This is a genomic window from Terriglobales bacterium, assembly GCA_035567895.1.
GTDB lineage: Bacteria > Acidobacteriota > Terriglobia > Terriglobales > Acidobacteriaceae > Gp1-AA112.
The window spans coordinates 57,672-115,342 of the sequence record DATMPC010000022.1; the positions used below are offsets into that span (position 1 = coordinate 57,672).

At 55.6% G+C, this 57,671-nt stretch carries 51 protein-coding genes (2 of these 51 cut by a window edge); 25 read left to right on the forward strand and 26 right to left on the reverse strand.

Features of this window, described 5'->3' with window-relative positions:
- Together lon and yihA are read left to right on the forward strand one after the other, a co-directional pair.
- A protein-coding gene (lon, locus tag VNX88_06130; protein ID HWY68223.1) for an endopeptidase La crosses the window boundary here: on the forward strand, positions 1-889 show its 3' end. Its footprint begins 1,529 nt before the window's first position; only the last 889 of its 2,418 coding nucleotides appear in the window; its start codon lies beyond the left edge, outside the window; it ends in the stop codon at positions 887-889.
- A gap of 112 nt (positions 890-1,001) precedes the next feature.
- Complete coding sequence (gene yihA, locus VNX88_06135) at positions 1,002-1,586, forward strand: ribosome biogenesis GTP-binding protein YihA/YsxC (GenBank protein HWY68224.1); 585 nt, start codon at positions 1,002-1,004, stop codon at positions 1,584-1,586.
- A gap of 39 nt (positions 1,587-1,625) precedes the next feature.
- On the opposite strand, the gene VNX88_06140 is transcribed toward yihA, so the two are convergent.
- From VNX88_06140 to hutU, 3 genes are read right to left on the reverse strand one after another with little or no spacing between them, the layout of a single operon-like run.
- Positions 1,626-4,220: a M1 family aminopeptidase gene (locus tag VNX88_06140; protein HWY68225.1), complete on the reverse strand. Its 2,595-nt coding sequence runs from the start codon at positions 4,218-4,220 to the stop codon at positions 1,626-1,628.
- A 10-nt stretch (positions 4,221-4,230) separates the two neighbouring features.
- Positions 4,231-5,520 carry an imidazolonepropionase gene (gene hutI / locus VNX88_06145; GenBank protein HWY68226.1) on the reverse strand — a complete coding sequence of 430 codons (1,290 nt, stop codon included), beginning with the start codon at positions 5,518-5,520 and terminating at the stop codon, positions 4,231-4,233.
- Positions 5,517-7,268, reverse strand: coding sequence for a urocanate hydratase (hutU, locus tag VNX88_06150; protein HWY68227.1), 1,752 nt, complete (start codon positions 7,266-7,268; stop codon positions 5,517-5,519). Before hutU ends, hutI begins: the two co-directional genes overlap by 4 nt.
- A 227-nt stretch (positions 7,269-7,495) precedes the next feature.
- On the opposite strand from hutU, the gene VNX88_06155 reads away from it, so the two are divergent.
- Together VNX88_06155 and VNX88_06160 are read left to right on the forward strand one after the other, a co-directional pair.
- A complete protein-coding gene (locus tag VNX88_06155) occupies positions 7,496-8,692 on the forward strand; it encodes a PQQ-dependent sugar dehydrogenase (GenBank protein HWY68228.1) in 1,197 nt (398 codons plus the stop codon).
- 224 nt (positions 8,693-8,916) lie between these two features.
- The gene (locus tag VNX88_06160; protein HWY68229.1) at positions 8,917-11,445 is read left to right on the forward strand and encodes an ABC transporter permease; all 2,529 of its coding nucleotides are present in this window, start codon (positions 8,917-8,919) and stop codon (positions 11,443-11,445) included.
- 25 nt (positions 11,446-11,470) lie between these two features.
- Here the strand turns inward: VNX88_06160 and VNX88_06165 are convergent, their stop codons facing one another.
- The 4 genes from VNX88_06165 to VNX88_06180 all read right to left on the reverse strand — a co-directional run bounded on the left by VNX88_06165 (position 11,471) and on the right by VNX88_06180 (position 15,144).
- Positions 11,471-11,716 (reverse strand): hypothetical protein, encoded by a 246-nt coding sequence (locus tag VNX88_06165; GenBank protein HWY68230.1) that lies wholly within the window; start codon positions 11,714-11,716, stop codon positions 11,471-11,473.
- Between the two features lie 119 nt (positions 11,717-11,835).
- Positions 11,836-12,258 (reverse strand): prepilin-type N-terminal cleavage/methylation domain-containing protein, encoded by a 423-nt coding sequence (locus VNX88_06170; GenBank protein HWY68231.1) that lies wholly within the window; start codon positions 12,256-12,258, stop codon positions 11,836-11,838.
- Entirely contained in the window at positions 12,252-12,725 is a 474-nt protein-coding gene (locus VNX88_06175; protein ID HWY68232.1) for a prepilin-type N-terminal cleavage/methylation domain-containing protein, read from the reverse strand. Before VNX88_06175 ends, VNX88_06170 begins: the two co-directional genes overlap by 7 nt.
- 13 nt (positions 12,726-12,738) lie before the next feature.
- Positions 12,739-15,144, reverse strand: coding sequence for a cohesin domain-containing protein (locus VNX88_06180; protein ID HWY68233.1), 2,406 nt, complete (start codon positions 15,142-15,144; stop codon positions 12,739-12,741).
- Between the two features lie 260 nt (positions 15,145-15,404).
- Between VNX88_06180 and smpB the strand changes: the two genes are divergently transcribed.
- Positions 15,405-15,929 (forward strand): SsrA-binding protein SmpB, encoded by a 525-nt coding sequence (smpB, locus tag VNX88_06185; GenBank protein ID HWY68234.1) that lies wholly within the window; start codon positions 15,405-15,407, stop codon positions 15,927-15,929.
- A 95-nt stretch (positions 15,930-16,024) separates the two neighbouring features.
- Positions 16,025-17,527 carry a leucyl aminopeptidase gene (locus VNX88_06190; GenBank protein HWY68235.1) on the forward strand — a complete coding sequence of 501 codons (1,503 nt, stop codon included), beginning with the start codon at positions 16,025-16,027 and terminating at the stop codon, positions 17,525-17,527.
- Positions 17,528-17,588: 61 nt separating this feature from the next.
- Here the strand turns inward: VNX88_06190 and VNX88_06195 are convergent, their stop codons facing one another.
- Both VNX88_06195 and VNX88_06200 read right to left on the reverse strand, forming a co-directional pair.
- A complete protein-coding gene (locus VNX88_06195; GenBank protein ID HWY68236.1) occupies positions 17,589-18,167 on the reverse strand; it encodes a hypothetical protein in 579 nt (192 codons plus the stop codon).
- A 143-nt stretch (positions 18,168-18,310) separates the two neighbouring features.
- On the reverse strand, positions 18,311-20,245 hold the full coding sequence (locus VNX88_06200) for an arginine--tRNA ligase (protein HWY68237.1): 1,935 nt from the start codon (positions 20,243-20,245) through the stop codon (positions 18,311-18,313).
- A gap of 299 nt (positions 20,246-20,544) precedes the next feature.
- Between VNX88_06200 and metG the strand changes: the two genes are divergently transcribed.
- From metG to VNX88_06220, 4 genes are all read left to right on the forward strand, one after another.
- The gene (gene metG / locus VNX88_06205; GenBank protein HWY68238.1) at positions 20,545-22,641 is read left to right on the forward strand and encodes a methionine--tRNA ligase; all 2,097 of its coding nucleotides are present in this window, start codon (positions 20,545-20,547) and stop codon (positions 22,639-22,641) included.
- Entirely contained in the window at positions 22,642-23,442 is an 801-nt protein-coding gene (locus VNX88_06210) for a TatD family hydrolase (GenBank protein ID HWY68239.1), read from the forward strand.
- Positions 23,443-23,624: 182 nt separating this feature from the next.
- Positions 23,625-24,125 carry a YajQ family cyclic di-GMP-binding protein gene (locus tag VNX88_06215; protein ID HWY68240.1) on the forward strand — a complete coding sequence of 167 codons (501 nt, stop codon included), beginning with the start codon at positions 23,625-23,627 and terminating at the stop codon, positions 24,123-24,125.
- 1 nt (position 24,126) lies between these two features.
- Entirely contained in the window at positions 24,127-25,122 is a 996-nt protein-coding gene (locus tag VNX88_06220; protein ID HWY68241.1) for a polyprenyl synthetase family protein, read from the forward strand.
- A gap of 99 nt (positions 25,123-25,221) precedes the next feature.
- On the opposite strand, the gene VNX88_06225 is transcribed toward VNX88_06220, so the two are convergent.
- The 6 genes from VNX88_06225 to VNX88_06250 all read right to left on the reverse strand — a co-directional run bounded on the left by VNX88_06225 (position 25,222) and on the right by VNX88_06250 (position 29,648).
- On the reverse strand, positions 25,222-25,782 hold the full coding sequence (locus VNX88_06225; protein ID HWY68242.1) for an NADH-quinone oxidoreductase subunit B family protein: 561 nt from the start codon (positions 25,780-25,782) through the stop codon (positions 25,222-25,224).
- Between the two features lie 191 nt (positions 25,783-25,973).
- On the reverse strand, positions 25,974-26,633 hold the full coding sequence (locus VNX88_06230) for a MarC family protein (protein HWY68243.1): 660 nt from the start codon (positions 26,631-26,633) through the stop codon (positions 25,974-25,976).
- Positions 26,634-26,900: 267 nt separating this feature from the next.
- Positions 26,901-27,131 (reverse strand): hypothetical protein, encoded by a 231-nt coding sequence (locus VNX88_06235; GenBank protein HWY68244.1) that lies wholly within the window; start codon positions 27,129-27,131, stop codon positions 26,901-26,903.
- Positions 27,128-28,150 carry a zinc-binding dehydrogenase gene (locus VNX88_06240; GenBank protein HWY68245.1) on the reverse strand — a complete coding sequence of 341 codons (1,023 nt, stop codon included), beginning with the start codon at positions 28,148-28,150 and terminating at the stop codon, positions 27,128-27,130. Before VNX88_06240 ends, VNX88_06235 begins: the two co-directional genes overlap by 4 nt.
- A gap of 50 nt (positions 28,151-28,200) precedes the next feature.
- Positions 28,201-28,614 (reverse strand): GxxExxY protein, encoded by a 414-nt coding sequence (locus VNX88_06245; GenBank protein ID HWY68246.1) that lies wholly within the window; start codon positions 28,612-28,614, stop codon positions 28,201-28,203.
- A gap of 56 nt (positions 28,615-28,670) precedes the next feature.
- Positions 28,671-29,648 (reverse strand): deoxyhypusine synthase family protein, encoded by a 978-nt coding sequence (locus VNX88_06250; GenBank protein HWY68247.1) that lies wholly within the window; start codon positions 29,646-29,648, stop codon positions 28,671-28,673.
- 268 nt (positions 29,649-29,916) lie between these two features.
- Between VNX88_06250 and VNX88_06255 the strand changes: the two genes are divergently transcribed.
- Positions 29,917-30,762: an XdhC/CoxI family protein gene (locus tag VNX88_06255; GenBank protein HWY68248.1), complete on the forward strand. Its 846-nt coding sequence runs from the start codon at positions 29,917-29,919 to the stop codon at positions 30,760-30,762.
- A gap of 174 nt (positions 30,763-30,936) precedes the next feature.
- Here VNX88_06255 and VNX88_06260 read toward each other — a convergent pair whose 3' ends face one another.
- Complete coding sequence (locus tag VNX88_06260; protein ID HWY68249.1) at positions 30,937-31,101, reverse strand: hypothetical protein; 165 nt, start codon at positions 31,099-31,101, stop codon at positions 30,937-30,939.
- Positions 31,102-31,332: 231 nt separating this feature from the next.
- Between VNX88_06260 and VNX88_06265 the strand changes: the two genes are divergently transcribed.
- Complete coding sequence (locus VNX88_06265; protein ID HWY68250.1) at positions 31,333-31,941, forward strand: nucleotidyltransferase family protein; 609 nt, start codon at positions 31,333-31,335, stop codon at positions 31,939-31,941.
- Between the two features lie 41 nt (positions 31,942-31,982).
- On the forward strand, positions 31,983-32,672 hold the full coding sequence (locus VNX88_06270) for an HAD-IB family phosphatase (protein ID HWY68251.1): 690 nt from the start codon (positions 31,983-31,985) through the stop codon (positions 32,670-32,672).
- Here VNX88_06270 and VNX88_06275 read toward each other — a convergent pair.
- Positions 32,653-33,012: an iron-sulfur cluster assembly scaffold protein gene (locus tag VNX88_06275; protein ID HWY68252.1), complete on the reverse strand. Its 360-nt coding sequence runs from the start codon at positions 33,010-33,012 to the stop codon at positions 32,653-32,655. The genes VNX88_06270 and VNX88_06275 overlap by 20 nt on opposite strands.
- On the opposite strand from VNX88_06275, the gene VNX88_06280 reads away from it, so the two are divergent.
- The 3 genes from VNX88_06280 (at position 33,011) to VNX88_06290 (ending at position 35,927) form a co-directional block, all read left to right on the forward strand.
- Positions 33,011-33,916, forward strand: a complete 906-nt coding sequence (locus VNX88_06280) for an ABC transporter substrate-binding protein (GenBank protein ID HWY68253.1) — start codon at positions 33,011-33,013, stop codon at positions 33,914-33,916. The two genes, VNX88_06275 and VNX88_06280, sit on opposite strands and share 2 nt — an antisense overlap.
- 162 nt (positions 33,917-34,078) lie before the next feature.
- Complete coding sequence (locus VNX88_06285) at positions 34,079-34,486, forward strand: (deoxy)nucleoside triphosphate pyrophosphohydrolase (protein ID HWY68254.1); 408 nt, start codon at positions 34,079-34,081, stop codon at positions 34,484-34,486.
- Between the two features lie 226 nt (positions 34,487-34,712).
- A complete protein-coding gene (locus VNX88_06290) occupies positions 34,713-35,927 on the forward strand; it encodes a carbohydrate porin (protein ID HWY68255.1) in 1,215 nt (404 codons plus the stop codon).
- Positions 35,928-35,942: 15 nt separating this feature from the next.
- Here VNX88_06290 and VNX88_06295 read toward each other — a convergent pair whose 3' ends face one another.
- Entirely contained in the window at positions 35,943-37,196 is a 1,254-nt protein-coding gene (locus VNX88_06295; GenBank protein HWY68256.1) for an Nramp family divalent metal transporter, read from the reverse strand.
- Between the two features lie 262 nt (positions 37,197-37,458).
- Entirely contained in the window at positions 37,459-38,631 is a 1,173-nt protein-coding gene (locus tag VNX88_06300) for a CBS domain-containing protein (GenBank protein ID HWY68257.1), read from the reverse strand.
- A 300-nt stretch (positions 38,632-38,931) separates the two neighbouring features.
- Between VNX88_06300 and VNX88_06305 the strand changes: the two genes are divergently transcribed.
- On the forward strand, positions 38,932-39,375 hold the full coding sequence (locus tag VNX88_06305; protein HWY68258.1) for an ATP-binding protein: 444 nt from the start codon (positions 38,932-38,934) through the stop codon (positions 39,373-39,375).
- Between the two features lie 2 nt (positions 39,376-39,377).
- Complete coding sequence (locus VNX88_06310) at positions 39,378-39,719, forward strand: STAS domain-containing protein (GenBank protein HWY68259.1); 342 nt, start codon at positions 39,378-39,380, stop codon at positions 39,717-39,719.
- 344 nt (positions 39,720-40,063) lie between these two features.
- Here VNX88_06310 and VNX88_06315 read toward each other — a convergent pair whose 3' ends face one another.
- The 4 genes from VNX88_06315 to nth form a co-directional block, all read right to left on the reverse strand.
- Positions 40,064-40,444, reverse strand: coding sequence for an AhpC/TSA family protein (locus VNX88_06315; protein ID HWY68260.1), 381 nt, complete (start codon positions 40,442-40,444; stop codon positions 40,064-40,066).
- 18 nt (positions 40,445-40,462) lie between these two features.
- Entirely contained in the window at positions 40,463-40,609 is a 147-nt protein-coding gene (locus VNX88_06320; GenBank protein ID HWY68261.1) for a hypothetical protein, read from the reverse strand.
- Positions 40,610-40,878: 269 nt separating this feature from the next.
- Positions 40,879-42,846, reverse strand: coding sequence for a S9 family peptidase (locus tag VNX88_06325; protein HWY68262.1), 1,968 nt, complete (start codon positions 42,844-42,846; stop codon positions 40,879-40,881).
- Positions 42,847-43,021: 175 nt separating this feature from the next.
- Positions 43,022-43,747: an endonuclease III gene (gene nth, locus VNX88_06330; protein ID HWY68263.1), complete on the reverse strand. Its 726-nt coding sequence runs from the start codon at positions 43,745-43,747 to the stop codon at positions 43,022-43,024.
- Positions 43,748-43,896: 149 nt separating this feature from the next.
- On the opposite strand from nth, the gene VNX88_06335 reads away from it, so the two are divergent.
- Complete coding sequence (locus tag VNX88_06335) at positions 43,897-45,342, forward strand: fibronectin type III domain-containing protein (GenBank protein ID HWY68264.1); 1,446 nt, start codon at positions 43,897-43,899, stop codon at positions 45,340-45,342.
- Between the two features lie 322 nt (positions 45,343-45,664).
- Here the strand turns inward: VNX88_06335 and fdhD are convergent, their stop codons facing one another.
- On the reverse strand, positions 45,665-46,495 hold the full coding sequence (gene fdhD / locus VNX88_06340; protein ID HWY68265.1) for a formate dehydrogenase accessory sulfurtransferase FdhD: 831 nt from the start codon (positions 46,493-46,495) through the stop codon (positions 45,665-45,667).
- Positions 46,496-46,719: 224 nt separating this feature from the next.
- Here fdhD and VNX88_06345 point away from each other — a divergent pair, with 224 nt between their 5' ends.
- Entirely contained in the window at positions 46,720-48,525 is a 1,806-nt protein-coding gene (locus VNX88_06345; GenBank protein ID HWY68266.1) for a hypothetical protein, read from the forward strand.
- 288 nt (positions 48,526-48,813) lie between these two features.
- On the opposite strand, the gene VNX88_06350 is transcribed toward VNX88_06345, so the two are convergent.
- Positions 48,814-49,803 (reverse strand): DHH family phosphoesterase, encoded by a 990-nt coding sequence (locus tag VNX88_06350; protein HWY68267.1) that lies wholly within the window; start codon positions 49,801-49,803, stop codon positions 48,814-48,816.
- 134 nt (positions 49,804-49,937) lie between these two features.
- On the reverse strand, positions 49,938-50,435 hold the full coding sequence (locus tag VNX88_06355; protein ID HWY68268.1) for a Fur family transcriptional regulator: 498 nt from the start codon (positions 50,433-50,435) through the stop codon (positions 49,938-49,940).
- A gap of 174 nt (positions 50,436-50,609) precedes the next feature.
- Here VNX88_06355 and VNX88_06360 point away from each other — a divergent pair, with 174 nt between their 5' ends.
- From VNX88_06360 to VNX88_06380, 5 genes are all read left to right on the forward strand, one after another.
- Positions 50,610-53,063, forward strand: a complete 2,454-nt coding sequence (locus VNX88_06360) for a penicillin acylase family protein (protein ID HWY68269.1) — start codon at positions 50,610-50,612, stop codon at positions 53,061-53,063.
- 51 nt (positions 53,064-53,114) lie between these two features.
- Entirely contained in the window at positions 53,115-53,522 is a 408-nt protein-coding gene (locus VNX88_06365) for a hypothetical protein (GenBank protein HWY68270.1), read from the forward strand.
- A gap of 56 nt (positions 53,523-53,578) precedes the next feature.
- Positions 53,579-54,955 carry a TolC family protein gene (locus tag VNX88_06370; protein ID HWY68271.1) on the forward strand — a complete coding sequence of 459 codons (1,377 nt, stop codon included), beginning with the start codon at positions 53,579-53,581 and terminating at the stop codon, positions 54,953-54,955.
- Positions 54,956-55,053: 98 nt separating this feature from the next.
- Positions 55,054-56,112: an efflux RND transporter periplasmic adaptor subunit gene (locus VNX88_06375; GenBank protein HWY68272.1), complete on the forward strand. Its 1,059-nt coding sequence runs from the start codon at positions 55,054-55,056 to the stop codon at positions 56,110-56,112.
- A protein-coding gene (locus VNX88_06380) for a CusA/CzcA family heavy metal efflux RND transporter (protein HWY68273.1) crosses the window boundary here: on the forward strand, positions 56,112-57,671 show its 5' portion. Its footprint extends 1,536 nt past the window's final position; 1,560 of the gene's 3,096 nt are visible here — the first part of the coding sequence; it begins with the start codon at positions 56,112-56,114; its stop codon lies beyond the right edge, outside the window. The genes VNX88_06375 and VNX88_06380 overlap by 1 nt, the downstream gene beginning before the upstream one ends.

Consider the following 57,671-nt stretch of genomic DNA (forward strand, 5'->3'; position numbering starts at 1 on the left):
ACAGCGAACCGCTACCGGTTTGACGGAATCGAACCTGGTCTTCACCGATGACGCGATCACGGAAATCATTCGCTCCTACACACGCGAGGCCGGCGTTCGCAATCTGGAGCGCGAGATCGGCAATATCTGCCGCAAGGTAGCGCGGAAGGTCGTGAAGGAAGGTCTGGAATACGCGGTAAGCGTGAACGCTGAGACGGTGTCCGAGTTCCTCGGGGTCGCGAAATTCCGCGACACGCTGGCGCACGAAAAGAGCGAAGTCGGACTCGTAACTGGCCTTGCCTGGACAGAAGTTGGTGGATCAATCCTCTCGACCGAAGTCACGATCGTCGACGGCAAGGGCAAGACGACACTGACCGGCAAGCTCGGTGACGTAATGCAGGAATCAGCGCAAGCGGCGATAACGTACATCCGCTCTCGCGCACACAGGCTTGGCGTGCCCCGCGACTTCTATCGCAATATCGACATTCACATCCACGTGCCCGAAGGCGCCATTCCCAAGGATGGCCCCTCCGCTGGCATCACGATGGCCACAGCCATCGCCAGCGCCCTCAGCAAGATCCCAGTGCGGCGCGACATCGCGATGACTGGCGAAATCACCTTACGCGGCAAGGTCCTTCCGATCGGCGGACTCAAAGAGAAGCTGCTGGCCGCTCATCGCGCCGGCATCTTCGAAGCGATTCTGCCGAAGGACAATGAGAAGGACCTCTCCGAAGTACCTGAGAACCTTCGCAATGCCATGAAGCTCCACTTTGCGGACAACATGGACGAAGTGTTGGCAATCGCCCTGGAAGGCCCGCTGCCGCAATATAGCGGGGAGGCGGAAGGGCAAGGCCTGCCGACCGTCACGCCAACGCCGACTTCGCAGCAGCTGCCGGTACAGCATCAGTAGGGCAGTTTTCTCAGCAGTTAGTTTCAGTGAGGCCCGCGTAAGCGGGCCTTTACTTTTCAATTGGTGCTGTGGCACAGCCGCCTCGGCTCCAACCAGAAGTCAGATCATCACCATGAAAGTCCACGCCCGCTTTCTGAAATCTGCTGCTGCTCCCGAGCACTTCCCTGCTCCAGACGTACCTGAAGTAGCGTTTCTAGGACGTTCGAATGTCGGCAAATCAAGTCTGATTAACGCACTGCTCGGAGTCAAGATCGCGCACGTGAGTTCCACTCCGGGAAGAACACGGACCATCAACTTCATCGAGCTGCGGCAAAAAACCGACACATTGGAGCCGGACCTGATGCTTGCCGATCTGCCGGGTTATGGCTACGCAAAGATCTCGAAAGAAATTAGCGCCGAGTGGCCAAAGTTCATTGAGCCTTACTTGTCTGAACGCGAATCTCTGCGCTTGTGCGTATGTTTGATTGATGCAAACGTGGCTGCGCAAAAGAGTGACCGCCAACTAATTGATTGGCTGCAGCACAACGATAAGGAGTTGCTGGTTGTAGCGACAAAGGCGGATCGGCTCTCGTCGAATCAGCTCAGTAAAGCGCTTGCGCAACTCAGGCGCGAGCACCAGGTAGAACAGATTCTTCCGGTGTCAGCGAAGACTGGAGCGGGAATTAGTGAGCTATGGCGGCACCTGAAGCTAACGTAGAGACGCAGCATGCTGCGTCTCTACCATTAAAAGTTGGGGCTAGTTGCCGGCTCCCGTTCCGGTACTGCGCGCTACCAACCACCCTTGCAGGTTCGATCCTTGCATCTTCTTCAAATCTGCACAGGCGTTAATGCGTTCCACTGACTGCCGCAGCGTCCGCTCTGTTGCGGGCACGGTGTGAACCTTGAAGAAGGCGCTCACGGTGGAAGCTGCATCGGTATCACAAAAGTTTCCTGCCCCTGCGACGAGTGAGGAGCCGCTCGAGGTCGTAAACGTTTTTTCGACATCCCCCCAGTGGCCCTGAATGAATTTCCAGGCTTCCGTTCGCGTATACGGGTTCCGCAGGAAATCGCTTATGTATCCCGTAGAGTCCTGATTGCGTATCGCTCCCGACACACCCAATGCTAGCGCCTGACGTGTAAGCTCTGGCTTCTCGAAATGCGCGAGCGCATACATGAATCGGCCCCGCATCACCTGGTCAGTACTTCCTTTCAGCCGCTGCACGATCTGGTCATAAAGAGCCTGATCACCCTGAGCCGCGGCGATCTCGAGTGCGGGACGGATCAGCAACGGGTCTACCGAGCCTGGATCCTCCAGAACCTTCTGTGCCAGCTGACGAGCCTCCGCGATCACCGCAGGATCGCGCCCGACGATCCCGAGCACATCAAACAGATCCGCACGCAACGCTTTTTCCTGCGGGTCCCGAGTGTCTGCCAGCAAGTCATATGTCGGATGCAGGATGCTGCGAACCAATTGACGGAATGAGTCGCGATCACCTGGGCTGACGAGCTTGTCGTCGATATATGCGAGATTTTCCAGGACATCCTTCCAAACCTGTCGCAGGCGCTCGCCCTTGAGTTGCGAAACCAAGTCGAGATAATTGCTGATCGAGATTCGCCCAACGCGCATCAGGGCCCATTCATCACTGACCATCGAAATGCGATCAGCCGGAGTGAGTTTCGTCTGGAGACCCTTGGTCAGCTCATCGCGAAGCTTCTGTTCGTACTCCGTGCGGTAGTAACCGTGTCCATCCAGATTCGCGAATGCCGGTCCACTAGCGGAAGACTTGGCCTGCTGACCTCGCTCCGCAAGGACAAAACATGAGCTGACGCTTTCAGGAGAAAGATTCTTGTGACATACCGGCACGGTCCATACCTGCGGGCTTGTCCCTAATAGCTGACGATCATTGAAGAAGCGCTCCTGTGACACCGAGAGTTGACCGTCCGACTCCTGTGAAACATGCAGCAAAGGCGCACCGGGCTGTACGATGAAGCTCGACATGATCTTGTCTGCCGGCTTGCCTGACGCCTGAGTAATCGCGCTCCAGAAATCTTCCGCAGTCGCATTTCCGTACGAATGCGCCAGCAAATAATTGTGCACGCCCTTGCGGAAGAGCTCAGGATCGACGTAATGCTCCACCATCCGCAGCACGGCGGCGGCTTTACCATAGGCGATACCGTCAAAGAGCTCGTTGATCTCGGCGGGAGTCTCAGCCTTCTGCCGGATTGGACGCGTATTCTTCAGCGCGTCCAGACTGAGCGAGCGAGTGGTTTCTGCAAGCTCGCTCAAAGCTTCGTTCCACTCCGGCTTCCACTTCGCCACTGGCTTCGATTCGAGCCAGGTGGCAAATCCCTCGTTGAGCCAGAGGTTATCCCACCACTTCATCGTCACCAGATCGCCAAACCATTGGTGTGCCATTTCATGGGCGGCAACAGCAGCAACTAGCTCGTAGTTGTCGACATTCGCGACCTTCGGATCCAGCAGGATGAAACTCTCGCGGTAGGTGATCGCGCCTGCGTTCTCCATCGCGCCAGCTTCAAAATCGGGAATGGCTATCAAATCCAGTTTTCCGAACGGATACTTGATGCCGAAGTAATCGTTGTAGTAATGCATGATGTATTCGGCGGCTTCGAGTGCGAACTTTCCTTGATCTGTCTTGTCGGGAGTAGCACAGACGCGAATAGGAATGCCGTCGGAAGATCCGCTTACGCATTGAAAATCGCCTACGAGCAGCGCAACCAGATAGGTAGAGAGCTTCTTCGTCGTTGCAAACTTGAGAGTATGTTTGTCTTCGGAAGGACCTGGCGTATCAGCAACGAGTCTCTCGTTCGAAATGGCTGTATCGCCCTTGTCTACAACCAGAGTGATGTCAAATGTCGCCTTCCTATCGGGCTCATCGAAACAAGGAAAAGCGCGACGGGCATCCGTGGACTCAAACTGTGTGACAGCATATCGGCGCTTTGGCGTTTCACTCAAGTAGAAGCCACGCAATTTGTCGTTCAGGATTCCCGTAAAGACGATGTGCAGACGAGCTGGGCCTGCCGGGATCGTTCGCGGAGCGATGATGTTGGCCTGTTCGCGGTCGTCATCGATTGTGACTTTGGCATTCAGCGTTGCGCCATGCGTCTCAACGGTTGCTGAGGCGAACTTGATCTCTAGGGAATTAATCGTGATCATCGTCGTCGGCTTCAGCACGCGAACATCGATGATCTCGTCACCGGAAAAAGTCGCATCTTTCAGGTTAGGTGTGAAGCTGAGCTGATAGTGCTCTGGTACGACCCCTTGTGGAAGCCGCTGCGCCTGCAGATTTTTAACCGCGATGAGGCTTAGGAAAAACAATAAGAACTTCTTCATGCGATATTCCTTAATGAATTGCGAGCTGGCCGTTCAGCACGGTTGCACGACAAGTTTCTCTTCCGAACCAGTAACAGATCTCGCGATAGTCTCTTGCGTCGAAAACGGCTAGATCCGCATCTTTCCCCACTTCGATACTTCCCTTTTTGCTTCCAAGGCGCAGCGAGTGCGCAGCATTGATGGTTGCGGCACAGATCGCTTCTGCCGGACTCACACGCATTTGCGTGCACGCGAGTGAGAGCACCAACGGCATGCTGGTTGTTGGCGACGTTCCCGGATTGAAATCCGTAGCCAGGGCGATTGCCGCGCCCGCGTCGATCAACCGCCGCGCTTTAGGGTACGAATGAGCCAAGAAGTATGAGGCTCCGGGCAGCAGTGTGCAAATTGTGCTCTGCTGCGCCATGGACTGCAAATCTTTGTCGGTCAAACAATCCAGATGGTCATAAGAAGCCGGTTCGAATCTGGATAGCCTGGATAGATCCTGCGGAGTGAATTGGCAAACATGCGCTCGTGTTCCTAGGCCGACTTTTTGTGCAGCGTCGAAGACTCGTTCCGTTTGCGCGATCGTAAACGCTCCACGTTCGCAGAAGACATCGACGAACTCGGCGAGCTTTTCCCGAGCCACTTTGGGAATCATTTCGTTGCATACAAGATCCACATAGGCATCGGGTCGTTGCTGAAACTCGGCAGGCACAACATGGGCGCCCAAAAGGGTGGAGCTCACAGTCCCGGACCATTGCTGCGCCGCTCGGCGGATCGCGCGCAGCGACTTTAGCTCTGAGTCCGTCGAGAGCCCATAGCCGGATTTCGCCTCGACGGTTGTGGTTCCCGAGCGTTCCATATCCTCGAAGGCGCGCAACACGGTGCTCGACAACTCTTCCTCGCTCGCCTTACGCACACCTTCCATGCTGGAACGAATACCGCCTCCGGCCTTGGCAATCTCCTCGTACGTGCTTCCATGAATCCGCTGCTCAAAATCGATCAGGCGAGGCAAGACAAATACAGGATGTGTGTGGGAATCCACAAATCCCGGCAGGACCGTACCTCGCCTGCAATCGAAGACTCGAAGATCCGCTCCAATCTCCTGCGTCGCCCGCGCTCCAACTTCGACCTCGGAGCCAACAGCAACAATTTTTCCATCACGACAGAAGACGGCGGTGTTCTGAAGAATTCCCAGCTCCAGCAGCTCTCGACCGCGAAGCGGTTGGTTTCGACCAGCGACGTCCTTCAACGTAAGCAACTGGCCAATATTGGTTAGCAGGAGAGGTTTGGCTACGCCCTGCGCAGGAATGGCGCTCACTCGTGTCGGCCACCCGTGACTGAAGAATTCGGAATCGAAGATCCAGTCGTATCTTTCCGCGGCCCTGAACCCCGCTGCATGGGGATGTGAACACCCGTGCGATCGGCGAAAGACTGCGCCTCTTGATAGCCAGCATCAGCGTGCCTGGCAACTCCGATGCCCGGATCGTTGGTGAGGACCCGCTCGATGCGCTTTGCCATTATGTCCGTGCCATCGGCAACCGTCACCTGGCCGGCGTGCTGCGAATACCCAATGCCCACTCCGCCGCCGTTGTGGATAGAGACCCAGCTTGCGCCGCTGGCAGTATTCAGCAAGGCATTAAGAAAGGCCCAGTCTGCGATGGCATCGCTGCCATCCTTCATGGACTCGGTTTCCCGAAATGGAGACGCGACAGAACCACAATCAAGATGGTCGCGACCGATAACGATTGGAGCTTTAAGTTTGCCGCGCTTCACAAGATCGTTCATCGCCAGTCCGAACTGGGCACGTTCTCCGTAACCTAGCCAGCAGATACGCGCAGGCAATCCCTGGAATCGAATCCGTTTGCGTGCCAAATTGATCCAGCGACTGAGAATCTGGTTTTCAGGAAACATCTCCAGGATTAGGTCGTCGGTTACAGCAATGTCTGACGGCTCTCCTGAAAGGGCAACCCAGCGAAATGGCCCGCGTCCTTCGCAGAAGAGCGGACGAATGTATGCTGGAACAAATCCGGGAAAATCGTAGGCATTCTTGACGCCACGCTCGAACGCGAATGTGCGAATGTTGTTGCCGTAGTCAAAGGTCACCGATCCCGACTTCTGCAGTTCCAGCATGCCTTCTACGTGGCGAGCAATGGAATCCAGCGAGCGCTCCAGATAGCCTTTAGGATCATTACGTCGCAGCTCGTCGGCAGCATCGATCGTTAAACCGGCGGGAATGTAACCGTTCAGTGGATCGTGCGCGGAAGTTTGATCTGTGAGCAGATCGGGCTTAACGCCGCGAGCGGCCAGCTCCGGAATTACCTCCGCACAGTTCCCGACCAGGCCAACCGAGACTGCTTCCCTCTTGCGAATCGAATTCTTCAGAATGCGCAGAGCCTCATCGAGGCTGTTCACCATGAAATCGCAATAGCCGGTCTTCAAGCGCTTCTTGATGCGCTCGGGATTGACGTCAATACCGAGGAAACAGGCACCAGCCATCGTGGCGGCCAGCGGCTGCGCGCCGCCCATGCCCCCCATGCCGCCGCTTACGACTAACTTGCCTGCCAGGTCACCACTGAAATGCTTCTCACCCGCTGCTGAGAACGTCTCGAACGTCCCTTGAACGATTCCCTGCGAGCCGATGTAAATCCAGGATCCGGCAGTCATCTGGCCATACATCGTCAGTCCAGCGCGTTCGAGTTCGTTGAACTTCTCCCAATTTGACCAGTGCCCGACGAGGTTCGAATTCGCAATGAGCACGCGCGGCGCGTAGTCGTGAGTCTTGAAGACGCCCACTGGCTTACCCGATTGCACGATCAGCGTCTCGTCACCTTCAAGATTCCGAAGAGAGCTAACAATCGCGTGATAACAATCCCAGTTGCGCGCAGCCCGGCCAGTCCCACCATAGACGACTAGATCCTGCGGACGCTCTGCCACCTCGGCATCGAGGTTATTCATGAGCATCCGCATAGCGGCTTCCTGTTGCCAGCCCTTGCAGGAAATCTGCGTGCCGCGGGGAGCTTTGATTCCCGTTTCCGTGGTTGGAGGCGCTTCTGTTTCAACCGGCATAAGGCGGTTTCCTCAGGCAGAACAAAACTCTTTAGCCTACGGCTTGAGACTGGCTGAAGCAAGTGCGGCAGCAGCGTGTCCGCTTCGGTTGAGAGCGCCGGTTCGCCCCAACCTAATCACGAAAGTGCTCCTCCTCCGGAGTGATTAGTTGTCTTCGAGTCCTTTACAACGACTGAACAGTTGGCGTATCCATGAACTAAGCAAAGCGCGCTCCATCGTCCGAAGCCATGATTCAACGAACTTCTCACGCAACGCGCATTGCGGCAGTTATTCTTGCCGCTCTCATTCTCGGAAGCTGCGGGGGCGGCTCTTCATCGCCCTCTCCGAATCCTACGCCCACTCCGTCCGGGCCTCCTCCGATGCTTGCGCTGAGTCTTGTGGTAACGGGACTTACGTCGCCCCTCGATCTTGAATCGCCTGATGACGGAAGCGGGAGGCTCTTTGCGGTGGAGCAGGGTGGCCGCATCAAGATCATTCAAAACGGCTCCGTCTTGTCTCCGCCTTTTCTTGACATAAGTTCGAAGATTGCGACTGGTGGTGAGATGGGGCTTCTGGGCGTCACCTTCCATCCCAACTTTTCGGTGAGCCGCAAGTTCTACGTCAATTATGTACGCACGCAAGCAGGGCAGATTCAGTCGGTGATCGCCGAGTACTTGCTTGCGAGCGCAACCTCGAATCAGGTTGACGCGACCACCGAGCGCATTCTGCTCACCGTGGACCAGGTTGGGAACTTCACCAATCACAAAGCCGGCGAGTTGGCCTTCGGTGCCGATGGGTTTCTGTACTTCGGACTCGGTGACGGCGGAAGCGGAGGAGACCCAAACGGGAATGGCCAGAACAAGCAGACTCTGCTCGGCAAGCTAATGCGCATCGATGTCGATGGCACGAGCGGGGGACTACAGTACCGAATTCCATCCGACAATCCGTTTGCGAGCGGCGGTGGCCTGCCAGAAATTTACGCTTACGGCTTCCGCAATCCCTGGCGCTTCTCCTTCGACAGACCATCGAACCGCTTTTTCGTTGCCGACGTTGGCCAGGGTTCTTTCGAGGAAGTTGATGTCGTGCAGAAGAGTGGTAATTACGGCTGGAACACGATGGAAGGCAATCACTGCTTCAATCCCGCAACGGGATGTAACATGACAGGACTCGCTCTACCGATTGCTGAATACGATCATTCGGTGGGCATCGCAGTCATCGGCGGATATGTCTACCATGGTGCCTCAATCGCCGCCTTACAGGGCACGTACGTATTCGGGGACTTAAACGGAAAAGTCTTTGGCTTACAAGAGACCAGCCCCAATAACTGGACGCGCACTCTATTGGCCACGACAAGCACCCAGCTTAGCTCCTTCGGCCAGGATCAATCTGGAGAGCTGTACGTGGTGGACCTCTCAGGAAGCGTCTTCAAGATTCGAGCTCAGTAGACAAGCGGAGAAATAAATGCGCGGCGTGGGCTGGCCGTAGGTCCCGACGCCCGCCCTCTTGCGGGTTTTTTGCGGTTACCCCAAGCAGCGCTGTTCGCCCACGTACGCTAAGTCCAGAATCGAACACTTCAGTTCCGCTAAATTCATCCTAAGCGCCTCAAATTGAAGCTGTTACTCCTAGCCTCGTTGGCAGCGCAATTGCCCATCACTGAAATGGAGGCAAGATGCAGACTTTGGCGCAGGACATTCGTTACGCGCTGCGGCAGTTGCGCAACTCGCCGGGATTCACTATTACAGCTTTGCTGACGCTGGCGATCGGCATCGGCGCAAACACGGCGATTTTCACCCTCGTGCATGGTGTTCTGATGAAGTCGCTGCCTGTAGCCAATCCAGCGCAGCTGTACAAGCTGGGCAATGAATACAACTGCTGCGTCGAGGGCGATCTACAAGACAACTGGTCAATGTTCGCCTACAACTTCTACGAGTACGCGCGAGATCACACGCCCGCCTTCGAGGAACTTGCTGCTGCGCAAACCAACCGTCCCGACCTCACTGTCCGGCGTGCAGATTCAAATGCCGCTGCTGAGGCGCTTTCAGGTGAGTTTGTCTCTGGAAATTACTTTTCAACTCTCGGCGTCCGTGCGTATGCGGGCCGGACAATTGCTCCCAACGATGACAAGATTGGCGCGCCTGCAGTTGCAGTGATCAGCTATCGCACTTGGCAGCTGAAGTATGGCTCCGACCCATCACTTGTCGGAGCGAACGTTATGCTCAACGGCATCCCAGCCAACGTTATTGGAGTGTCTGCTCCGGGTTTTTTCGGCGATCGCCTGGAGAGCGATCCGCCTGATTTTTGGATTCCGATTTCGCAGGAACCCGTCTTTCGTCGGGAAAACTCGCTGCTGCGTCTGCCGGCGACCGCGTGGCTCTACATGATCGGCCGACTTCGTCCCGACGCTAATCCCACACAGGTATCTGCTCAGCTAACAACTGAACTGCGGCAGTACTTGATGACCCCGGGCAATTCCAACCAACACATGGATCTCAAGAAACTCGACAAACAGATGATCCATCTGGCTCCGGGTGGCGGCGGCATTAACTCCATGAAGGACGACTACGAGCAGGGCCTGCTCCTGTTGATGTCTGCCTCGGGTGCAGTCCTCATCATCGCCTGTGCCAACTTGGCGAACTTACTCTTGGCGCGTGGAGCTGCAACTCGGCTGCGAACTTCTCTTCAATTGGCCATTGGCGCAACTCGCGGACGCATCATTCGCGCACAGGTGACCGAGAGCCTGGTTTTGTCGATCGCCGGAGGTGCTCTCGGATTGTTGATTGCGATGTACGCAAGCAAGGCAATGCTGCTGATCGCTTTTCGTGGATCGACGAACGTACCGATCTCGACTGCCCCATCCCTGCCCGTGCTCGGGTTTACGACTCTCGTCGCGATTCTCACCGGAATCATCTTCGGCGTTGGGCCGGCATGGATGGCCTCTCACACCGATCCCGCGGAAGCACTTCGCGGCGCTACTCGCGTAACGGGAGACGCCTCCGCTCTGCCGCAACGCTCACTCATTGTCCTGCAGGCGGCGGTATCGCTCGTGCTCCTCACCGTGGCGGCGTTGCTCACGCAGACACTGCGCAATCTCGACAATCAGGATTATGGAATCCAGCGCGAAGGCAGGCTCCTGGTTCAGTTCAATCCGCAGAGCGCGGGTTACACGCAAGAGCGATTGGTGGGGCTGTACCAGCAAATGGACAATCGATTTTCCCACTTGCCGGGAGTAATCACGGCAAGCATGTCGCTTTACACGGCGCAACAAGGGAATAACTGGGGAGAGAGTATTCACTTTGCCGGCAAGACCGGGGAATTCGGTTCATCGTGGGACCGCGTGAGCGCACATTACTTCGAGACAATTGGCACTCCGATCGTTCGCGGCCGTGGCTTTAGTGACCAGGACACAGCTACTTCACAGAAGGTGGCAGTGATCAATGAAGCATTTGCTCGCAAATACTTCCCGAATGAGGATCCAATCGGCAAGCACTTCGGCAAGGATGAGCAGAGCCACGCCGGCGACTACGAGATCGTGGGAGTAGCAAAGGACGCAAAGTACCAGGATGCATCCCGGCCTGCACGTTCCATGTTCTTCGTGCCGCTTCCACAAAAGATCAAATATGACGTGCCGGTGGACAACATGGTCGAGGACTCCTCTATGTACATGGGCACCATCGAGCTACATTTGCAAGGTGATCCTGATAGCTTCGCTCCATATGTCCGTCGAACCCTCGGAGAAATTGACCCGAATCTCACGCCCACGTCCATACGCAGCTTCGACGAGCAGGTGAAGATTCAAGCCAGCGCTCACACGCTGATAGGCCGCCTGAGTAGCGCATTCGGCTTTATCGCACTCCTCCTGGCTTCGGTGGGACTCTATGGAGTTACGGCATATCGCGTGGCGCGTCGCACCAGCGAAGTTGGTCTACGGATGGCACTTGGGGCAAACCGAACTGACATAGTCTCGTTGATCCTGCGCGGAGCGTTTTCCCAAGTCGGAATCGGATTGCTGATCGGAGTCCCGTTCTGCTTTCTTGCCAAGCGCTGGCTGCAGCATCAGCTCTACGGGATCGGCAAGTTCGATCCGACGAGCCTGATTATTGCGATTGCAGTGCTTGGGATCTGCGCATTCGTCGCAAGCTTACTTCCCGCCGGCCGTGCGGCGGCGATTGAGCCAATGAAAGCATTGAGGACTGAATAATCTTACAGGGCGCGGCCATCCCGATTCACCAAGTGCTATATCTAGTACCGTCGGAGCCGACGAGGTTGGAGCCGCTGTGGACGTTCGAAATACCAGGCTCAGTCTGGTCGAGGCTGATCAGCGTGTCCGAATTCTCAACCTGCCATGTCTCGGCCGAATCCGTAAATGGGTCCTTAGGAATCTTTCGCAGATATCCGGCGTCGACAAGGTCCTGCAGCGACTGGGGAGCCTTTTCTTTGTCCATTGCGTAGTTGTTGATCTGATCACGCAAAATCTTAAGATCCTGTCGCAGCCTGGCCTCTTTGCATTTCGTAGGTGACAACCAGCAGCAGCCAGTCAAAGTGATCGATATCAGGATGATTACAGTCGAGCTTAGAGAAGAGCGAAGCATCACCAACTGCTATAAGCTGTGCCGTCGCTGCCGATCTGATTTGAGCCGCTGTGCACATCGGAAATGCCGGGTTCGGTTTGATCGAGGCTGATCAGCGTGTCTGAGTTTTCCACTTGCCAGGTTTCCTCCGAACCGGTAAACGGGTCTTTCGGAATTTTTCGTAGATATCCCGCATCAATCAGGTCTTGCAGCGATTGCGGCGCCTTCTCTTTGTCCATGGTGAAGTTATCGATCTGATCACGCATGGTTTTGAGATCTTGCCGGAGTATAGCCTCTTTGGCGCGGAGCAATGATTGCTGGTACGCAGGCACAGCGATTGCCACGAGAATCAGGATGATCGAGATAACAATCATTAACTCGATCAGCGTAAAGCCGCACAGGCCCGCAGTGCTGCTGACCCTCGTTTTTGTACGATTCACCATGTGTTGTACTTCGTTCCATCCAGCGCTGTGCCTTCGCTTTTGGTAAACACGTCGAAGACATTTTGCCCACCCCAGGAGGTGGAATCTGGATCATCCTGGTTGGAGCGCATTCCCCATTCGGTACTTCCGGTCATCGGATCAACTGGAATCCGCCGCAAAAAACGCAGTTTTTTGCCTTGCACGTCTACACCATCCACGAGCGTCTGCATGTCCGGCGGATATCCCAGGCTATCGACCTTGGTTTGGAAGGCACCGCGATCCGCGGCATCTTTGTAGCGATCAATCGCGTCTCGCATCTCCCACAGATCGCGTTTCAATTCGATTTCCCTATCACGCTTCACGCGAACCCGAACGATGGGCACCGCCGCCCCCGCGAGCAAACCAATGATGGCAATCGCGATGATCAATTCGATCAGCGTTATACCGCGATTGCCTGCAAGGACGTGACGCCGCAAAGCTCGATGCATAAATCCGAAAACCCTACTGAACCTTCACTGTCATCTGCGAACCCAGCACTTGAATGGGTTGCTGCTGGCTGTTTCGCGCCCCCGGACGAGTGATGCTGATCACGGTATCGCCCGGTTGTTTCGCTTGAAGCGTGACAGTGAATACAGTGCCCTGCCCGCTTACTCCTCCCGAACCTGGTGGTCGCGAGGCTGAAGCAACGAGGACGCCCGTGTTTACGTCGTCACGATTCACCAACGCTACAGGCTGCCCATCTTTGGTCAGGAAGTCGCCATTGTCGATCTTCACAACTGAGAGATGTTTCGGATCATAAGTGATCTGAAGGGGCACCGAGGCCACGTCAGCACCGCCGTTCATCGTTACTCCTACCGTGAAGGTGCCGCCATTGGTCGTAGTAATCGATGCAGGATCGAAGCGCAAAACAGCCTGCCCGGAGGGCGTGGCGGATTGTTGCCCAGAGGACGTTGTCGCCGGGCTCACGGACTGCGGGGGAGGCACCTGGACTCCCCCAACTGTCGGAGCGGGAGCCGCAGCAGGGTTCGACAGAGCCGCGGTGCTCGACGGCGCCGCAGTCCTTGGCTGTTGCTGTTGAAGCTGACCTTGCGGCGACGGCGCCTCGCCTTGCCCACCACGGCCCGGACGATTCGGTGTGACTCTCAGTTCAATGCCCGTACCTGTCCCCACGTCGATCGGTCGCAGGTTCAAATCGGTAACGTCCTGATCGCGTACCAAATGGGGAATCAGGACAAACACTACTTCATTCTGCAAGTGATCGATTTTCTGACTGCCGAAGATGTACTTCAATATGGGAACTTGACCCAAGCCGGGAATGCCGGTGTAGTTCTTTTGGTCTTGATCCTCGAAAATTCCCCCCATCAGATTCACTTCGCCTTCACGCAGGCGAATCTGATGATCGATCTTGCGCTGGCTGATGACGGGCTGGTCAATCCCTCCGATTGAAACGGTATTAGTCTGCGAGGAGATGTCCATTGTCACCTTCAAAGTGACATCCCCGTTTAAATGCACAGTGGGCTGAACATCGATGTTTACGCCAACATCGAGATATTGAAATTGCGTGTTGACGAGCGGGTTGATGCCAACACCACCAATGCCGGGCTGAAACGATCCCGTGGCAATCGGAATACGCGAGCCGATCTTGAGCGATGCCTTCTGGCCGTCCGAAGCTCGGATTTCCGGGTTCTGCAGCAGTTTGGTATCAGAATCGCTGAAGAGAGCGTTCAGTTGCGCCTGGGGGACACTCACCGCGAAATCCGTGGCATTCAAGTGTGCAAACGTATTCAGCGTCAGTCCGTTGTTTGATGTAGTGGTCGACTGCTGCTGCCCGTTGTTGGCGTTCGGATTTGTGGTCGTCGTCTGTCCGGGTGGGATAAGCTGAATTCCAATCGGTCCATTCGCCAGGGATGGCGTAAATCCCAGGTTGCGCATCTTTTCCCGGGAAACTTGGAGAATGGCGACGTCTACAACCACTTCAGCGCGAGATTTATCGAGATCGCCCACGATCTTGGACGCAAGCGCAACCTGGTCTGGAGTGCCACGCACGACGAGCGCGTTCTCAGCTGCAATCGGCTGCACGCGCGTGATGTCCAGAATTGTGCGGAGTGTATTCGCGATGTCCTGGAACTCGGTTTGGCTGTTCGCGTTGGTGAGATAAAAAGTCTTCACCACGCTCTGATCCAGGTCCTTGCGCTTTGTTTGTGTATTCGGTGCAACGAAAATTGTATTTGGCGTCACTGGCCGCCAAAACGTGCCTGACTGGATCGAGACAATGCTCAGTGCCTCCTGCAATGTGACACCGTTCAGCTCAAGCGCCGGAAGCTGCCTCGCAACATAGTCCGGATCGAACAGGATATTGACGCCGGCGAGCTTGCCGATCGTTTGATAGATCGTCTTGCTATCGCCGGAGATATGCATATTGATCGAGAGATCGTTGATCGGAGCAAGGGCTACTGGTCCCTGTGCCTGCTCGATGCGCTGCCGCAAAATGTCATCGCGCTTCGGCTCTTGCTGACTCGTGTTCCCTTGCCCGGTAGCAGCTGCAATTTGAGCCTTGGTACGAGTAATCTCCTGCTGAGCAATGAAACTAGAGGGATCGATCTGCGCTGCCGTTTGAAATTCCTGAAGGGCCTTCTCGAGCTCGCCGTTCTGACGCAACTGCTGGCCATGCTTAACGTGAACAGCTGCAGCTTGGAACTTCATTCGCTCAAACGATGAGCGATAACGTAAGTCGGTCGGTTTTTCGTCGTAGGCCGCTTTGTAAGCCTCATAGGCCTCGAGATAGTTCTGCCTTGCCTCCGCTTGTTGGCCTTTGTGATAAAGAGACTTTGCTGATTCAGCATGGCTTGTGGAAACCGCCAGGACACACGCCAGCAGCAAGAGAGTGCTTCGGTTGGAGATTCTCAAACCTACTCCTTCAAGCAAAGTTGTTGGACACACTCGTCCAACACCGGTCGTGAGCGGCAGCTAAAGGAATCTAAAATACCAGACTATTGTGGCGCGCAAGCGGTGAGCTATTAGCCCCGAAATTCCGCAAGTCACTGTGACTAAGCCACTTGAGACCTGCAGAATCGCCGATTATAGCATTGGAACGACGCGCCACTTCCAGCTTGCAGCAATTCTTGCATGTTACGATTCGAGATTGCCCTTCTCACGGACTTACGCTCATGGCTCGCTCCGCTACGCAGACAAAACCCGACAAACCGGAGAACGTAAAGCGGGACCCAGTGGCCTCGGGCGAGCGGGACGCGTCGGTAAACCGGGGGGCCTCGCACAAGTACTTTTTGCTCGAAAAGTTTGAAGCGGGCCTCTTGCTCCGCGGCACTGAGGTCAAGTCCATCCGCTCGGGCCAGGTTCAGCTCAAGGACGCTTATGGACTAGTAAAGGACGGTGAGGTTTGGCTCCTGAACGCCCACATCGGTCCGTATGAGCACGGTAACATCTTCAATCACGAGCCGCTCCGTACCCGCAAGCTGCTCTTGCATCGCGAGGAGATCCGCAAGCTCATAGGCAAGACGCAACAAAAGGGACTCACGCTGGTTCCCACCCGCGTTTACTTTCGTAACGGCAAAGCCAAGATTGAGCTAGCACTGGCTCGCGGAAAGCAGGAGTGGGACAAACGCGAGACAGAGCGTCGCCGAACAGCTGACAAAGAAGCACGCGACGCCATCGCTCGCAGCCGCCGCGCCTGAGGCGGCAAAGTATAGACAAGCGTGCTGCGTCGTCGGAGCCGCCTAAAAAGTAAACTTTTGCGAAATTAGATATTCGGAGAGAAAGAACGAAATAAATGAAATTTGATCTGGCAATCAAGAACGCTGCGGAAGTTGAAACCGATTGTCTGGTACTCGTAGTAGTCGACAAAGGGGACAGGGATAAGCCTCAAGCCTCAGTACTCAGCGCGGAAAAGGCCCTTCAAGATGCTGCGCAGGAACTCATCTCATCAAGCGAGCTGACTGGCAAGGCTCTCGAATTAGCGATGTTGCATCGTCCAGTCGGTGTTAAGGCAAAGCGCGTACTCTTCGTTGGCGGAGGTAGGGAGAACAAGTTTAGTCCCAACGATCTTCGTAAGATCGCCGGAGCCGCAGCCCGCCACCTGAAATCGAAAAGCATTCGCAACCTAGCGATCGCGCTTCCCTCTTCCGTTCACTTTCATGCCGACAATGCAGTACGCGCTGCTGTGATCGGCGTGCTCATCGGCGACTTCGACCCAGATACTTACAAGAGCGACCGCAAGGATCAGCGCATCGACTCACTCACAATTGCGGCGCCGGTCGGAAGTGACGAAAAGGTCCTGCGTCCTGCCTTAGAAGAAGGGCGAATCATCGGCGAGTCCCAGAACTTCACGCGCGAACTGGTCAACGAACCCAGTAACCGTCTCACGCCGACAATCCTTGCGGATCGCGCGCGAAAAATGGCCAGTGAGACTGGCTTGCAATGCGAAGTACTCGGTCCTGATGAGATCAAGGCTCTGAAAATGGGAGCATTCTGGGGTGTTGCCCAAGGCTCCGACGAACCGCCTGCATTGATCGTGCTTAAGTATGCTCCTGCCGGAGCGCCGGCGGAGCCCGTTTTGGGACTCGTAGGTAAGGCGATCACATTTGATACCGGCGGAATCTCGATCAAGCCAGCCGATGGCATGGAGAAGATGAAGTACGACATGGCAGGCGGCGCCACCATGCTGGGCGCCATGCGAGCGATCGCCCAGCTTAAACCGAAAGTAAAAGTAAATGCCGTAATCTGTGCTTCGGAGAACATGCCCTCAGGCAAGGCTCAGAAACCAGGCGATGTCCAGATAGCTATGTCCGGCAAGTCGATCGAGATCATCAATACCGACGCTGAGGGACGTCTCGTCCTGGCCGATGGTCTGACTTATGCCCGTACCAAATTGGGATGCACGCATCTGGTTGATGCTGCCACGCTTACCGGAGCGTGCGTAGTCGCCCTCGCGATGGTCAATGCCGGCATTTTTGCGAATGATGACACGATGTATGAGCGGTTCGAAAAGGCCCGCCATCAGGCAGGCGAAAAGATGTGGCGTCTGCCGCTCGACGATGAGTACCGCGACATGATCAAGTCCAGCATCGCCGATATCGTGAACAGCGGCGGCCGCTACGGCGGAGCAGTTACCGCCGCGATGTTTCTGAAAGAGTTTGTCGAAGACAAGCCTTGGATCCACCTCGACATAGCAGGAACCGCTTGGGTAGATGAGGCGAAACCCTTCATTGCCAAAGGACCGTCGGGCATCGCGGTACGAAGCTTAATCGAGTTTGTGCGGGGCTTCGCGGCGTAAGCGTTCCGGTAGAGACGCAGCATGCTGCGTCTCTTCGACGAAGATCGAAGCGGCCAAATTTCTAAGGCTTCTTGGACTTTTTTGCGGCGACTTCTACGTCACTCTTGAAGTCTTCAACCAACGGTGGATTCTTCCCAGCCAGGCCCTCATCCTCGGTCTTGCGCCAGAGCCGAGGTCCTTCCCGCCCCGCGTTGGCTTGATATACGGCTAAGTAGTCACTGGGCGGACCTGCTTGCGCACCAAAGACAGGGCCGATTCCAACACCAGGCATTCGGCTTGTCCTTCCGGTTGGATCGATTGAACCAGTCTCAACATGAATTCCACCGTTAGCTGAGGCAAGGCGCCCTGAGCGCACCGCAATCAAAAGCTCGGCCTCACGAGGATCAATGGTGATCGCATATCGATTCCACTTCTTGAGTGCATCGCTCACGTTTGCGAGAGCCTGACGGTCTTCTAGCAGAATCTTCGCCGAGACAAAAGATTCGGTTTCCCACTCGCCGAGAAAGCCGTTAGCAGTCTCATATCCCAAGGCGACGTACCTCGCTTGAAGAAGCAGAGCTGGGAGTTTTGGGTCTTTTGCATTGCCCTGAATAGCGAAAACAAAGATTGAAAGAAGCAGAGCGGCGCTCACCCTACGCATAGAGAAACTCCGTGGGCACAAGAGTATCGCAACTTCAGATCAGAACCGATCCTTCGACGAAAGTTTCGGTCGAACACCCTAATGAGACTTGCCGGCGTGGGCTGCAGGTCTGCGTGAGCCTGAATTCGAAGTCCAGCGACAACTCACATCACTTCTGGCGCTTCGATTCCCAAAATAGATAGTGTCCGCACCAGCTCGCGCTGAACGATCGCCGCCGTCGCCAACAGGAGAGACTTGCGACTTGGGTTCTCCTCGGTGAGGATGTGATGCCGATGGTAGAAGTTGTTGAATAGTTGAGCCAGCTGAAAGGCGTACTTCGCCAGGTACGCGGGCTCAGTGGTTGAGATACATTGATCTACCATCAACGACAGCTTGCCCGCCGTGAGCCATAGCTCCCAGATGTCATCTTCCCCTTCGAGCAGCCGTACCCATGCCGGATCGAAGGTCTGCAGGCTGTCCTCGGTAGTTGTCCCACCTTTGCGGAAAATATTTGAGGCACGCACGATCGCATACTGGACATATGGTCCGGTTTCGCCTTCAAAGCTGAGCGCATCTTTGAAGTCGAAGGCAATCACCGCGTTCTTCGTGAACTTCAGCATGAAATAGCGCAACGCTCCGATGGTGATCTGCGTCGCAATTTGGCGGCGCTCGGCATCTGACTTGTCTGGCTGCCGCTCATCGACTTCCACGATCGCCTTCATGATCAGAGTGTCCAGCAGATCGTCTGCCTTCACTCCAAAGCCTTTCCGACCCGACACCTCGATGTAAGCCCGCTTGCGATCTTCTTCGGGAACGTCATACCCAAGCTCGATCGCGCAACGCGGAGTAAGGGCCACCATTTCGTAGGAAAAGTGTGTGTAGTGAGCTGCCTGATCCGTGTAACCTAGCGCCCTCAGAGCCTCGATGACATTGTTCTGCGGATCGGATTGGCGCGAGTCGATCACGTTGTAGATTTCTCTCACACCGCCGAAGTGGGGATGATCTTTCTCGCCGCTCTGGGCTGAGATCCAACAATCGTGACCATCGGGATATCGATAGAAGCGCCGATATCCGAAGTCGCGACCCAGCAATCCAAATTTCCAAAGGTGATACGCAATATCCTTACCGACGTAGGTGACAGTCCCATTCGAGCGCACAATTACCTTGTCATCTTCCGCGCTCTCGCCCGCCGAAGCTGAGCTCCGCTTCATCACCCAGCAGCCTTTGTTCTTGCCCTCGGTCTCGAAACGCAGCACGCCTTTCTGCTTCATTTGTTCAAATGCCAGATCCCAGAAGTGCAGGTGAAGAATTTCGCTTTCCCGTGGCAGGAAGTCATAAACGATGTCCAGCCGCTGCATCGTTTCCAGATGGCGCTTCAGGATCGCCGTTGAGATCAGATCGGCGAGACGCCCGGTCTCATTGCCCCCTTCTTCGAGCTTGTGCAGAGTATCCAGACGAACCTGCTTGTGCGCCGAATCCTCTTCGTACCACTGCGAGACACGCGCGTAGAGATCCCAGCAGTAGTAATCGAAGCGGGGAGCGCGGGTGAGCGCCTCTACCTCGTCATATGACTTGTGCTCAAGGTGCTCGAAGCCAACAACTACATCTGCCACCTGCACTCCGGTGTTGTCGATGTAATTCTGTACATCTACTAAATGCGCCGCCTCCCGCAACAAACGCACAAACGTATCGCCGAGAATGGCGTTGCGCAGATGTCCGATGTGGGCCGCTTTGTTGGGATTGATACTGGTGTGCTCGACCAGAACTTTGTCCTTCGGAGTGACGCGACCGCGATCTGGCGACAACATCTGCCGGGCGAATTCACCGCGGTCAAGACGAGCATTGATGTAACCTACGCCCGCAAGATCAAATGCCTTGAATCCAGGAACTCTCCCAAGCGCGCTGACAACCTCCTCAGCGGTCTTGCGCGGAGGCTTGCGCAGACGCTTCGCAAGGTCAAAAGCCAAAGGCAGCGCGAACTCGCCGAAAGCGATCTTCGGCGGCTGTTCGATGACTACATTTGGAAGATCGAGTTCATACTTCTCACGAAGAAGTGCGCGGACGCGTTCGGCGAGAACTTGTTGGAAGTGAAGGTACAAGAATCCTCACTGGCGATGGCGAGCAGGTGCATCGTCCGAAATGTCTCTCAGCGTGGACGATAAAATCGCGATTATAACAATCGCTCACTGTTCGCAACTGTTTTGTCGCACGGCACCCTCGCAGCGTTGAAAGGTTTGTCACAACATTGTGCAAACGAACTGGCGCCGCAGTTTGACGCTGCCCAATGCACCCCCTATGATGAAGAATTCCTGTCTTCATCGCGTCGGTAGCGATAATCGCTAAGCGCCGGAGACTCTCAGAACAGCCGACAGCGGCTGTGCCACAAGATCTGGTCAGAATGGAAAAAGGCGCAAAGTTCTACATCACTACTCCGATTTACTACGTGAACGCGCGGCCTCACATTGGCCACGCGTATACGACGATCGTGTGCGACGTAGTGGCGCGGCGCCAGCGCATGCTCGGATCGGACACCTTCTTCCTTACTGGCACTGACGAGCACGGACAGAAGATTGAACGCTCTGCGGCGGCAGCCGGCAAGAGTCCCAAGCAATGGACAGACGCGGTCGCAGGCGAATACCGCGCGCTTTGGGACCGTATGGGCATCACGTATGACGGCTTCATCCGCACCACAGATGAGCGCCATGCCGAGGGAGTACAGCAGCTCTTTCGCCAGATCCGCGACAACGGACACATCTACAAAGGTTCGTACACAGGTCAGTACTGCGTATTTGACGAACTCTATGTTGACGCTCCTCCAGGCTCGCCGTGTCCCGATTGCGGGCGTCCTACAGAAACCATCAGCGAAGAAAATTACTACTTCAAACTCTCGGCGTTTCAGGACAAGTTACTGAAACTCTATGAGGAGAACCCAGACTTTGTCTGGCCGGAAACTCGCCGTAATGAAGTAATAGCTTTCGTACGCAGCGGATTGAAAGATCTGAGTATCAGCCGTACTTCAGTCCGTTGGGGGATTCCGGTTCCCGACGATCCCAAACACGTGCTGTACGTGTGGTTCGACGCCGACGCGAATTACATCACCGCCATTGGCTACGGTTCCGATGACGCCAAACTGAAGAAGCAGTTCGAGCGCTACTGGCCGGCCGACGTGCACATGGTCGGCAAGGAGATCGTGCGCTTCCACGCGGTGTACTGGCCCGCGTTCCTGATGGCCGCAGGACTACCGCTCCCCAAGCAAGTCGTCGTGCATGGCTGGCTGCTCTTCGAGCAAGACAAGATGTCGAAGTCGCGCGGCAACATTGTTCGTAGCGAGACCGTGCTCGACGTGCTCGGCTCCGACGCGCTGCGCTACTTCCTGCTGCGCGAAGTCGTCTTCGGACAGGACGGCAGCTTCTCGTTCGACGCGCTGGTGCAGCGTTACAACTCAGATTTGGCCAACGATCTCGGCAACCTTTCCAGCCGGACGCTCTCGATGATCGCGCGCTACTTCCGCGAGCAGATTCCCTATCCCTCGCCGAAAGCCTCACGCACGGCGGGTGATGAGGCCATTGCTGACCTCGCGACTGACGTGATCAAGAGTACCAACGAACTCTTTGCCAGCTATCAGTTCTCCCGCGCTCTGGAGAACGTCTGGTCACTCGTGAGCGGGGTGAACAAGTACATCGTCGAAAACGAGCCATGGCAGCTCGGCGAGCACAAGGACGAAGCCAGTCTGTCGCGTCTCGCTACGGTGCTGTACACGAGCGCGGAAGCGCTGCGCATTATCACCGCGCTGCTGCATCCTGTCCTGCCAAGCGCAACCTCACGCATCTGGCAGCAGCTCGGACTTGGTGACATCGCGAAGTTCGGCCTTGACGAACTCAAGTGGGGACAGCTCGGGCTTGGCACTAAGCTGGGCAAAATAGAACCTGTCTTTCCGCGCGCCGAGAAGAACGCCATCGAGCGCATGCAGCAGGCGGAACTCGATCGAGCATCTGCCGCTGCTTCTATCACCACGGCACCATCCGTTCCTGCTGGAGTCGGCGCCAAAGCGGGACAGCCGGCCACACAAGCTGCGGCCGCCACTGAAGCTCCGGCGAAATCTGTGGGAACCAGCGTGTCAACTCCTCATGGCGCCAGTCAGGGAGTCACACCTAACGCCCTCGACGGCCGCATCTCCATCGATGACTTCGCCAGAGTCGAACTTCGCGTTGGCCAGGTGAAAGCTGCTGAGAAGGTTAAAGGCGCGGACAAGCTGCTGAAGCTCGAAGTCGACATCGGCAGCGAAGTTCGCACCATCGTTGCGGGGATCGCCGAAAAGTACTCGCCAGAGAAGATTATCGGCATGAAAGTCGTGATCGTTGCGAATCTCCAGCCACGAAAGCTGCGCGGAATCGAGTCGAATGGCATGATTGTCGCGGCTTCTATCGGGGACAAAGGCCTGCCTGTGCTCGCCAGCTTCCTCGAAGACGTTCCCATTGGCGCCCGCCTCAAGTAAATGCTGGTCGATTCCCACGCGCATCTGGAAGGTCCCAGGTTCGACGTTGATCGTTCTGAGATGCTGGAGCGCGCCCGAGCAGCCGGAGTCGTAAACATCCTTGCCATCGGCAGTGGCACTGGGCCCGGCACTCTCGATTGCGCTATCCGCATCGCCGAGCAGCACGACTGGATCTACGCCAGCATCGGCATTCACCCGCATGAAGCCAAGCTGGCCACAGAGAACGATTACGCGGAGCTTGAATCGCTGGCGCGCCATCCCCGCGTAATTGGATTCGGCGAAATCGGACTCGACTATTACTACGATCACTCGCCGCGCGAGGTGCAGCAGCAAGTCTTCGCTCGCCAGATGGAGATCGCACGCGCAGCCAAGCTCCCGATCATCATCCACTGCCGTCCCTCGGACAATTCCGAAAATGCCTGGGACGACACCCTTCACCTCATCCACGAGCACTGGGCGTCAACCGGCTTCGGAGGAGTGCTGCACTGCTTCACCGGTGAGCAGAAGCACGCAAAGGCGGCGCTGGATATGGGCTTCATGATCTCCTTTTCCGGTAATGTGACCTTCCCTAAAGCGGAAAACATTCGCGAGGTGGCGCGTACTGTCCCTGAAGATCGTATGTTTATCGAAACCGACTCGCCCTTCCTCGCCCCAGTTCCCTACCGCGGCAAGCGCAACGAGCCTGCATTTGTCGCTAAGACTGCAGAGAAAGTCGCGGAACTGCGAGGCAAGAGCGCCGACGAGATCGGCGAAATAACGGCCAACAATTTCTTCCGATTCTTCCAGCTTCGGCGGCCCTGAAAAGCCAAAGCCAACCACGAAGGACACGAAGGATCACTAAGGGAAACCGAACCTGAGCTCCTGTTTCCTTCGTGCCCTTCGTGTCCTTTGTGGTTAATTAATTTGACGGCGCTGCTCGCGCCGCGCAGGAAACAGAAGATGCATCCCAGCGCAGAACCAATTAAGCTAAAAGGCTACATACCATGGCCAGCGACAATTCATTCGACGTGGTAAGCAAGATCGACCTGCAGGAGGTGTCGAACGCTATCCAGCAGGCGATCAAAGAGATCCACACTCGCTTTGATCTAAAGGACTCGAAGTCCGACATCGCTCTCGAAGGCAAAGAGGCGATCGTCCTGTCGTCGATCGACGAATACAAGCTCAAGGCCGTCAACGACATCTTGCAGAACAAGCTGGTGAAGCGCCACGTTCCATTGAAGGGACTCGAATACGGCGCCATCGAATCGGCGGCCGGCTCAACTGTGCGCCAGAAGGTCAAGCTGCAGCAGGGCATTTCCATCGAGAAAGCGCGGGAGATTGTGAAGCTCATCAAGGACACAAAACTCAAGGTACAGGCTGCGATCCAGGGCGATACTGTGCGCGTGAGCAGTAAAGACCGCGACACCCTCCAGCAGGTAATCGCAGCTCTCAAGGGCAAAGACTTCGGCATCGACATGCAGTTTACGAACTACAGGTCCAACTAGCGTGACCACCTCTACCAGCGCCAGCGCAGCCGCTAAGGAAGTCTTCGATCTGTTGCGCGACGACCTGCTCGCAATCGAACAGGAGTTCCAGCGCGATGCCGTTTCTGGCGTTGAGGTCATCACCGAGATCGGCGAGTATCTGCGGGAAGGCGGCGGCAAGCGCATTCGTCCGGCACTGCTTCTGCTCGCTGCGAAATTGTGCGGATATGAAGGTCGGGGCGCGGTGCGGCTTGGCTCGGTCGTTGAGATCGTCCATACCGCGACGCTCGTGCACGACGACATCATCGACGAAGCGCTCACTCGCCGTGGACGTCCTTCGGCCAATACCAAATGGGGAAACTCCAAATGCGTCCTCGCCGGCGACTGGCTCTACATGCAGGCGTTCAAGGTCGCACTCGAGGAGCAGAACTTCAGAGTGCTCGATCTACTCATCGGACTTACACAGCAGATGGTTGAAGGCGAGCTCATGCAGATGGAGCGCCTCGGGCGCATCATCAGCCAGTCTGAACACCTGGATCTCATCTATCGCAAGACGGCGTGTTTGTTCTCGGTGTCGATGAAGCTAGGCGCAGTCCTGGGTCGCGCAAGCGATTCGGATGACGATCGTCTCGGCGAATACGGGCGGAATCTTGGGCTGGCCTTCCAGATCGTCGATGATGTTCTCGATCTCACGGCGTCAGAAGATGTCCTCGGCAAGCCAGTAGCGAGCGACCTGCGCGAAGGCAAGGTCACCATGGCCGTCATTCACGCCCTCGATCGCTGCAGCCCCGAAGAGCGCAAGCTGATCGAAACGGTTCTCGATGAACGCTGCTTCACCAGCGTTTCCCATCGCGACGTGCTCGCCATCCTCGAACGCTATGGCTCGGTCGATTACGCCATCGCCTCCGCCAACGAACACGCCGAGCAAGCCCGCCGCGCCATAAGTCACTTCCCCACCGGGGAAATCAAACGTGCCCTGTTGTGGATTCCCGATTTTGTGGTGGGTAGAGAGAAGTAATTTCACCACGGAGACACGGAATCACGGAGAAAAGCACCTGCGTGCTCTTTTGCTTTTCTCCGTGACTCCGTGACTCCGTGTCTCCGTGGTGAAAAGGCCTTACGCCAGATTCAACGCCCGCTTAAACGATCCCCGCTCGTTCATGATCTTCTCCTGCAGCAGCGTGATCGCGTAGATCAACTGCTCCGGACGCGGCGGGCAGCCTGGAACGTAGATGTCCACCGGAATCACCTGGTTCACTCCCTGAACCAAAGCGTAGTTGTTGAACACGCCACCCGACGTCGCACAGGCGCCCATCGAGATCACCCATTTGGGCTCGGGCATCTGCTCGTGTAGGCGGCGGATTACTGGCGCCATCTTCCATGAGACGCGGCCGGCGATGATCATCAGATCCGATTGCCGCGGTGAAGGACGGAAGACTTCAGCTCCGAAACGAGCGATATCGAAGCGCGAGGCGCCCATGGACATCATCTCGATAGCGCAGCAGGCCAGGCCGAAAGTCATCGGCCAGATGGAGCTCTTGCGCAGCCAGTTTACAACCTTGTCGAGAGAGGTGAGCAGCACGCCTTCAGGGACATCCTCGCCGAAGTTCACCTCTTCCACCCGGTGACGGTTGTCCTGCATCTTCAGAGATTCTTGATAGCGCTCGAGTTCGCTCATGGCTGTATTCATTTTACGCTGTCGTACACGGCAACACCAAAACCAGACACGGATCACACGGAAACAGCACGGATTCACACGGATATTTCAGAGTTCCTTGCGTCGATTGTGGCCCTGGGTTATCCGTGGAAATCCGTGCCCGAAGGGTCCGTGTAATCCGTGTCGTGTTTGGTGTTGTAGTTTGTCTGGCGCTATTGGTGAACTGCCTGCACCACTCCCAAATTCGCAAGTCCATTGACAATGAACTGTACCGCGATGGCAGTTAGGAGGAGTCCCATCAGCCTCATCAGGATTCGTATTCCCGTCTCGCCAAGAAACTGACGCACCCGATCGGCAGCTGAGAGGATGAGAAACGACGCTACCGATGTGATCGTGATCGCGATGAAGATCGTCACCGTGCGCCACCATCCCGGCGACGGCCCCATCAACACCATCACCGTCGAGATCGCGCCAGGGCCCGCTAGCATAGGAGTGCCGAGAGGAATGATTCCGGCATCTTCCTTGGCGATACCTTCTTCAGTTTCTCCCGGAGTTTCGTGAGTACCGGATCGACGGCCTTGAAGCATTTCGAGGCCCATCAGAATGAGAATGATCCCGCCGGCGATCTGAAAAGCAGGGAGGGTGATGCCAAAGAAACGAAAGATCAGACTGCCCATCAGCGCGAAACTGGTAAGGACAACGAAGCATGTGACTGAAGCTTTCATCGCGAGGCGTCGTCGTTCGTCGGGGTTCTCGTCCGCGGCAATCACCAGAAAAGTCGGCAGCGCGGCGAAGGGATCGACGAGAAAAAAGACAGATGTAAGCGCAACGATGAAGTACTGAATGCTCGGCGCCGTAAAGAAGTTGTGCATGGGAGTATCAGGACACGAATTCTGATGCTGTGTTCATCGTGTGTCCCTCGTCATTTACTCCTGAGATTGAATTCAAAGGTCTGTCATCCTGAGGCCAGATTTTGGCCGAAGGATCTCCCGGAATGTCTCAGCTGTGTCTGCTCCGTCGCGGCTCTCAACCCAGATCCTTGTGAGAGAGCCAGGATAGTGCGAATAAGCCTCAAGCACCACGCGAGATCCTTCGGCCAACAGCGGGCCTCAGGATGACAGTCTCCAATAAATTCCGTACTACCCTGCTCTCCTGGCCCGCAAATACATCCATAGCAAAAACGCCATAAAAACTAACCGGAACGCAAGCGCGATGACGATCGTCGAAGTCTTCAAACCGGCTGAGTACTGACTCCAATGCGCGAGTTTCCACGAGAGATCAACGCAATAGAGGACGAACAGAATCAGCGCGATCCACTTCGCAGTTCGTCGCAGATTCGGATCGATTGCCCGCTTGCTTTCCTCGCTCATGGATTGAGCACAATCTTTCCGAATTGCTCGCTCTTTTCCAGACGTTCATGCGCGGCGCGCGCCTCGCTCAGCGGAAAGGTGCGATCGACTACGGGTTTGAGCTTACCGCTGAACACGTGCTTCAACACCTCGTGAAGGTCGCCCATCGTTCCCATATAGGAACCCAGGAACGAAAGCTGCCGGCTGAAGAGCACGCGCAGATCGAACTTGGCCTCGGGTCCTGTTGTCGCGCCGCAGGTCACCAGAGTTCCACCCGGGCGCAGCGAGCGCACGCTATCGTCAAACGTCGCCGCACCGACGTGCTCAAAAACGATATCTACTCCAGCTTTCGCAGTAATCCGGCGAACTTCGTCCGCGATCTTCTGCTTGTAGTGATGAATCGTGTGGTCAGCGCCGAGTTCGCGCGACTTCTGGAGCTTCGCCTCGTCTCCAGCGGTTGCGATAACTGTTGCCCCCAGCATCTTGCAAATCTGGATCGCGGCCGAGCCTACACCTGATCCGCCGCCGAGCACTAGCACGCTGTCGCCAGCTCTGATGTGGGCGCGAGTAACTAACATGTGCCACGCAGTTAGAAAGACTAGCGGCACGCTGGCAGCCTGATCGTACGAAAGGCTGTCGGGAATAGGGATCACATTCACTTCGGGAACCGCGATGTACTCTGCATTCCCTCCGTCGTTCAAATATCCAAGGACGGTAAACTCGCGGCAGAAGCTTTGTTGTCCAGCAGTACATTGCGCGCAGTGATTGCAAAAAGTCATGGGCGCCAGCAGCACGCGCATCCCACGCTTCACACCAGCAACGTAACTGCCGACCTCAACCACGTCACCGGCAACATCGCTGCCGTTAATGTGTGGCAGCTTCACGCCCGGCAAGCCCTTGCGAACCCACAGGTCCAAATGATTCAGCGCACAAGCCCGAACCCGCACCAGCACCTGGTCCTCCCGCAGACGCACGTCGGGAGCGTCCTCAAACTTAAGAACCTCAGGCCCGCCGAATTCGTGGAAGCGAATTGCCTTCATAAATCCTTTTCACCACGGAGACACGGAGTCACGGAGAACGGCAGGGGAGGTCATAGTACTTTCCGCACAATGCCTCTCGTCATAACCGAGACGTGGAAATTGAGGAGAAGTCCTACTCGTTTTCCGCTCAGCTTCAGGTAGGTAAGGAGTTGTGCTTGGTGAACACCGAGTACTGACTCCACACACTTCAGTTCTATGACAACACGGTCTTCGACGATAATGTCCATCTTGTAGCCGCAGTCCAGCGCGACACCTTTGTAAACCACAGGCAGATTGACTTGTCGTTTGAAGGTCAGGCCGCGGAGCTGGAGTTCGTGACAGAGACATTCTTCGTAAGCAGATTCGAGCAAACCGGGACCAAGATGGCGGTGCACTTCGATGGCGGCACCGATAATCTGCTCGGTGAGAGCTTCATCAATGAGATGCTTCGGATCGAGGACACTTGGTTGTGCTCCGGCATTCATCAGCCCATCCCTGCCTTTCTCCGTGTCTCAGTGTCTCCGTGGTGAAAAACCCTTTCCTAACACCCCAGAATGTACGCAAAAATCAACGGCGCAACAATCGTCGCGTCCGATTCGATGATGAACTTCGGTGTGTCCTTGCCCAACTTTCCCCAGGTGATTTTCTCGTTCGGCACTGCGCCCGAGTATGAGCCGTAGCTCGTGGTGGAATCGCTGATCTGACAGAAGTACGCCCAGAGCGGAACATTCTCGCGCTGTAAATCTTGGTGCAGCATCGGCACTACGCAGATGGGAAAATCCCCGGCGATGCCTCCGCCGATCTGGAAGAAACCTAGCGGCGTCTTCGCCGTCAGCTCCGTGTACCATTCCGCGAGCATCATCATGTACTCGATGCCGGTGCGCACGGTATGCACGTTCTTCACGTCACCGGAGATGCAGTGTCCGGCATACATATTGCCCAAGGTTGCATCTTCCCATCCTGGGACAAACATCGGCAGGTTCTTCTGCGCGGCGGCCATCAGCCAACTGTCCTTGGGATCTATCTGGTACGCGCTGTTCAGTTTGCCGCTCAGCAGGATCTTGTACATGAATTCGTGCGGGAAGAAGTGCTGTCCAGCCTTGTCGGCCTTCACCCATTCTTCCAGGACGGCGGTCTCAATACGCCGCATTGCTTCGTGTTCAGGGATGCACGTGTCGGTCACACGATTCATGTGACGCTTGAGCAAAGTCTCTTCCTCCGCAGGAGAGAGCTGGCGGTAGTGGGGCACGCGCTCGTAGTGATCGTGCGCGACCAGATTGAAGACATCTTCCTCGAGATTGGCGCCGGTGCAGCAGATAGCGTGAACTTTGTCCTGGCGAATCATTTCCGCAAGCGAGAGCCCAAGCTCGGCCGTGCTCATGGCTCCGGCGATCGTCATAAACATCTTGCCGCCATCGTTCAGCAGCTTCTCGTAGGCCTTGGCAGCATCCATCAGCGCAGCGGAGTTGAAGTGGCGATAGTGGTGCTCGATAAAGCGCGAAATCGGTCCTTTCGGCAAAGTACAGTCCTCTCGGCGAATGACGGTGGAATCTTTCAAAATATCACTTCTAACGAGCGCGTGGCACTGGGATTAGAATTGAAACAGTTTGTTCACCACGGAGACACGGAGGCACGGAGAAGAGCCACAAAAGGTCCAAAGGCTAAACTCCTCCGAGGGGAAATTGAACGTCTTTGGCTTCCCGGACTAGATTCAGCTTCTTCGTTGTTCTCAGTATCTTGTCGTTCTCCGTGACTCCGTGTCTCCGTGGTGAAATGGTTTTTCGACGTTGGACATCTTCGAAGAGATCGTCGAAATAAGACGTGCCGGTAGGCGCGGGGCTCTCGCCACGATCATCAACGCGCGCGGATCGATTCCTTCATTTGAGTCCGCGAAGATGTTGGTGCGCGACGATGGCACGATCAGCGGCACGGTTGGCGGAGGCTGTGTCGAAGCTGAAGTTTGGCAGGCTGCGCGCGAGGTAATGGAGCAGGAGAAGCCGCGCACGCTGACGTTCAATTTGAATCACGATCCCAAGTACGACACGGGGCTTGTGTGTGGTGGCACGCTCGAAATTTACCTGGAACCAATTCTGCCGGTGCAGACTGTCTATCTATTCGGTGCGGGCCATGTCTCGGTCAATGTCTACCGCGCCGCACGCATGGCTGGATTCGAAGTCGTCGTCGTCGATGATCGCGAGAACTACGCCAACCGTGAGCGCTTTCCCGAAGCGAAGGACGTCTACGCAGAAGACTTTGACCATGCCTTGTCGCAGCTTGCGCCAAACCATTCTTCCTACCTCGTGATCGTCACCCGCGGACACCGCGACGACATGCGCGTCTTGCGTTGGGCGGTCGAGACTCCGTCGAAGTACATCGGGATGATCGGCTCGCAACGCAAGGTGATCGCGATCTACAAGCAACTGGAGAAGGAAGGCATCGCTCCGGAGAAACTCGCAAGAGTCTACGCACCAGTCGGACTCGACATCGGCGCCATCACCCCCGAAGAGATCGCGATTGCGATTGTGGCCGAAATGATCGCCATTCGGCGTGGCGCAGGCTCCCTGAATCACAAGCGCAGCGTAAAAGCCTCAGAAATACTTCAATCAGCAAAGCAGACTTCGCCAGAAGATTAAGTTTTCCCGCTTGCGTGGTTCCGGCCGCCCTCGGCCGGGCTTTGCGTGACCCGTTCGGAAGTGGGCGATTTTTTCGTAGAGCAACGGATTACGAAAATATTCTTCCTAATGCCCGCAAGTTCCTGATTCGCCTAGCTCATAAGATTTGGCGAGCAACGGATGAACCTTGCGTTCTTATGCTGGTCGCGCCATCATGCGAACAGCAATGCTGCATCCGGTTTCCATTTCGGGAAGCGCACGCGCATCTTGGACGGCTTCCGCTCGTACCGACAGCACAGGTACGAATCCTGCGCTGGCTGCGAGTGGGACGAATCCCATCGAAATCCCATCTGTGGCCATGGGATTATCCCATCCTGATCCCATCATGATTGATGGGATATCCCACTCATATCCCATTAACCACATGGGATTCCCGATGGGATCACATGGGATCTCGTCTCGTAAGTCCTTTAGATCATGGGATCAGCTCGAAATGGAGTTTTTTGATGCGGCGAAGGTAGGGGTATAGCAGCGATCAGAAGCCCTGCCGGGGCGGCCGGAACCATGTAATCTGCGAGTATCCTAATTGGCATGCCGCGCTCTTCCTCACTTGCGGGAGTCATCCTCGCTGCCGGCGCCTCCTTGCGCATGGGACAGGACAAGGCGCTGCTGCAGTATGCCGGACGAAGTTTTCTGGCTGGAGCAATACAGCTGCTTCAAAGCGTCTGCGACTTCGTAGTTGTCGTAGCCGGAAAGAATTTCGATGTGCTAGGACCAGTAGTTTATGAAAACTCGGGCTACCTGGTCCTCAATCCGCAGCCAGATCTCGGGCAATTCAGTTCTCTTCGGCTCGGACTTCAGGCCGTGCTCAATCGAGGACGCGATGCTGCGTGCGTCACTCTGGTGGATCGCCCTCCGGCGGAACTGAAGACCGTGCAGAAGCTGAACGCGTATTTTCTGCTCAGTTCGCCCGAAACAACCTGGGCAGTAGTGCCGCAGTTTGACGGCAAGCACGGGCATCCGGTGATCTTGGCCCGCGAGATGATCGAAGCTTTCCTGCGCGCGAATCCGTCGAGCAATGCCCGCGAGATTGAGCATCAGCATCAGGACCGCATTGAGTACCTCGACGTCGATGATCCCCGCGTCGTCCTGAACATCAACACTCCCGAGGATTATTCGTCTCTCCAGGCTGCCCGATGACCCCTTCTACATACGGCTGTTTCAATAGCCCAGAGGACTTCGTGGATACAGTCGCCAACTTACGGCCGCAAGTAGCTGCCTTCGACTGCGATGGTACTCTCTGGTTCGGCGACTCAGGAATGAAATTCCTGTATTGGGAGATCGAAGAAGGATTAATCCCCTTGGATGTCACGTCATGGATCTTGCGTCGTTATGACGAATACATGGCCGGGCGCGTGAGCGAGGATGATATTTGTGGCGAGATGGTCGAAATTCATAGCGGGATTCCGGAAAAGAAGATCCGCGAGTTCGCTGCTCGCTTCGTGAATTCGAACGTAATGCCGCATTTCTTTCCCGAGATGGTGACTCTTGTCGAGAGACTTCGCCGTCAGGGATGTGACATTTGGGCGGTGTCTTCGACGAACAACTGGGTGATCGAAGAAGCGGTCAAAACAATCGGAATACCTGCTGAGCGAGTATTGGCGGTGCGCGTGGAGATTGAAAACGGGATTGCGACGGACCGTCTGGGAGAAATGACGTCGGGTCCAGGTAAGGCGCATGCCTTGCAGCGCGTGCTTACACGATCGCTCGACGTAAGCTTCGGAAACTCGATCTTCGATCTGGAGATGCTGGAGTTGGCGCGGAATCCTTTTCCGGTAAACCCGAACGAAGACCTTCAAAAGATTGCAGAGCAACGGGGCTGGCGATTTTACCAACCCACGGTGGCGAAGCTCAGCTCGTCAACTGTTTAAGCGCGAGCTTTAAACAGTCGATTGCCAGATGGCTGGCATGGACGCTCTCGTTTGGCAACCCGCCGAGCGTCTCCAGCAGTGATTCGCGCTTTATTTTTTTTGCCTCGGAAACACTCTTTCCTGTGAGTACTTCGGTCAAGACAGAGCCGCAGGCAATAGCAGCGACGCACCCTCGCACCTGATATTTTGCCTCTGCAATCATCCCGTTCTGAACACGCAACATGAGCCTCATCACGTCGCCGCAGGCGGGATTTTCTGCCTGAACGCTCACATCGGGTAAGTCCATCGCACCGGCGTTGCGCGGATGCTGGAAATGGTCAAGAAGTTGAGCTGAGTGCATGTCTGAATCTGGAACGCTTCAGAAAACTGCTGTTCCTGAACCGATACAATCACCTTATCGCATTTTCCGCATGCCAGTTCTCTCCCAGCTCGGCGACTTCACTCCACAGCGTGTGGTCTCACTGCAGCCTTCGATTACCTCTACAATGGAGCGCCTTGGGCTGCTGGATCGCGTGGTCGCTTGCACGAAGTATTGTGCTGACATCTGTCCGGAAGTGAAGGAACACGGAATCGCGATCATCGAAGATTCCTGGACCGCTGATTCCGAGCAGATTCGCGCAGTAAATCCCGATCTAGTTATAGCTTCGGTCCCCTACCAGGTCGAAGCAGTCGCAGAGATCCTCAAATCCGGCGCTCAGTTTCTCGCTTTGGCACCACACACGCTGCGCGATGTTTATGCCGACATCGCCGCGATTGCCGGCATCATGAACGAGCCGAATCGCGGACACTACTTGATCCGCGAGATGCAAATGGAGATGGAACGCGTTCGATCACGGAATGCGGGCGGCGAGCATCGACCGACTGTTTATTGTGAGGAGTGGGGTAAGCCGCTGATTCATTCGCAGCCTTGGGTTGCGGAGCTTGTGGAGGCCGCCGGTGGCCGATTTGTCGGCGAAGCGGGCAAACAAACTAGCGTAGAGATCATCCAGCAGTTCGATCCGGACATCATGATCGCCGCCTGGTGTGGCGCGGGCGATCGCGTGCCGCTGGAAAAGATCATCGCTCAGCGGGGATGGGAGTTGCTCAGGGCACCTCGCGAGGGCCGCGTTTACTGCATCAACGACGAGTACCTCAACACTCCCGGGCCAACTTTACTAGCCGGCTTGCGCGCGCTTGAAGCCGCTATTAGCAATCGCGAAGCTCCTGGATTGCGTCGCATCACTGCCGCCGTCTCGGCGAAATGAACTGTTATGATGTCTCAGCGGGCGGCAAACCAGGGACACTCTCCCCTAATTGGTCCTTCGTGAGCACTGCGTGCCCGAGGTGTTCGCACTTCTGAGGGACATGATTACATTCATTGCGCTGCAACATCGTTCTGTCACGATTCCAATCGATTGGATGCCTGCGTGTCGAGTGTGAAGCAGGTGGTAGCGGCACTCATCGTCCGCAATGACAAGCTACTGATCTGCCAGCGCACAAAAGATCAGCCGATGGCCCTGAAATGGGAATTTCCCGGGGGAAAGATTGAGCCCGGGGAAGAACAAGTCGCCGCGCTGCGCCGGGAACTGGATGAAGAATTGGGAATCTCGGCAACGATTGGGGAAAAGGTAGCGTCGGTGCAGCATCAATACAAGCGTGGCGGAGCGGTGGAGCTGCATTTTTATCGCGTACGAGAATATGAAGGCGAGATGGAGAACCGCATCTTCGAGCAGATCCGCTGGGTGGATCGCCAGGAACTTCCCCGCTTCGACTTCCTTGACGCCGACCGGGACATCATCCGGCAGCTGGCCAGCGGAAAACTGCTGCAAAACTGACCCGGAGACCGATCTGGAGTGCCGCAAAAACGCAATATTTCGCCTTCTAAGTGCCGCAGTTTTGCCTCTAATCCTGCTTGTTAGCCTGCCATGCGGCGCGCAAACCGACCAATCAACAGACGCACAAGTCACTGAAAACCAGACGGATAACGCAAATTCGGAGTCTGATCCGACTGTATTTCCTCACCCGGCTGCCTGGCCTTTCTACATTGGAGGCCAGCTAAACATGATTTTCCAGGCGCATCCCCCCTTCCACGCCAAGTATTCCGGCCCTAACAGCTTCAGAAATGAAGGCGAACATGCGCTCTCCCGAGTGGCAACGCTTTACCTGGGATGGCACGCGACGAGCACAACTGAGCTCTTGTTCGACGTGGAAGAGACTGGCGGACGCGGGATCAGCGACGCTTTTGGTCTTGGTGGCTTCACAAACCTCGACGTTGTGCGCAATCCAGACCTCGGCGCAGCGCCTTATATCGCGCGCGTAATGCTGCACCAGATCATTCCGCTGACAAGAAAGCAGGTCGAAACTGATCGAAATTTTCTTTCACTAGCCACTTCTCTACCGGAAAAACGCCTGGAATTCCGGATTGGGAAGTTAGGAATGGCAGATTTTTTCGACGTTAATGCGGTCGGAACCGACAGTCATTTGCAGTTTACAAACTGGACTATCGACAACAATGGCGGTTACGACTACGCGGCAGACACTCGCGGCTACACGTATGGAGCCATTGTCGAGTACCAATCACCACGTTGGGGAGTGCGCTTTGGCGAGATGTTGATGCCGAAGGTCGCAAATGGCATTGATCTGGACTTCAATCTGCAACGCGCACGAGCCGAAAATCTGGAATTTGAGCTGCGTCCAACGCTGATCAGAGGCCGGAAAACCACGATCAAACCGCTTGCGTATCTGAATCATGCCAACATGGGTAGCTATCGAGAGGCGATCAATGCGTTCCTTAGCGGCCGCGATCGCACGCCCGATGTAACCGCGCAACGCCATCAGGGAACCCTGAAACAAGGCTTCGGACTGAATTTCGAGCAGGAGCTTCCTGCTTCTTTGCGTTTCTACTTCCGCGTCGGATGGAACGAAGGCAAGCACGAGTCGTTCGCATACACCGAAGTGAACAACACGTTTTCGGCCGGAGCCGACATCTCGGGCGAGCGTTGGGACAGAAAATTCGACCGGATTGGCCTGGCTGGAGTGACCAACGGCCTCTCGCGCGACCATCGAGAATATCTCGCACTTGGAGGACTCGGATTTCTGCTCGGCGATGGGAACCTGAATTACGGACGGGAAAAGATTCTCGAGAGCTATTACAACGCTCACGTATGGCGCGGAGTGTATCTCGCTGCACTACTCCAGTACATCACCAATCCTGGATACAACCGCGATCGCGGGCCCGCAATAGTCCCGGGAACGCGTCTGCACGTCGATTTCTGACCACTACGTGCGCGGCTATTTCTGCGTAAACGGATAAGCCAGCGACAACAAAATCAGCACAACTGTGGTTGCCCAGGCGATCGTGTTGAAGAGCCGAGAGTTCGTGTGACTTCCCATAAGCTCTTTCTTGTTGATCAGCAGCAGCATGAAGATCAGCACCGCTGGAAGAGCGACGCCGTTAATCACCTGCGACAGAATCGAAACTTTCACCAGCGGAACGCCAGGAAGCAGGACAAATCCCGCTCCAGCGGCTAGAAGAATCGTGTAGAGCCAGTAGAAGACCGGAGCTTCTTTAAAGCTGTGATCGACTCCAGACTCGAACCCCAGGCCCTCGCACACCGTGTAAGCAGTGGAGATGGGCAAAATCGACGCGGCGAACAGCGATGCATTGAACAATCCTGCAGCAAAGAGCAAATAAGCGTAGTTCCCGACGAGCGGCCTCAGAGCCTGCGCCGCATCTGTAGGATCGTGAATGTCCGTGTGTCCGGCGGCAAAGAGGGTTGCCGCGCAGGCGATGATGATGAACCACGCAACTACATCGGTGAACACACATCCTACGATCACGTCAAGCCGCGAGGCAGCGTACTGCTTGATGTTGACTCGCTTCTCTGCCACAGAAGCCTGCAGATAAAACTGCATCCAGGGAGCAATGGTTGTGCCTACGAGGGCGATGATCATGTACACGTATGCAGAGTTGCGAAAATCCTGAGCGTGGGGCGGACGAAGCGTGTTGACGAACGCTGTGCTCCAGTCCGGACGAGCGAGCACCCCCGCGATGATGTAAGCGACGTAGAAGAACGAAGCGCCCAGAAAGACTTTTTCTACGCTCTGGTATGTTCCCTTAACCACAATGAACCAGACGATCACCGCACAAACTGGAACGCTGATGTAGCGGTTGATACCGAACAATTCCAAGCTGCCAGCGATTCCAAGGAACTCTGTGATGACATTGCCGAAGTTGACAATCACCAGCGCAAACATCATGAGAAACGTTGCGCGGATGCCGAATTCTTCGCGGATCAGGTCGCTCAAACCTTTGCCGGTGGCGGCGCCCATGCGCGCACACATCTCCTGGATCACAATCAGGGAGATCGTGATGGGAACCATGGTCCAGAGCAGCGAGTATCCGAACTGCGCCCCCGCCTGAGAGTAGGTGAAGATGCCGCCCGCATCGTTGTCCACGTTGGCCGTGATGAATCCCGGGCCAACGACGGAAAAGAACAGCAGGAGTTTGATCCACCATCGAGACAGTATTCTCTTAGGTCTCACTCAGACGCTCACATCAGAATGTCGGGATTACACTTCGCGAACGCGAAGCAATCCAGAATAAATGGGGAATGGGATTCGGTCAGCCGGAAAAATCTTTTTCACCACGGAGACACGGAGGTCACTGAGAACAGCCGGGAAAGAATGTAAACCTACGCCTGGGATCGTGTTGCTCAGAGCTTTTAAAGCGCTCACAATGCAACCGCAATTTTTTTTGGCTGTTCTCAGTGGTCTCCGTGTCTCCGTGGTGAATACGCTTTTGGTTTCACCGCTGCTCGCGCAGCAGCGTGATCACGTCGTCCGCCGTGATAATTCCCCGTAGGCGTTGCTCGTTATCGACGACGGGCAGCGTGTAGAGGTTGTACTTATCCATGAGTTCAGCAACTTTGTTCTGCTTCTCGTTCTCCTTAACAAAAACCAGCGGTTTGGCAGTGAGTTCCTTTAGAGGTTTTGTTGGCGAGTTGAGCACGATTCGCTGCAATGGGACTGACCCGGATAACTTGCCGTCGGCGTCCACCAGATAAATTGTTGCTACGCTCTCGACTCCGCCTTCAAAACTCCGCAGAAGCTCGATGGCCTGACCGGCAGTGGCATCCTCTGGAGCAGCGAGGAACTCGGTCGTCATACGACCGGCCGCGGTCTTCTCGCCGTGTTCGAGCAACTCTGAGACCTCTTCGCGCTCCGCGGGCTCCATTTCTTCCAGGATCTCTTCAGAACGCTCCTCAGGAAGCTGGTCTAACAGGTCAGCGGCGGCATCGGGATCCATCTCCTCCACGATGTCGGCGGCACGCTCGGGATCAAGCGATTCGACGATCGATGCCTGAATGTCCCGATCAACTTCTTCCAAGGCCTCGGCAGCAACTCCTTCGTCCAGAGTCTCAAAAACAGCTTCACGCTCGGCGGGAGCCAGATCTTCAACGATATCGGCAATGTCCGCGGGATGGAGCTGCGACAGCCGCTCGTGCTCGATTCGCAGTTTTACTCGACGCGCAGGATCGGTCTCAATGAGATCAACAAATTCCCAGGGAATCACTCTCGGTTTCAATCTTCTGACCACGGCCTCGATGGCGGCAGCAGGCGCCACACCCTTCAGCAGTCGCCGGACGGCACCGCGCAGACCTACATCAACCTCAGAGATCTTTATGTTCACCCCACCGTTCGCGGGTTCAGGGTGCAAGTCAACGTCGTTCACGCGGACGACCTTGCGTCCGTGGACGTCGATGATTTGCTGATCAAGAAGGTCACGTTCCAGCAGAAAGAAGTCGTCGAGAGTCTCTGCGTGAGGCCATTCCGAAGCCGGAGAAGAGGCGCGCACTTGCGCGTCAGCCCCGATCTGAATCATGCTGGGCACAAGGAAGCGGTCGCCCGTCGCAGTCTTGATTACCAGCCCGGAAACTCGGTTTGGATCTTCCTGAGGACGCATGGCTACTTCTCTCACCTTGCCTCCGACTGCGCCGCTGGAGTCGGTAACACGCGTTCCAAGAAGTCGCGAAAGTGCTAAACCGTGGTTCACAATCGCAGAATAGCGCAAAAGATTGCGTACGAATGAATCTTCCGCTTTCAAACAGCGCAACACGGCGGGAATGCTGAAAATTCAGATACCTTGATAGGCTGTACACAGCAATCGATTGACAGACTCGCAAGTGACAGGCAAACTACCGATTTCACTTGAGCAGGCAAGGCCAACGCAGCTTAAGGGGTGCGGAGGTGCGATACGGTCGGCTCGGAAAATGAGTTCATGACCTTAGAACGGGTCTCATACACGCTGGATTCCACGCTCGACAGCGTAAATAAGGCAGAACAAACGGCTGAAGCATTGGCTGCGAAAATGCCTTTTGAAGAAGAAGATTGTCATCGGATCGCTATGGCTGTTCGGGAAGCGGCGGTGAATGCCGTCTTGCATGGGAATGCATACGATCCAAAAAAGAAGATGACGGTGTCTTTCGAGAATACCGGCAACTCTTTGGTCATCAAGATCGCCGACCAGGGCCGTGGGCTCCGGGATGAAGACATTCCCGATCCCTTGGCGGAAGAAAACCTGCTCAAGCAGTCCGGGCGAGGTATTTTTCTCATCCGCTCATTTATGGACGAGGTAAAGATTCGGCAACTGGAGCCCGGCACGGAAATCACGCTGGTCAAACACATCGGCCATTCAGGAACGGCCACGGAGGAACGACAGTGACGATGAAAGCAACAAGCCGACGCGTTGACGGCGTCACCATTCTGGACTTGAGTGGACGCATCACCTTGGGTGAAGGCAGCGTCGTGCTGCGAGATCAGATTCGCGATCTCCTCAGCAAGAGCGAAAAGAAAATATTGCTGAACCTCGGGGATGTGACCTATATCGACAGTTCAGGAATTGGCGAGTTGGTTAGCGCCTTCACCACCGTCCGCAATCAGGGCGGTGAGCTGAAACTTCTTAACCTTACGAAGAAGGTTCACGATCTACTCCAGATCACGAAGCTCTACACCGTCTTTGATGTAAAGGACGACGAAACTTCGGCGGTGAAAGCCTTCACCCGATAGTCTTTTGAATTACAAGTGCCCGGCCGGGAAAAGGCCGGGCGCAAACCTCGCCCCTCCCGAACCAGCCGACTGTTGTGACTCGGAACCATCAGAAGCATTGTCATCCTGAGCCTTCGTTTGGCGAAGGATCTCCCGAGATGCTTCGAGCATATTTACCGCGTCCTGGCATTTTGGCCGAGATCCTCGCCAAGGGGCCGCGATGCTGCAATTCAGCCTCAACTATTCCGGGAGATCCTTCGCCAAACGATGGCTCAGGATGACAGTTTAGTCAGTATGTGGAAGGGAAGCACGCCTCTTCCCATTTCGGGCGTGCAGGCAAACTTTTCGTCTTAGGTCGTTCCGCGTTATCTCGCCATCGCCACGAAATCCACCTCGTCCGCCACACTCTCGTGACGAAAGGCTCTTAGGACTTCGGAGTGGTGAACGAGGAAGACGCCGGGAAGCTGGAAAGAGTCGCCGATGATTTTGCCAATGCCGTAGGTAAGCATGATCCGGTCACGGAATTCCCGCTTCCAGACCTTCAAACCAAATAACTGGGTCAAAGTGCCTCGAGAGAGTGAAAAGGTCTTGTAGAGCCTTTGCTGCGGATCGCTCACGCGAGCTTCCCCATTCAGCGCAAATTTCGAAAAGAACTTCTGCGCCTGCTCTTCAGACCCCATGTGCACGAACGCTAACTGCGCTCCCGTCGCCGCAATCTCCGAGCGCCTCTTGCGGATCTCGGACATCTCGGCTACGCAGAAAGGTCAGCCAAAGTGACGTAAAAAGACGAGCAGGACAGGGCTCCCGTCGCTCAGGGCGGCCAGAGTAGCTCCGTTCTGGGTGACGGCCTTCGTGAGGGCCTCTGGAATGGTGGTGGGTGCTGCGGTCTCGACCATTTCGGTTAGAAACATTTGAACACGGAGGACACTGAGGACGCTGAGGAAATCAACTGCTGGAACACGGATTGAACGGATCAAACGGATCGGACGGATACACTCAAATGGTTCGATTTGTCGTTGCGCAGTCGGGATTACATGATTCCAATTCGCGGAATCGCCAAATCACGAAATCACAAAATTCTTTTTCCATCCGTCTGATCCGTTTGATCCGTTCAATCCGTGTTCTAGTTTTTGACGTTTCCTTCTTTCCCTCCGCGCCCTCCGTGTTCAGCTTCGGGTTTTTACAGCGTGCACCCGCAAGGCGGAGCTGGCACATACTTCTTCAAGAACTCGGCAACGCGAGTGTATGCATCAATCTGGTTCTCCACGCGCGCGAAACCATGGCCTTCATTCTCGTAAACCTTGAACTCCACAATCCCTCCGCGCTTCTTGATCACATCCGCCACCTGCTGGGCTTCCGATTTGGGACACCGTGGATCGTTTCCACCGGCGAGCAACAGAACCGGGGCTTTCACGCGGTCGACGAAGTTGATCGGGCTGCGATCTTCCCATAGCGCTTTGTTCTTTACCGGATCGCCCATGGTCGCCAAGTCGTATTCGCGCAGCAACGGATCTTCGTTCTGCACTTCGGTAAACCAGTTTACGAACGGAACAATCGGAACGCCCGCAGCCCATGTCTCGGGCGACTTTGTGAGAGCCATCATTGACATGTATCCGCCGTAGCTGCCTCCCATGATGACCATCTTCTTGGGATCGACGTAGCCAGTTTGCTTCACCCAGTCTGCTGCGGCCAACACATCCTGAAGATCTCCGCCACCCATGTCGAAACGGTTGGCATCCATGAACTCTTTCCCGTAGCCTGTCGATCCGCGGTAGTTGGGCGCAATCAACAGATATCCCTGATTGGCGAGATATTGCACGATGCGGTTGAAGCTGTTTACCGTCTGGGAAGTAGGGCCGCCATGCACATACACAATCGCCGGATGAGTCTGATCGCGCGGGGCATTGTGCGGTACGTAGACAAGAGCCGAAATCTGCCACTTGCCGTCTCGACTCGGGTAATGAACGAGAAACGGTTCGACCATGTCATCCACGCTAAGACCGGCCAGCAGTGAATGCGTGAGTTGCTTCGACTCCTTTGTGGGGAAGTCGTAACTCCACACATCGTTAGGTGACGCTGGACCGTTATGGTAATAAAGCAACCGTCGCCCGTCTGACGAGAACGCTCTTACTCCACCGGCCAATCCGTTGACGCCTTTCGGCAAAGGTAGAGAGCTGGTCTGTTTGCTGGAAATGTCATAAACAAATATCTCCGTGTTCCCGTCGACATTCGCCGTCCATGTAACTTGACGCCCCTCCGGCGAGAACGAACCTGAAGCGACCTCCCATTTTTCATTCGTAAGCCACTCGATTTTCTTGGTGGCAATTTCAAGCAATCCGGCGTTCTCATATCCGGTCGTATTCGAGGTTATCAACAGATATTTGCCGTCTGGAGAGAACGCAGTCGCCTCGTACGTGTGCTCATCGCTATGCGGAGTAAGACGCGTAGCTTTGCCGGTGTTGGCGTCGGCGACAAAAATGTTGGAATCTTTGCCGGTTGCGTGTCCCTGCGTGTACGCGATCCACTTGCCGTCTCGAGACCAAAGCGGGCCGAAGTTTCCGAGTTCCTTGGGCGTGTTCTTTGTGAGCGGCCGATAGCGCTTCGTGAGCACGTCCATGATGTTGATCTCAAACGTGGACGAACTCCTCGGCTTGGACATGTAAGCGATATAGCGCGAATCAGGCGACCAGGCTGCGCCTTCTTCGGCCACATCGGGAGTGTTCGTAAGGTTGACGACTTCTCCAGTGAGCGGCGAGACAATGAAAAGGTCCCATTGTTCGTCGCCATCATGATCGGAGCCGAAGGCGATCCATTTACCATTCGGCGACCACACCGGATCGATCTGCCGCTGATCGCTGATCGTGAGTTGGGAAGGCCAGCCACCATCCGATGGAATCAGCCAGATATTGTTCCGCCCGGAAATGTTAGTAATGAACGCGACCGTTTTGTCGTCAGGCGACCAGCTCGTGGCGCCGATGTTTCGCGTGGTATACAGCTTCTCGATCGAGAGCGGCCGCACTTCGCGCTTCAAGACTTTGCTCGTGATCTGCTTTGGATCTGAGATAGCTTGCGCCGACGGAGATACAGACTGCGCGAGTAGAGACGATGAACAGAGAAATACCGTAGCGAACGAGAGAAGCTTGAGCATTGGGGTTGAATTTACCACGGAGTCACGGAGGCACGGAGGACGGCCGGATGAAACCACAAAGGACACAAAGAAACATGAAGGGGCCAGACCTGACCCCTCGATTTCCTTCGTGATACTTCGTGCCCTTTGTGGTTGAGTTGAGCTGTTCTCCGTGCCTCCGTGTCTCCGTGGTGAACTACGGTTTCGCGTTTTTGTGAATCTCCACCGTCGACCAGGTCTTGTCGGCTGCGTGGCAGATGTTCTCCAGCTTGCAATCGACACACTTCGGCTTGCGCGCGATGCAGAGCGCACGGCCGTGCCAGATCACACGGTGCGAAAAGTCGATCCACTGATCTCGCGGGATCACTTTCATTAGATCCTGCTCGATGTTGCGAGGATCGTCGGACTTCGTCAATTCGAGGCGCCGGGAGATGCGGTGAACGTGCGTGTCCACCACCACGCCTTCGGCTTTACCAAACCATGATCCAAGAACTACGTTCGCAGTCTTGCGGGCTGCGCCAGGCACGGTGAGAAGCTTCTCCATCTCATCAGGAACTTGGCCGCCAAATTCCTTAACAATCTTCTGGGCTGCCCCGACTACGGATTTCGACTTATTACGAAAGAAGCCCGTCGAACGAATGTCCGGTTCGAGTTGTTCCGGCTTGAGAGCGGCGAAGTCCTTGATCGTCGGGTACTTCTTGAACAGGATCGGGGTCACCATGTTCACGCGAACGTCCGTACACTGCGCCGAAAGAATGGTTGCAACCAGCAGCTCCCATGCATTGGAATGGTGGAGAGCGCATTTGGCATTCGGATACATCTCGGCCAGCCGCTGCAAAATTTCCCGCACCCTCTCCGGAGAAGTTGGGTTGTATTTGGCGGAAGTCTTCGGAGACTTGGCGGCTCTGTTTGTCGAAGGCACGGCTGCCTCTTGCGCGGGCGCTGTTTTTGCGGGCATGAAGAAAATGATTTTAGCTGAGTGCCTTGTGTGGTGCGGTGCATTACATCAACGCGAGCGCTGCGTCAAAATGTAGTGTTGAATGCCATTCGTCCAGGAGGAGAGGGTTGTCTATGAGTTTTGCAGATGTAAAGCGCTTCGGCTTTTCGCTTTCGCTGATTTTGTTGATGGTTTCTGGCGCGATGGCGCAACGATCTTACGATGACAACAGCAATGCGCAGCAGGCCGCTGCCAAAGTCAACATTACTCAGGGTCCAACGATCCAATACGCCGATGATCAATTCGCAGTGATCACCTGGACTACCGACCAGCCATCCATCAGTCGTGTCTTCTACGGCAAGGATGCAGGCAACCTGAATCAAATCTCCGAAGACGTCAGATCGCAAAGCTTGCGCCACCAAATCAACCTGCGAAACCTGCAAGCGAGCACGACCTATTACTTTCGTATCGATGCCGGACAAGGAACGGCTGCGGCAGCTTCGACCGATAGCCTGAACGGATTCCAGACCGCTGCGCTGGGAGGCGATCCAATTCGCAACCAGCAACCGTTTAAGGGCGCTGTGCAAAACGCTTCCAACACTGGGAACAACGGCACCGCCAAGACGGCGAACTTCGGCGCTATCAGCCTGACGCGCGATCCGGCTATCCAATACCTCGATGACACAACGGCGGTGATCTCTTGGGCAACAAACGTGCCGGCCAGCAACACCATCTACTACGGAACTGATCGCAGCAATCTGCTCTACACCGGCGGCGACTTCAAAGATGCCACTGAACACCGTGTGCATCTGTCGAACCTGAAGCCAAACACCCGTTACTACTTCCAGTTCGACGAACCCTCGACTCAGCCGATTGCGAGCTTCACTACGGTAAACACCGGAACTCAGCCTGTGTACGACCAAAAGCCGCTGGCTGAGTCCGCAAGCAGTAGTTCCTCGAGTGGTCCGCAACTCACGCGCCGTGAGCGCTCAGCTGGTCACAGCAATGAACTGCCCTCGGGAACTGAGATCGATGCCAGCCTGCAGACGGCGCTCTCCACCAAGACATCCCAGGTCGGAGATCGCTTCACGGCCGTCGTAACCCAGCCGGTGCGCGACATCGATGATCGTGTAGTGATTCCCACGGGCGCGCGCATCAATGGTCAAGTCACGGAATCGGAAGAAGGCAAAACGCTCCCCACCTTACGCGGTCGCGGCAAGCTCAATCTCCGCTTTCACAGCATCGCCCTGCCGAACGGCACGCAGATTCCCATTTCGGCAACACTCCTATCTGTGAATCAGAGTGGCGGTAACGGCTCCGTGAACCCAGAAGGTGAGGTCGAATCAGGCACGAAAGCATCTACCGCGGCAAAAGGCATAGGAGTAGGTGCAGGGATTGGAACCATCGCCGGGCTGATCTTCGGCGGTCCATTAAAGGGTCTCGCTATCGGAGCAATTGCTGGTGGCGGCTACATCCTTGCGACCAAGGGAAAAGATGTAGAACTTCCAGAGAATACCGGAGTGAGAATCCGGCTTGACCAAGCCGTGAACCTGGGCAAGAGAGAACAACTAAGACAATAAAACTTTATAGGAACGAGAGCATTGCAGGTTTCTGAAGAGTCCTGCAATGAAGTTCACATTAATTAAAACCTGTCATCCTGAGGCCGGTTTTGCCCGAAGGATCTCCCGAGATGTGTCAGCCTTAATTGCACTTTCGAGGCTCTTACATGAGAATTCTCGCCGAAGAGCCGGGAGGCGCCAATGAAATCCGAAATATTCCGGGAGATCCTTCGGCCAACATCGGGCCTCAGGATGACAAATCTAAGATTCCACCAATCATGTGAGAAATCGGGACGCGTTCGCTACCCGCGATCGTCTGTTCCTATCCTCTATCCCCTGTTCCCTATCCCCCGATCCTCCGCTCTCCGGAGTAAATAACGAAGCGCTGTCCGCGCAAGAATCCTACTAACGTCATGCTGAACTCCCTGGCGAGCTGAACCGCAAGACTCGATGGAGCCGACACTGATGCGAGAACAGGAATCCCAGCTACGAGCGCTTTCTGCACGATCTCAAATCCGCCGCGTCCGCTGACCATGAGCGCGACATCGGAGAGCGGCAGACGATCGTTCAGCAAGGCCCAGCCAATCACTTTGTCTACTGCATTGTGCCGGCCAATATCTTCCCGAATCACTAGAAGTTCTCCGGCAGTGTTAAATGCGGCAGCGGCGTGCAATCCGCCGGTCCGCCCGAAGACCGCCTGGTGTTGTCGGAGTTTATCCGGCAAGGCACAGAGAATCTGTGCGTTGAGCCTTAATTCCCGATTTGGTGCTTTGATGCCACGGGAGCGAATAGAGTCGATGGTTGCCTTTCCGCATATTCCACAACTGGACGTGGCCATAAAGCTTCGCTGCGATTGCGCGGAGAGAGACTCCCCTGCCGTTGTAAGTTCCACGCTCATCGTGTTACCGGCGCTTACACCTTCAGCAGCCTCGAGTTTCTTCAATTCGTCCCGGCCGGAGATAATGCCTTCTGTGACCAGAAATCCCGCCACCAATTCCCGATCATGACCAGGTGTTCGCATGGTGACGCTCAAGGCGACATCGCCGAGGCGAATCTCGAGCGGTTCTTCGACCGCGAGATAGTCCTGCACCCGCGTGACCGCTCCCTCCTGCCACTGCTCGACAGAGGTCAGGGCAATGCTGCGGGAACCATCAGAAGAGTTGGGTTTGGGCACGATCTCCATGATATGGGAGGCGAGGACAGCAGCGGGGGTAGCGACCTGGTTCCTTGGAACTATAGCCTGCTAGAGCTCTATTCGGTAACCTTGCGCCATCCTGTGACTCACAATACGATTCCAAGGACAGCAGTGCTTCCCCCCGCCCGGTCTTGCAGACCTAACGCTTTATTTCACCACGGAGACACAGAGAACACGGAGGAAAGGAGAATGGGAAAGGCTTTGTGACACAAACTATCCGCAGCCTCTATGTGCTCTGTAACTCCGTGGTGAAAAGGGGCATTGCCCAGCTGTCCCTCCGGCCGGGAAGCCTACTGATCTGCGTCTTCTTGATTCTGGGGCTGGCAGCCACGCTAACCGCCCAGACGCGGGAAACGCTGCAGTTTGTTGGCTCGTCGCGACTCGATTCCATACCGGCTACGGGAATCCCGTCGGACGATCTTCGAGTTAGTCCACATCCGGATGCCGACGCTGATCTGGCGGGGGTGAGCAAGGGACCAGGCTCTGCGTCAGTCCCCATGATTGCCGTTCCACAGTCAGTTTCGCAGACTCAGGCAAATTTCTCCCTCGCTTTCAACGGGCTCACTCATCGCGACCAGCGATTTGCAGGCACAGGAGCGTACGCAAATTCCCAGTTCAGCACCGAGCCGCCCGATCCTGGCCTGGCCGTCGGCAACGGCTTCGCACTTGAGAGCGTTAACGCGGCCCTGGCAATTTACGACGCCCATACGGGAGCGCTTCGCCAGGGGCCAACGGCGCTGAATCAGTTTTTCCACTTGAAGCCGGAGATCGCACGATCGTCCGAGACTTACGGCGATTTCACAAGCGACCCACGCGTTTACTACGACGCGCAATTGCAGCGCTGGTTTGTGAGCGTAGTGGCCATTGCAACGAATCCGCAGACTGGGGACTTTACTGCTCCTACCCGTCTACTGATCGCGGTTTCTGAGACGAATGATCCAACCCAACCATGGAGGATCTACAGCCTCGATACGACCACCCATGGCGCGGAAGGCTGTCCATGTTTCGGAGATCAGCCGTTGATTGGCGCCGATGCTCATGGTCTCTTCATCAGCACGAATGCATTCAGTCTGCATGAAGGTTTTGCCGGCGTTCAGCTTTACGCTCTTTCCAAACAGCTTCTTGCGGGCGGGGCAATGCCCGCAGTCGTGCACTGGAATGATCCGAAACTGGCTGGCGGATTTGCCTTCAGCCTGCAGCCCTCGATGCATTCTTCGTTCACGCCCGACGATTCGGCGAATCGTGTCGAGTACTTCACGAGCGTCGCGGATATTCGGAATATGCTCGACCGGCGTATCGCAGTTTGGGCAATCAGCAACACCGCTTCACTAGCCAACGAGGTGCCTGCGCTCAAGCTGAAGTCTGCAATCGTCGGAACCCAGCCCTTCGGCGTGCCGCCTGATGCGCCTCAGAAAGCGGGAGAGACACGACTCGGAAGCTTGCTCTCGGAGAAAACTGAATACATCGCGACCAACGATCAGCGCATGCAACAAGCCGTGTTTGCCGACGGCAAACTCTGGTCGGCGCTAACGACGATGGTCGCGATTGGCGACGATCCGAGTCCACACGCAGGCATCGCCTATTTCGTTCTGCGTCCTTCCGTCTCAGCCGGTGGCACGATTCGAGTCGACATCGTAAAGCAGGGATACGTGGCTATCGCCAACGCCGATCTCTTCTACCCTGCAATTGCAGTTCGACCGAACGGTGAAGGCGCGATTGCGTTTACCTTGAGTGGCACTGAGTACTATCCAAGCACCGCATTCGCCGCCCTCACGCAGAATGGCGTCGGAAATATACAAATTGTCGCCGCCGGCGCCGCGCCAAATGATGGCTTCAGCGGATACAAATATTTTGGCGGTGGCGGCTCAGGGCGAACCGGCGACTACTCGGCCGCAACTGTCGACGAACGGGGCTCCATCTGGGTCGCTTCGGAATACATTCCGTCAGGTCCCAGAACGCTGCTGGCGAATTGGGGAACCTTCATCGCCCAAATCACCCCAGGAAGATAATTCGAGGGCCACAGACGCAAACGTTCCCTGGTAATTCCCTGTTATTTTTTTGAATCTCGCGCTAAACAGCACTAAGCCGTCTGTTGATGGTGACTTACAGAGAAATCCACAGAACTCCCTGTTATTTCCCTGCCTTGAAGCGAAATTTGGAGATTTTGGGCAGAATTCGATGACTTCGAGATCGATTTCGAAAACTCCCCTGTTATTCTCGCTGTTCTTGGCTGGGCTGCTGGATAGAACACGAGGGTTTTCCTCCGTGTCCCCCGTGTCTCCGTGGTGAAAAATGGTTTAGCGACTTAGCTGTTCAACTCTCGCTACGCTGGCGCGCAGCTCGTCCACAATCTCGCGAGCAGCCTCCCGGGCTTGATCTTCCTGATTCGGCTCAAAGGAAATTGCTCCCACGCGAGCATGACCTCCACCACCATATCGTTCGCAGATCACGGCGAGATTCAGCATGTCCTGCGGACGCATGTTCGTCCACGGATTGGAGCCGACTGACACCTTGGTGCGAAATGAACTCTTGCTGAGGCCGACGCTATAGGTGGAATCCGGATGCAGATAGTAGGGCACAAACTTGTTGTAGCCTTCGAGATCGTAATCCATTACGTCGAAGAAGATCGTCCCGTGCTTGCTCTCTGAACGCTGCTTCATAATCTCGACGGAGTGTTCGTGCCGCTCGAGTAGCGGAGGAATTAGCGGCGCTACCAAAGGATCTTCAATGATGTCAGCTAGCGACTTGTAAGCTAGCAAGGGAATCAGCCTCGGTGTGAAGTTGTTATCTTGAGTCGACTCCACAACCATGGTGAGCTTCATGGCCGGTTCCTTCATTTCAACCGCGGTCTTTGCGTCCTTGTATTGCGCGCCGTCGACGATGTCGGCCCACTCAATTAGTTCCGCAACCGGGGCGGGATTGAATCCAAAACGATTCTCGGCAATGGTAGCCAGGAACTTCGTGCAGGACCTAAAGTCTGGATCGTAAAACTTCTTATTACTCTCACTATGCAGAAAGTGCTCGTGATCGTCTGGAGTAAGGAAGGCACTCTGATGATGGTCGAACCACCAAGTGATCTTGGGCGAGGCTGAATACTTGAAGTCGACAATTACGTTTTCGTCGCCGGTGAAAGCCGCCTCATCGAAGAGCGATCCCGCACGATGGAGAAGGCCGACATAGTCGAAGGTCGCGTTGTCGCGAATCCGCTCCGAGTAAAAGCGGGAAAACAACGCGGCAGATGCCGTGCCGTCGAAACACTTGTCATGAAAAAAAACCCGGACCTTCAATCTGGCTCCTGGCAGTAAATTGCTGGCTTCTGTCTCTCGCTCTCCACCATGAACCGCAGAGTCCGGGCCTTAGAGGAGAAAGCTAATCATCTTGCCATGCAAACAGCGGGGATTCAAGCAGAGTTCGATTCGCGCTAGACGATGCGGCGACCGGTCTTCTTGCGACAGTCCTCACACACGCCATAAATTTGGAATGTATGACGCGTGGTTTCGTAATGATGCTTACGGCCAATCTCCTGCTCTAGCCGATCGACCTCCGGAGAGAAGAACTCGACAGAGCCTCCGCAATCGGTACAGACCATATGGTGGTGGCTGCGACGGTTGTGCTGGTGCTCGTAGCGGGCGATGCCATCGTGAAACGCGACTTCACTGGCAAGCCCACATTCCGCCAATAGCTTGAGTGTGCGGTAAACGGTCGTAAATCCTATGCGTGGATCGCGCTTGCGGACGAGTTGGTGAAGCTGCTCAGTCGAGAGATGCTCATGAGTTTCGAGGAAGGTGAGCAGGATGGTATCGCGCTGCTCCGTCTGCTTCAGACCAACTCGTTTCAAGTGCTGATGAAACCGGTCCTGGGCTTCGCGCAGAGACTCGCGCGAAATCGATATTTGGTCATCAATGCGCTTTTGAAGCATCCGAATCGACAGGCGTATGCCTCATTTCAGCATAACATTAAGCGTGATTTTCGCCGTGGAGGCATGGAGTACACGGAGGCGGTTAACAGGGGATGAATTTTCCCGTTCTCAACCGATGTTTCTCCGTGTACCCCGTGTCTCCGTGGTGAAATTGTTCGTCTAGAATCGAAACAAATGGCAACCACGACGCTCGCACCGCCCAGGAAGAAGACGAAGACACGGAGCATCCTTCTGCGTTCGCTCATTGCCGCCGGGACTCTTCTGGTGCTCGCGATATTGGCACTTGCAATCTGGGTTTACTCCGTAGGACGTCGTGAACTTCCCCAAGTGGACGGAGCAATTGCATTGAGCGGGGTCTCGAGTCCAGTTTCAGTAGTACGCGACAAGCTTGGCGTACCGCATATCCGGGCAGCAACTTATGATGATCTCTTCTTCGCTCAAGGCTTTGTTACAGCCCAAGATCGTCTGTGGCAAATGGACATCTCCCGCCGCTACGCTGCGGGAAACCTTGCCGAACTTCTTGGCCCGGGCCTGCTGAGACACGATCGCCAGCAACGATACCTTCAAATCCGCGCGGCCTGCGAAAGAGCTGTGAGTAAGCTCGACCCGCAACAACGTCACTTCCTCGAAATGTACGCGCAGGGAGTGAATGCATTTATCGAGCGCACGCGAGACCACCTGCCGCTGGAATTCAAAATTCTGCGCTACTCACCTGCTCCATGGCGGCTCGAAGATTCACTCTTGATCGGCGCCAATATGGATCAGATGCTGAATACGCAGTACGACCTCGAGCTTAAGCGGGAGAAAGTTGTGCGTCACCTCAACCCTCAAGAAGTCGCTGATCTCTATCCCGCTACCTCCTGGCGCGACCTGCCGCCGGCAAAACAGGCGAATCCAGCGATTGACGAGCAGCCACCAGCCAGGCGAAATCCCGATTCGGAAGAGGACGAGGAAGGGAACGAGGGTTCCCCGACAAAAACCTCCTCATTGATGTCCGCATTCGATCCACCTACCTGCGAAATGTGCGTTCCGGGATCGAACAACTGGGTGGTATCTGGCGCGCACACCGCAAGCGGAAAGCCTCTGCTCTCAAACGACATGCACATCGAGCACTCCATTCCGGATATCTGGTATGAGGCTCATTTGACCAAAGGCGATGGTCAGGACTATGACGTCGCCGGTGTTACCCTGCCGGGTCTGCCGTTCGTTATTGTGGGGCACAATCGACGCATCGCATGGGGATTTACCAACCTCGGACCCGATGTACAAGACCTTTTTGTTGAACAATTCAACTCTGCCGGAGAAGTGGCTTCGCCGAATGGCTGGCAAGCTCCGGAGAAGACGCATGAAGTGATTCACGTTAAGGGAAGACCGGATGAAATCTTTGACGTTGTCGTGACGCGGCATGGTCCGGTAATCACGCCTATCCTGAAGGACGAGACTCGACAGCTCGCGCTTCAGTGGACTATCTATGACTCCAGCACGCTGGGAATTCCCTTTTTGGAAATTAACTCGGCGCGAAACTGGTCCGAATTCCGAAGCGCGTTCTCGAAGTTTGGCGGGCCTTCACAAAACGTGGTTTACGCCGATATCGATGGACATATCGGATATCAGGGCACCGGCAAAATTCCGGTGCGCGCGTCGGGGGACGGTATGTTGCCACAGTCCGGAGCCGATGCAGCCCATGATTGGACGGGATACGTACCCTTCGACCAGCTTCCGAGCGTGTACGATCCGCCATCCGGCATACTGGCGACCGCCAATGGGCGCATTACGCCTGACGGGTATCCACGTTTGCTGGCGAATGTCTGGTGGTCGCCTTATCGCACCTCTCGCATTTTTCATCTCCTGGAGCAAGGCCAGAAGTTCAAGCCGGCAGACATGCAGGCGATCCAGACCGATATCACTTCGGAACTTGAGCGTTTCTTCTCGGACCGGTTTGTGTATGCCGTCGACCATTCGAAGAATGCCTCGCAGCGCGTGCATCAGGCAGCAGAAATCATGCGCGGCTGGGATGGACGCATGGAGAAGAACAGTGCGGCAGCCACGATCGCATACTGGAGCCGGCGCAATCTGATGAGGGTGCTGCTCACTCCCAAAATGGGCGAGGACTTCGCCAACTACGACTGGGGCTTATCTGGGCCGGCGCTTGAAACCATCATCACCCACAAACTGCCGCGCTGGCTGCCACAGAGTTATGCGTCGTATGACGATGTGCTCGTGGCCGCGGTGCAAAAGACTGTTGATTCTGACAAAGCGCCTAAAGATTTGAAGACGTGGCAGTGGGGACATCAACTCCCGGTCGAAGTGCAACATCCCTTATTTGGATCCATTCCCGGGCTAAGCCGATTCAGCGGCACGGGGTCCCACCTTCAATCCGGCAGTGGCAGCACGGTGAAGCAAGTAGGAACCGATTTTGGTCCTTCAGAACGATTGACCGTGGATTTCTCGAATCTGGATCAATCAACGCTGAACATCGTGATTGGCCAGTCTGGGCATCTGTTAAGCCCGCATTACAAGGATCAGTTCCCGGCATGGTACGGGGGCTCGACTTATCAGTTGCCGTTTAGTGAAGCCGCTGTAAACGAAAACGCAGAGCATCGGCTCACCCTGCAGCCGAACCGCTAGCGCTTAGCGCTGCACAGGAAGCCCATTTTGTTTTAAGCTTAGACAGTCGCAATGGAACTGCTGCTGAATCTCATCTGGGTCGGCACCGCCTCCGTGGCGCTATTCGCTTGGGTGTCGTGGCGTAAGACTTCAGATTCCAACGCCGCCCCGGAGATGTTGCGGGGGACGATGGTAGTGGTCTGCATCCTTGCGCTGTTCTTTCCAGCAATTTCCATAAGCGACGATCTCTCTCAATCCCCCGGACTGGCAGAGAGCAGCCGCCTGCAAGACGTCCTCAAAGCTCCTGAACTACGCGGCATCTACCATCTAGCCGCGACTCTGCCGGCAGTGCCCTTGTTGTCGTTGCAGACCACGGTCCGGGCAATACCTAGAGACTGTGTTCGCACGGCTCGCCTGAGCCTGCACGAGGTCTTCTGGTCGCCGTCGATTGAGAAGCGCCCTCCCCCACAGCTCGCCTAGAGCACATCGCCTTAAGTAAGACACGTTCAGCAACATCTCTTATTCGAGACGGAGCCATGAGGCCTGCAGCCTTACGACTTTCTCAGTTTGCCTTATTCGTACTCGCGCTGTCCGCATATGGTCAGCAGACGAGTAGTCCACCTTTGCCTGCACCAGGCATTCCACGCTACCTGAGCCTGTTTGAAGCCGAGCAGCTTCTGGCACAGCGCAACCTGCTTCTTTCCGCCAGCCGCTCTCAACTTGCTGCGAGCGAGGCAGCGCGTCGGATCGCGGGCTTCAAACCCAATCCGCAGCTGCAACTTGGAATGGAGCAAGTTCCCTTTCAATCTCCAGTTCCTGACAGCGTTCCGAGATTCTTTGCCACCAACGGAAACGCAGGCGCCAATCCTGTTTACACAGCGCAGTTCAGCAAGTTGTTCGAGCGAGGCGGCAAGCGGGAGATGCGCATGCGTCAGGCGGACGCCCAGGTTGGCGTGGCGTCGGCCCAAATTGACGACACATTGCGCAACCAGCGGTTCGCTCTCCGTCAGGCGTTTGGCAATGCCTTGCTGGCGCGTGACAATCTGCGCATCGCCGCCGAGATAGATGCCCAATACGCAAAGACGGAAGACCTTACCTCTGTGCGAGTCAAAGCCGGGGACCTGCCCGGAATCGAACTCTATCGACTGCAGGCCGGACGACTGCAATTCCAACAAGCCGTAATCGACGCCCAAAGCGCTTACGAGCAAGCCACGCGAGACCTTCTCAATGTGTTGAGCGGGCGAAGTGAGGACGTCTTGCCGGCCCCCGCTCGGCCAGTCTCGACAACGGAACCTGTAAGCGATCTGCTTGAGTCCGCACCACTGATCGTGGTTGGTGACTTCTCTGACGCGCCTGTTTCCGATGGCCTCAACCAACTGAAAAACGTTGCGCGCGCAGAACGTCCGGATTTGAAGGTCGCAAGAGACAACCTGCAGGCTGCAGAATACGGCGTTCGTCTGGCACAGGCGCAGCGATCACGCGACATCAATGTGGCGACCGAATACCAACGGGTTGGCGATGACGACACGCTGGGCATTGTTACGCAAATTCCGTTGTTTCTCTACAACAACGGCAAAGTGGGTGTTCAGCAAGCCCAGGCAACGCGGGCTGTTGCAGAAGCACAACTCCATCAACTCGAAGTGCAAGCGGACACCGATGTTGAGAAGGCATACCAGTCATATTTAGCTGCGAGGCGGTCGGTCTCCCTTTATAGCGGCGAGAACTTGAAGCAGATACAGAAGGTTCGCGACATTGTCGATTTCAGCTATCAACACGGGGCGGCCACATTGCTGGAGCTTCTCGATGCCGAACGCACCGTCCGGCAGGCAACCGCCGCCTACAACCAGGCACGGGCGAATTACCAGTTAAGCATCTGGCAGCTCGACTCCGCTGTCGGAAGAGATTTGCAATGAAAGATCAAGAACCAATCAACAGAAAGCCGAGAACGCAATCCGTTTGTGCCCTTGCAGGGACACGCCCAAGCACCGTCGGACGTCGTTTTTTCGGACTAATGACCGTCGCAATTGCATTGGCTGGCTGGTCCGGCTGCCACACCCAATCCAAGCCACGGACCGAGGACCCACAACAAAACCCCTTACGTTTTGCAACCGTCAGCCTGCAGTTCGTCCAAAACGAAGTCGCGATTCCAGCAAAGGTACAGGCTGACCCACAGCGCTTAGTGCACGTGTTTCCGCCTGTGAGCGGACGTTTGTTGTCATTGAACGTGCGTCCCGGCGATGTGGTGCGACAGGGACAGGCAATCGCGATCATTGAAAGCAGCGATGCTGCGAGTGCTCGCTCAGACTACGAAAAGTCCAGGATAGAAGCAGCGCGCTCACACCAGGCCGAACAGCGCGCTGCGTTGTTGCTCCAGCATGAGGCGATGTCCGAGAAGGATTACGAAGACATCAGAGCACAAGCGGAATCAGCCAAGGCTGACCTCGCGCGTACCGAGCAACGGCTGCGCATGCTCGGTCTGAACACGGGGAGTATTTCAGACCAGGTAACCGTCCGTTCCCCGCGCAGTGGAGTAGTTCTTGAGATGGGCGGCGCCAACGGTGAACTCGCGAAGTCGTTAGATAACGCAGCTTCTATCGCCACGATCGCAGACCTGAGGTCCGTGTGGATCGTGGGAGATGTGTACGAAAAAGACGTAGCGCTCGCGTCCCGCGGTATGCCGGCGGAAGTCACGTTCGCTGCCCTGCCCGGCGCGAAGTACAGCGGCACCATCTCCAATGTCTCAGATGTAATCGATCCAACCACGCGCTCGCTGAAAATCCGGGTGGTCTTGCCGAATGCAGCACACAAGCTAAAACCCGAGATGTTCGCGACTATTCATTTGGTCGGACGCAAACAAAGCCTCATGACCGTGCCCACCACAGCTGTGTTACACGAGGGCAACGCAAGTTTCGTACTGGTGAAGAAAGCAGAGGGCAACTACGAGAAACGGACGGTAACAGTAGTCAACTCCGACTCGGACAAAACCGAGATCGCCTCCGGTCTTCAACCAGGCGAGATCGTGGTGACGGTTGGCGCGGAGTTGCTGCGTGAATCCGGAGCGGGAAGCTAATGCAGAGTGTCGTCCTGGCTCTTCTGCGTTATCGGACTCTTGTCCTGATCGGGCTGGCTGCGTGGATCGCCCTGGGTATCTGGGGATTTGTACAACTAGATATTGAGGCGTATCCGGATCCGTCGCCGCCATTGGTGGAGATCATCACGCAGAACCCCGCCTGGTCAGCCGAAGAGATGGAGCAGCAAATCACGGTGCCGCTGGAGACGGTGCTCAACGGAATGCCTCGCCTCGACTACGTGCGCTCTATCAGCATCTTCGGACTCAGCGACGTAAAGCTCTATTTCGATTTCAAGAGCGATTACTTCTACGACCGCCAGGAAGTTCTTGATCGGCTTCAGACGCTCACATTACCGAATGGAGTCCAGCCACAACTCTCTCCGTGGTCGCCGATCGGTGAAATCAGCCGTTATCAGCTCACTGGCCTTAAGTACCGTCTGAACGACTTGAAGGCTACGCAAGATTGGCTAGTCCGCCGCGAGCTGAAGCAGGTGCCGGGCGTGATCGACATCACCACATTCGGCGGCACGACAAAGCAGTATCAGGCAGAAGTGGATCCCAACAAGCTCCTTGCGATGAATGTCACGCTTCCCCAGGTAGTAACAGCGGTGAGTTCAAGCAATGCAAATGCCGGCGGAAACTATATGACCCTCGGCAGCCAGAGCTTGAACATTCGCGGCATCGGACTACTCCACAACCTTGATGACATCCAGAAGATCGTAATCACTCAGCGCAACGGCGCCCCGGTACTGCTGAGAGACGTCGCGAATGTTCATGAGGGCTATCAGCAGCGGCTGGGAAGAGTTGGAGTAGACAAGGACAGCGACGCCGTGGAAGGGATCGTATTACTGCAGCGCGGTGAGGAATCATTACCTGCGCTGCGAGCACTGAATCGAAAAATAGATCAGCTCAATCACGGGCTGCTTCCAGCCGGCATGCAGATAAAGCGGCTCTACGACCGCACGCGACTGATTCATGTAACCACGGCTACAGTGCGCCACGTCGTGCTCACCGGACTGGTCCTGGTCATCGTGCTCCTCCTGGTCATGCTTGGGGACATCCGTCTAACGCTGATTACCGCGTTAACGATTCCGGTCGCAATCCTTTCCGCATTCGGCTTGATGGTACTTACAGGCCGCTCTGCAAATTTGATCTCGATAGGCGCGATTGATTTCGGTATTCTCGTCGATTCCTGCATTGTGGTCCTCGAGGGAATCTACCGCACGTTAGGCGCGCGCCTGGAAGGTGAATCCGCCAACAAGCTGATCGCTCGCGCCACGGCACGGGCATCGCGCCCGGTACTGTTCGCAACCATCATTATTCTCGTCGCGTTCATCCCCCTGTTCACCATGCAAGGAGTGCCGGGAAAGATTTTCTCGCCGATGTCGGTAACCTACGGCTTTGCTCTCACGGGAGCACTGATTTTCGCGCTACTATTTGCTCCTGTATTGGCGTCGTTCGAAGGCAGCCGGCGACCCGAACAGGTGCATCGGGAGACGCGCGTCAGCAATTGGTTACGCGAACGCTACGACCGATGTCTGATGTGGACGCTGCGGCAT

What these genes read in the sequence shown, in the direction of transcription:
- yihA (HWY68224.1), top strand. Translation starts at nt 1,002, where the DNA reads ATGAAAGTCCACGCCCGCTTTCTGAAATCTGCTGCTGCTCCCGAGCAC.
- VNX88_06140 (HWY68225.1), bottom strand. Translation starts at nt 4,220, where the DNA reads ATGAAGAAGTTCTTATTGTTTTTCCTAAGCCTCATCGCGGTTAAAAAT.
- hutU (HWY68227.1), bottom strand. Translation starts at nt 7,268, where the DNA reads ATGCCGGTTGAAACAGAAGCGCCTCCAACCACGGAAACGGGAATCAAA.
- VNX88_06155 (HWY68228.1), top strand. Translation starts at nt 7,496, where the DNA reads ATGATTCAACGAACTTCTCACGCAACGCGCATTGCGGCAGTTATTCTT.
- VNX88_06160 (HWY68229.1), top strand. Translation starts at nt 8,917, where the DNA reads ATGCAGACTTTGGCGCAGGACATTCGTTACGCGCTGCGGCAGTTGCGC.
- VNX88_06170 (HWY68231.1), bottom strand. Translation starts at nt 12,258, where the DNA reads ATGGTGAATCGTACAAAAACGAGGGTCAGCAGCACTGCGGGCCTGTGC.
- VNX88_06175 (HWY68232.1), bottom strand. Translation starts at nt 12,725, where the DNA reads ATGCATCGAGCTTTGCGGCGTCACGTCCTTGCAGGCAATCGCGGTATA.
- smpB (HWY68234.1), top strand. Translation starts at nt 15,405, where the DNA reads ATGGCTCGCTCCGCTACGCAGACAAAACCCGACAAACCGGAGAACGTA.
- VNX88_06190 (HWY68235.1), top strand. Translation starts at nt 16,025, where the DNA reads ATGAAATTTGATCTGGCAATCAAGAACGCTGCGGAAGTTGAAACCGAT.
- VNX88_06195 (HWY68236.1), bottom strand. Translation starts at nt 18,167, where the DNA reads ATGCGTAGGGTGAGCGCCGCTCTGCTTCTTTCAATCTTTGTTTTCGCT.
- metG (HWY68238.1), top strand. Translation starts at nt 20,545, where the DNA reads ATGGAAAAAGGCGCAAAGTTCTACATCACTACTCCGATTTACTACGTG.
- VNX88_06210 (HWY68239.1), top strand. Translation starts at nt 22,642, where the DNA reads ATGCTGGTCGATTCCCACGCGCATCTGGAAGGTCCCAGGTTCGACGTT.
- VNX88_06215 (HWY68240.1), top strand. Translation starts at nt 23,625, where the DNA reads ATGGCCAGCGACAATTCATTCGACGTGGTAAGCAAGATCGACCTGCAG.
- VNX88_06225 (HWY68242.1), bottom strand. Translation starts at nt 25,782, where the DNA reads ATGAGCGAACTCGAGCGCTATCAAGAATCTCTGAAGATGCAGGACAAC.
- VNX88_06230 (HWY68243.1), bottom strand. Translation starts at nt 26,633, where the DNA reads ATGCACAACTTCTTTACGGCGCCGAGCATTCAGTACTTCATCGTTGCG.
- VNX88_06235 (HWY68244.1), bottom strand. Translation starts at nt 27,131, where the DNA reads ATGAGCGAGGAAAGCAAGCGGGCAATCGATCCGAATCTGCGACGAACT.
- VNX88_06240 (HWY68245.1), bottom strand. Translation starts at nt 28,150, where the DNA reads ATGAAGGCAATTCGCTTCCACGAATTCGGCGGGCCTGAGGTTCTTAAG.
- VNX88_06245 (HWY68246.1), bottom strand. Translation starts at nt 28,614, where the DNA reads ATGAATGCCGGAGCACAACCAAGTGTCCTCGATCCGAAGCATCTCATT.
- VNX88_06260 (HWY68249.1), bottom strand. Translation starts at nt 31,101, where the DNA reads ATGGCCACAGATGGGATTTCGATGGGATTCGTCCCACTCGCAGCCAGC.
- VNX88_06265 (HWY68250.1), top strand. Translation starts at nt 31,333, where the DNA reads ATGCCGCGCTCTTCCTCACTTGCGGGAGTCATCCTCGCTGCCGGCGCC.
- VNX88_06280 (HWY68253.1), top strand. Translation starts at nt 33,011, where the DNA reads ATGTCTGAATCTGGAACGCTTCAGAAAACTGCTGTTCCTGAACCGATA.
- VNX88_06275 (HWY68252.1), bottom strand. Translation starts at nt 33,012, where the DNA reads ATGCACTCAGCTCAACTTCTTGACCATTTCCAGCATCCGCGCAACGCC.
- VNX88_06290 (HWY68255.1), top strand. Translation starts at nt 34,713, where the DNA reads ATGATTTTCCAGGCGCATCCCCCCTTCCACGCCAAGTATTCCGGCCCT.
- VNX88_06305 (HWY68258.1), top strand. Translation starts at nt 38,932, where the DNA reads ATGACCTTAGAACGGGTCTCATACACGCTGGATTCCACGCTCGACAGC.
- VNX88_06310 (HWY68259.1), top strand. Translation starts at nt 39,378, where the DNA reads ATGAAAGCAACAAGCCGACGCGTTGACGGCGTCACCATTCTGGACTTG.
- VNX88_06315 (HWY68260.1), bottom strand. Translation starts at nt 40,444, where the DNA reads ATGTCCGAGATCCGCAAGAGGCGCTCGGAGATTGCGGCGACGGGAGCG.
- VNX88_06320 (HWY68261.1), bottom strand. Translation starts at nt 40,609, where the DNA reads ATGTTTCTAACCGAAATGGTCGAGACCGCAGCACCCACCACCATTCCA.
- VNX88_06325 (HWY68262.1), bottom strand. Translation starts at nt 42,846, where the DNA reads ATGCTCAAGCTTCTCTCGTTCGCTACGGTATTTCTCTGTTCATCGTCT.
- VNX88_06335 (HWY68264.1), top strand. Translation starts at nt 43,897, where the DNA reads ATGAGTTTTGCAGATGTAAAGCGCTTCGGCTTTTCGCTTTCGCTGATT.
- VNX88_06355 (HWY68268.1), bottom strand. Translation starts at nt 50,435, where the DNA reads ATGCTTCAAAAGCGCATTGATGACCAAATATCGATTTCGCGCGAGTCT.
- VNX88_06360 (HWY68269.1), top strand. Translation starts at nt 50,610, where the DNA reads ATGGCAACCACGACGCTCGCACCGCCCAGGAAGAAGACGAAGACACGG.
- VNX88_06365 (HWY68270.1), top strand. Translation starts at nt 53,115, where the DNA reads ATGGAACTGCTGCTGAATCTCATCTGGGTCGGCACCGCCTCCGTGGCG.
- VNX88_06370 (HWY68271.1), top strand. Translation starts at nt 53,579, where the DNA reads ATGAGGCCTGCAGCCTTACGACTTTCTCAGTTTGCCTTATTCGTACTC.
- VNX88_06375 (HWY68272.1), top strand. Translation starts at nt 55,054, where the DNA reads ATGACCGTCGCAATTGCATTGGCTGGCTGGTCCGGCTGCCACACCCAA.